The organism is Coleofasciculus sp. A1-SPW-01, from assembly GCF_040217205.1.
GTDB classification, from domain to species: Bacteria; Cyanobacteriota; Cyanobacteriia; order Cyanobacteriales; family Coleofasciculaceae; genus Coleofasciculus; species Coleofasciculus chthonoplastes_A.
The window spans coordinates 1-57671 of record NZ_JAVJNP010000201.1 but is presented as its reverse complement, the minus strand read 5'-3'; the positions used below and the strand labels follow the sequence as shown (position 1 = coordinate 57671).

The following is a 57671-nucleotide window of genomic DNA, read 5'->3' as shown; positions in this document are numbered from 1 at the left end:
GATTTTTTAACTACTGTGCCGCAGTTAGAGCATTGCTCAGAGGTGTAGGCAGGATTAACCGCAATGGTTGTTTTGCCAAATTTAACTCCAAAATACTCTAACCATTTTCTGAACTGATACCAACCTGCATCATTAATCGATTTGGCTAAACAATGATTTCTGACTAGGTTTTTGATCCTCAAATCTTCATAAGCGACCAAATCGTTAGATTGGATGACGCAACGTGCCACTCTCTTGGCATGTTCTTCACGCTGCCTACTTATTTTGAGGTGTTTTCGCCCTAATCGGTTAATCGCTTTCTTTCGGTTGACCGAGCCTTTTTCTTTGCGTGAAATTCGCCTTTGAAGAAATCTTAGACGTTTTTCGCCCTCCTGATAAAACCGGGGATTAGGTTCTTGGTATCCATTGCTATCGGTATAGAATTCTTTGAGTCCCACATCCAAACCGATGGTGTTTCCTGTCGGCTGGCTTTCTATTTTGTTTTCAGCGTTAACCCTTCGACTTCGCTCAGGATTAACCAAAAATTGTACGTAGTAGCCATCAGCGCGACGAACCAACCGCACCCGTTTTATCCGATCAAGTTGATAGAAGTTTAAATCCCACGTCCCTTTGAGCTTGAGTTGACCAATTCCCTTTTTGTCTGTGAAGGTTATTTGCTTCCGAGTTTCGGAAAGTTTCCATCCGCTAGTCTTATATTCAACCGAACGACAGTTTTTCTTGAATTTTGGATAACCTTTCTTTCCCGGAATAGCTTTTTTGCAATTACTGTAGAATCGAGCGATTGACGAATAGGCTCGTTCTACAGCCGTTTGGCAAGCATGGGAATTTATGTCTTTGACAAAAGGAAACTCAGCTCTTAGCGATGTGTTGTAACGATACAAGTCTTTTTGCCCAACATTTTTGTTGTCCATCCAGTAACGGATGCACTTATTGCGAACAAACTGAGCTGTTCTTATCGCTTCATCGATCGCTGAATATTGAGTTGTTTTTCCTTTAGCCTTGAACTCAAAAACCAGCATTTGACGTGGAAAAACCCTAAATCAATATTGTCGCACATAAAAGTCGCCCTGGAAGGTGTTCCTGAGCGTGTCGAAGGACGAGGAGCTTGAGACCCATTGTTTTCGGTCATTTGTTGATTGTTCATGGTTCATAGTTCATGGTTCATTGGTAATCCTCTTCCTCTGCTCCCCCTTTTTCCAGACTAGGCATGCCTAGTCTCTACATTGATTGCTCCCCCTGCTGGAACCAACTCACCTCAATAAACCTGCCCATGGAAACCCCGGAAAAGACAAGAATTAGTGATCAGAAAAATAGATGGCTTTCTGGCTGGATGTTGATTTCCATTGGTACGGCTTGGGGATCAGCTCTCAGGGCAAACAGAATGGCATTCGCTGCTGTTTGCGGAGTCAGCATCTTTTTGCGATCCACTTTTAAGCTGACATTATCCCAGAAGGGCGAATCTACACCGCCAAAGTAAAAGAGTGTAAACTTAATCCCAAAGCGCTTTAATTCATCTGCCATACATTTGCTAAATCCGACAACGCCGAACTTCGAGGCGCAGTACGCTGACGCCATCGCCATGGAATGTTTGCCTAAAATGCCGATGATGTTACAAATGTGACCGGATTTTTGAGCCTTCATCACTTCAGCGGCGGCTTGACAGGTATAGAAGCTACCTTTGAGATTTAAGTCCAGCATCGCCTCTAAGTCAGCCGATGTAATTTTGTTGTACTGTTTAAGAATTCCCGCCCCTGCCGCATTGATGAGTACGTCAATTTGACCAAACTTGTCAACCGCCTTCTGCATCAGCGTTTCCACTTGGGCTGGATCGGTGATATCCGTGGGTACATTTAAGATTTTCTCTAGGTTAGCCATGGGGAGTTGGGAGGTCAAAGTGGCTAGGCGATCGCTCTGTCTGGCGGCGAGGACTAAATTGGCTCCCTCTTTTGCCAATTGGTGGGTTATAGCCGATCCAATACCCCCTGTGGCACCGACGACCACTATAACTTTATCTGGCATATAATTTTACATTTCTTTACATCTTTACCTATGATAGAGCGATTTATCCGTTGTCATTGGTCTTATGTCGAATGGCACTGACTTTAGAGTTTGTAGTAAGCGCTTTAGCGCTTCTGGCACGCTTCGTGCCTACTACGAACCCAGCTTAAGTCAGTGACATTGGTCTTATGTCCGTTGTCCTTGGTCAAAGGTTACCATCAATAGCAACAAGAACGTTCCCTTAGCCGTTCAACCGGGGCGGGTTTAGTTACATGAGGTCTCAAACAAAGGATAATAGTCAAACCCGCCCCTACATTCAGACAGACGCGCCATGGCGCGTCTCTACTCAAAACTAACTATGCATATTGTGGTCATTGGTAGCGGATTTGGGGGACTCTCGGCAGCGATTCGGTTACAGGCTGGGGGTCATCGGGTAACGATTGTGGAAAAGCGCGATCGCGCCGGGGGGCGTGCGTATGTTTATCAACAGCAGGGGTTTACCTTTGATGGGGGTCCCACGATTATTACGGTGCCACATCTGATTGATGAGTTATTTGCCTTAGCTGGGAAAAAGACTGCCGATTATGTCAAACTTGTCCCCCTTGAACCCTTTTATAACGTCCGCTTTCCCGATGGGTCAGTCTTTCACTACAATAATTCTACCGACTATTTAATTGAACAAATTCGGGCGTTTAATCCAGCCGATGTCGCCGGATATCAACGCTTTGCTAAAGCCGCAAACGCTATTTTCGAGAAAGGATTGCCGTTAATGGAGCAATCGTTTAGTCGCTTCACGGATATGCTAAACGTGGCTCCGGATTTGATTCGCTTACAGACTTATAAATCCGTGGCGGGGTTGGTGAATCAGTACATTCAAGATGAACGATTGCGGCAAGTTTTTAGCTTTCATCCTTTATTAATTGGAGGGAATCCATTTCAGAGTACGGCTATCTACGCCATGATTCACAAGTTAGAACAGGCGTTTGGGATTTGGTTTCCGATGGGAGGAACGGGCGCATTAGTTCAGGCGTTGGTGCAATTGTTTCAGGAACTTGGGGGACAACTATTACTGAATCAATCGGTAACGGGAATTGTCATAGATGAACGGACGAAACAAGCCACAGGCGTGAGGGTAGAGGATGGAGAAGTCCTGAAGGCAGATGCGGTGGTGAGTAATGCGGATGTGGCGTTTACGTACTTGAATTTAATTCCGCCAAAATTTCGCCGCAAATATAATGACCGTCGCGTTAAACGGATGCGTTATTCTATGTCCTTATTTGTGCTGTATTTTGGTACAAATCGTCAGTATCCAGAGATGGCACATCATGAAATATTGATGGGGACTCGGTATCGGGAATTAATGCGGGATATTTTTGGGCGCCAGCAGCTTGCGGAGGATTTTGCGTTGTACTTACATCATCCGACGGCGACTGATTCATCATTAGCCCCACCTGGATGTGATAGTTGGTATGTGTTATCGCCAGTTCCGAATTTGGGGAGTCAAACCGATTGGCGGGTGATGGCGAAACCGTATCGGGATCGGATTATTGAGTATTTAGAACAGCATTATTTACCGGAGTTGTCTAAGCATATAGTCACCGAACATTATATTGATCCGTTGCATTTTCGTGATACGTTAAATAGTTATTTAGGCAGTGCGTTTTCCGTGGAACCGATTCTCACGCAGTCGGCTTGGTTTCGTCCTCATAATCGGAGTGAGGATATTCCGAATCTCTATTTTGTGGGAGCGGGAACGCATCCGGGGGCGGGATTACCAGGGGTGATGAGTTCGGGAAAAATTGCGGCGCGGTTGATTGAAGAAAGTCAAAGGGCGCGGGTTTAAATTGGGGTTGCTGAATAAGTCTGGTGGTGGGGGTAGAGAGCAGGGGAAGTGGGGGTAGAGAGCAGGGGAAGCAGGGGGAGCAGGGAGAGTAGGAGGAACCATAGTACATTTTCCCTGATAGCGGTGCAAGGGTATAAAAGGGTTTAACCCTTTTTCCTTGAACAAGAGCAAATATCAATGCCACTCAAATGCGGGTGCGATCGCGCTAACCACGAATTGCAGTACTGTGAGCATCACCAGTGAGGATGCGATCAGGTTTTCCGGTTCGGGTTTAATGCAAACCCATGGCGGAAACATTATTCTCAGAGGAAGGAAGATTAAGGGGGGTGGGGTTACCCTGAATAGTGGTAACCCCATGGGTGAGGGGGGAGGTATTCATACTAACGCGAATTCGGGTGACTTGGCAATGGTAATCTGAATATTGACATCATCACCGCCCTATAAGTGCAGTGATTCCTCACCACGCCACCTTTTTAAGGGTGATCGCTGAATAGGGGTCAAACGGGCGGGTGCGAGTCATATCAGGGCGGACAAGAGAGGATAATAAAACAAGTGCTAAAGCACTGACTACAAACAACAATTAACCAAATGCACCATCAACCAACCCCCTGGTTCCGTCGCCGAGATATTGTTATCGCCTATACATTGCTGCGAATCGTTTTAGGCATAAACTTTTTTAACCACGGCTTTACACGCCTCGGTAATATTCCCGGCTTTGCCCAGTCGATGGTTGATTTATTTCAAGATACCTTTATTCCCGAACCCTTAGTCAGGGCACCCGCTTTACTGGTGCCAATTGTGGAATTTATTGTCGGATTTCTGGTGACACTGGGATTAGCGACTCAAGCGGCGTTAGTCACCGGATTTGGCTTAATGATCGTGCTGATGTATGGGGTGACATTACTGCAAAACTGGGATACGGCAACAAGTCAATTGATTTATTGTCTGGTGTTTTTTATCTTAATTGCTGGCAATAGTTTTAATGATATCTCCATTGACGCATGGTGGCAACGCCGGAAGACGCAATCGCAGCGTCTTGATTCCTCGGAAACTCATTAACACGTCCCAATTGCCAACTTCCGGTAGACTATTGACAATACGCCTAAAGTATCAACTCAATTCCACACAACATCAGCTTAGAGAAAGGATGACTATCAATTATGACCAACTCACCGAAAATTCTGGCATTCGCGGGTAGCGCCCGCACAGCATCCTGGAACAAAAAATTAGTAAAAATTGCGGTTGAGGGTGCAAAAGAAGCCGATGCGGAGGTTACCTATATAGATTTTCGCGATTTACCTATGCCCCTGTATGACCAAGATTTGGAAGAAAACGCAGGTATTCCGGAAACTGTCCGCCAATTCAAGCAACTGATGAAAGCCCATCAAGGCTTACTCATCGCCTCACCGGAATACAACAGTTCAATCTCACCTTTACTCAAAAATGCCATTGACTGGGCATCTCGTCCAGAACCGGGCGAACCCCCCCTTGCCCTCACCTGTTTTCGGGATAAAGTGGCTGTCTTGATGAGTACCTCACCCGGAGGAATGGGCGGGTTACGGGGTTTAATTCATGTTCGTGCCATTCTCGGTAATATTGGCGTGTTAGTTTTACCGGATCAGAAAGCGATTTCCAATGCGTATCAGGCATTTGATCAAAATGGGAACTTGATTGATGAGACACAACAAGCAGCGGTGAAACAATTGGGTAGTAAATTAGCCACAGTCCTGGCAAAATTAGCTTAATCAGGAAAATCATTCAGATTTGGTCTTTGGTATAGATACCAAAGGAAAAAAAGGGGCGGGTTTAGTCAAGTTATCAGTTTGTGCCACAACGTTATCAGTAAAACCCGCCCCTACACCTCGACTTTCCACCAATGCAAGCCTTGCACCCCTATAGACGTCCTCATCTGTGTTTGTTCCCGATTAAGCAGAACAGGTATCAGATGTTTGACATAAGACGAAAGACATAAGACATAAGACCAATCTGCTGTAAACTATCCCTAGCCCAACTGTAATTGCCCAAGTTAGCGTGTTCAGCCCATCTAGTTCTGACCAATCCCCTTCCCATAAATCTTTGCCCAATCAACGATGGCAAATTTCCTCCGCTAACCCAGAAAAAGCCAACCAACTCGCCCAAGGGACAGGATTGTCACCCCTGCTGGGTCAAGTGTTACTTAACCGAGGATTCGACACCGTAGACCAAGCTATGGTCTATTTATATCCAGAATCCCAGGCTATGCCCAGCCCGATGGATGAATTTCCCGACTTGGCGATTAGTGTGGAGATGCTTAAAGAAGCGATCGCAGAAAATGAGAAAATAGCGATCTGTGGAGACTATGATGCTGATGGGATGACGAGTACCGCCTTGTTACTCCGGGCATTACGGTGGTTAGGGGCGGATGTGGAGTATGGGATTCCTAGCCGGATGAAAGAGGGGTATGGGATTAATACTCGGATTGTGGAAGAATTCGCTAATGAAGGCGTGGGGATAATTCTGACTGTAGATAATGGGATTGCTGCACATGACGCGATCGCCCGGGCGGTAGAATTGGGTCTCATGGTTATTATTACCGATCATCACGACCTTCCCCCTGAACTCCCCAACGCCGATGCGATTCTTAACCCTAAACAGTTACCTGAATCTTCCCCCTATCGCAGTTTAGCTGGTGTCGGTGTAGCTTATATATTAGCGGTTACCCTCGCCCAAGATTTAGGTCAACTCCAGGGACTCACTAGCCAACTCCTAGAACTCTTCACCCTAGGTACAATTGCCGATCTCGCCCCCTTAACGGATATTAACCGCCGTTGGTTAAAACGAGGCTTGCAACGCTTACCTAAATCTCAACTGGCGGGAATTCAGGCTTTAATTCAAATGTCAGGCGTCAGTGAAGACCAAATCGCCCTGAAACCGGAAGATATCGGCTTTAAACTTGGACCCAGGATTAACGCCGTGGGGCGTTTAGCTGATCCGCAAATCGTGATTGAACTCCTCACCACCAGCGATGCGGGAATCGCCTTAGAACGGGCGATGCAATGCGAACAAATTAACCAAAAACGTCAACAGCTTTGTGCAGAAATCGAGGAAGAGGCGATCGCACTAATTGAAACAGAGGCGTTAAACTGGCAACAGCAGCGCGTTCTCGTCTTAGTGCAACCGGATTGGCATCATGGGGTGATTGGCATTGTAGCGTCGCGCCTGGTGGAACGGTATGGTGTCCCGGTATTTATTGGTACTTATGAAGATGAAAATCAGGAACACATTCGCGGTTCCGCACGAGGAATTCCCGAATTCCATGTCTTTGAAGCCCTACAATCTTGCCATGATTTATTAGGGAAATTTGGCGGACACCAAGCAGCGGGAGGCTTTACATTACCCAGTGAAAATTTAACCGCGTTTCAAACTCAACTGAGTCACTTTGCCCATCAATGTTTAGAACCTGAACATTTGAAGCCTTTAGTCGCTATAGACACCGAGGCGAATTTTAATCAAATTACTTATAATCTTTACCAACAAATAGACCGATTGCATCCCTGTGGGATTGGTAATCCTGACCCGATATTCTGGACGCCGAATGTGCGCGTAGTGGAACAAAGGCTCGTGGGGAAAGGGCATCTAAAGCTTACCCTGTCTGGATTTGATGGAACCAAGCAACTGAATGCGATCGCGTGGCGTTGGGGTGAATACTTCCCTCTACCTTCTACTGTAGATATTGCCTATAAACTCAAAGATAATGCCTGGAATGGAACTGTAACGATTGAATTAGAATTAGTCGGCATTCGGGTGAGTAAATCCGCCCCATCAGCGATTAAAAAAGCTGAATTTTATCACAATGAACGTCGCTATACCTGTAGCTTATGGGAATCATTAAACGAGTTGCGAATTAGAAATTCTGAAGGCAAAGTTCTGGTGATTCAAAAAGGACAGCGTACCGGACTTTTAGGCTTCAAGCGGGATGATGCGAAACAAGTAGATGTTACCCAACCTCATTATTATCATTTAATTAAAGCCGCAACTCGTGCTTTAAACTTGTGATTCGTCATTGGTCATTGGTCATTCGTCATTCGTCATTTAGTCGGGGCGGGTTTAGTTAGATTTGGGTGCAACAGAAACGATAGTTGTCAAACCCGCCCCTACAACTGTCATCATATTGCTTCCCTATCTCCCTCATCTCCCAGACGTGCCATGGCACGTCTCTACACAGCTTCCCCGGCTTCAATGCATCAGGGAGCAAGATGCTCCCACAAACAGACGGCTACAGGTCTCCCCTAAACGCAGCCAGCAGAAAAATAACCACAGGACCAGCAATCACAATCGCAGCCAGCACGGTAAGCTGGGCGATTAGTTCCCAGTTAATATTCCCGATAAAACTTAAATCCATCTATCCTCCCGATTAACCTAATTTAGATGATGTCGTTAAAAATTGCCGATTAGATTTTACTGGGAAATGGGTCAGTTTTTTTAATCAAATTAACAAAACTATACAAAACGTAACAGAAATGTCATTTGTCCTGTGTCATCTGTCCTTGTCTATCCGACAGAGGAAAACCCGTTATCCTAGAGAAGCTTGGAATCAATCGCTCGATGGTGAAATGCAATGGCAACTTGGCGTTGTGTAAAGCAATGTGGTGCGTGCTGTCATCTAGACCCAACGGAACGCCCTGGATTAGAAACCTATCTGACACCAGAGGAGTTAGACCAGTATTTGAGTATGGTGGGAGAAGACGGCTGGTGTGTCAATTTTGATCATGCGACTCGTGAATGTCGCATTTATGCCCATCGCCCTCGCTTCTGTCGGGTGGAGGCGGATACCTTTCACCAGATGTATGGGATTGAACCGGAGGAGTTAAACGATTTTGCGATCGACTGTTGTCGAGATCATATCGCGGATCTCTACGGCGATCGCAGTTTGGAGATGTTACGCTTTGACCGGGAAGTTGGGATATAAAAGATTTAATCCGATGTAGTGGCGTGTAGGGGTGAGTCGCTTGGTTTGTGTGAATGGAACAAAGGATTACCTAGAATTGACTCCTGTAAAACTTGCGCTGGTTTTAATAGGGTTCACCTCGGATAGCGATGTTTCTTGCTTGAGTTTGAATCACACCAATAAAAGTAAGAATAACCCAGAACCGATAAACAGAAGCAAACTCAACCACCCCCAAATATAACTCGATCTGAGTTCAGACTCAAGACTATCGGTCTCTTGCCCAAATTTCTTCGTATCAAGAGACAGATTTTTTAAGGCATACAAAGCTATACGTGTTGTTTTAAATCGCTTTTCTGCAGCGGGTTGGATCAGCTTCTCAATCCAGTTGGCAAAGCTAGGATGAATTCTTGTTGCTTGATGCTTAAACTGAATCTGCATTCCTTTCTGGGGCAATTCAGTCGGCGGAATGTTGGTTACCAAATGAGTCAGAGTGGTACCCAAGGCGTAAAGATCCGATGCGGGAACGGCTTTTCCCCATAACTGTTCTGGTGGTACATAGCCACTGGTTCCCACAACGGTGAACGTCACTCCCTCGGCTTTGGCTTTGTCTTGAACAGCACCAAAATCCACCAGATAGATGTGGTGATCTTCTCCCAGAAGTAGGTTACTGGGTTTGATGTCACGATGAATAATTGGCGGACTTAGTTCGTGCAAATAAATCAAAATTTCTAGAATTTCCTCAGTAATATAGTAAATTTCTTTTCGGTGAAAGTATCGTTTTTTATCTAAAATTTTCTGAAGAGAGTTGCCTTTAATATAGTTTTGTACTAGCCCCAGCCATAACAATCCTTCTCCCTCAGTTGCATCGACGGTGAAATAATCAATATATTGGGGAATTCTCGGATGATTGATAGTTTGCATAATTTTGGCTTCTCGTTCAAACAGCTTGAGTTCATCCCATTGCATCTGAGGATTAAAGGCTAACAGCTTAATCATGACTGTTTTAGGGGATGAGGCTTTTACGTCAGTGGCTATCCAAGTTTGGCGACCCGCCTTTTCTTTTAAGTTTATTATTAATTTATACCGTTTTTTTAATAGTTGGTATTTCTGCATGATTAGGTTAAAAAATACAGTATTTTGTTTAATTATTGGTAATGATAGAGCCAGGTTTGGATCTCTTTTAGCATCCATTGGCATTCAGATTGAGATAAACCCTTTATCGTATATGTCTCCGTTAGACTTTTTAGATGGATTTGATGACAATCGAAATTGACTGTAAGTTCTTGAAGGCGTGAATTATAAGGATTAGTATCTTCTAGTTTTGTTTTTCGAGTGTTTATTTTTGTTGGTTGATCATATATCTTAAATAAAATGCAATCCTTGCAGCATTCAAATATCAACCCTTCTCTATCAAGTTGAATGCGGTAGCTATTTAAAGAAACAAAAGTTGTATTTTTAATATTATTAATAATTGATTCGCATATATTGTTTTTTAAGTGACGACATAGTTTCTGGAAATGAAAAACATATCTGTCACCAAATAAAAATATTATTAAAAATACTGTCAGCGGCAAAAGGCAACCAAAAATAGCTAAAATACTGTCAATAAGCATAAGGGATGATGTCAATAATATTGTCAATAATATAGTTGCCCAAAAAACCCCAAAAGGAATGATTAAACTGAAGATTATCACTATGAATATAATTATGATATATGTTCCTATAAGTGGTGCTATTTTCATGACGAAATCAAATAAGTCTCGCGGTAATAGCATTGGCTTGGCTGGAATAGTAATCCTGAGTTTATCTACCGATTTATCAAGTTTAATTCTACTAGAAGCAGGGGAGGTAATCCTTGGGTTATTATCCTTAAGGAAATAACCTTGTTTGAGTTTTTTTAGGGCTTGAGAAGCGGTCTTAAACCTCAGTCCTAAATCCGGTTCACTCAGGGCTTCAATCCAGTTGAGGAACTGAGAATTAATACTCACCTTGTCGCGAAATTGAATCCGTAACTCACGCTGGGGTAAGTCAGCCGGAGAGATCCCCGTTAATAAATGAATCAAACTCGCCCCTAGCGCATACAAATCAGACGCTGCAACCGCTTGTCCCCAAAACTGTTCTAAGGGTGCATAGCCAGAGGTTCCCACTACGGTAAACGTCACTCCTTCCACGGCTGCACTATTCTGCACCGCACCGAAATCGACTAAATAAACCCGCTTGTCTCGTCCTAAAATCAGATTATTGGGCTTAATATCTCGGTGCAAAACAGGTGGCTTTAATCCATGCAAATACTGGAGAATCTTCAGCACCTGAATGGCAATAGAACGCACCTGAGTTTCACTAAAGTGATACCCTTGGTCTAATAACTGCTGCAAAGACTTCCCCGGAATATACTCCTGTACCAAACCAAACCAGTACAATCCCGCACCCGTTTCCTTATCCAGGGAAAAATAGTCCCGATAGTTGGGAATTTGGGGATGATTCAGTTGTTTAAGAACCGCTGCTTCCCGTTCAAATAACTTAAACTCATCCCATTGCATCTGAGGACTAAACGCCAGTAGCTTGACGATGACGGGTTCTGGGGGCGATGAGTTCAAGTCTTGGGCTAACCAAGTTTGACGACCGGCGTTATTGGCTAACTGCTGTCGTAGTTGGTAACGTCCCTGTAATATTTGTGTTGGTTTTAACATGGTTCGCTTCGGGTAGCGATGTTTCTTGTTTAAGTTTGAATCACACCAATAAAAGTAAGAATAACTCAGAACCGATAAACAGAAGCAAGCTCACCCCCCCCCAAACATAACTCGATCTGAGTTCAGACTCAAGAGCTCTTCTCTATTGCTTTTGAATCAAGGAAAGGATTTGGATGCTTTCATCGCAGCAATTCAGGCAGGGAAAGTTCTACAAAAACATAAAGCACATGATCCCGAGGTGATGGGTTCCTTAATCACTAATATTTACGACAGCAGGGAACGCAATCGCTTGGAAAATCATGATGATTCGGTCTATAGCGTAAGTTTCAGCCCCGATGGTAAGATTTTAGCTTCTGGTAGCAGTGACAACACTATAAAACTATGGGATGTAGACCTTGACTTTTTAATGGAGCGCAGTTGCAACAGAATACGCAATTATTTGCTGTATAATCCCAATGTGGAAGATAGGGACTTGTGCGATGGCATTGGTACGGAATAATAGAGCGTTTTTTTACACCTTTTTCTATTGAGGGAGTTGAGTCACCCTCATCCCCTAGCCCCTTCTCCCATCGAGGGAGAAGGGGAACCGGACAATTGCAGTAACTGTAGGTAGTGAAGAACAGCAACATCTATCCAAACAGTAAATGGTTTATTTCCACGAACAGTTTTTACTCCGAATACTTCTTGAGCTATACAATTCTTCTCTTCCTTGTCTACTTTCCTTCCTTGTCTCCCTTGTCTTATCTCCACCCTAAATTAAAAAACCTACACCTGTCAGCTGGGGGTGAGGGGTTGAGCTTAAGTTTCTTGAACTCAGTCAGGGCGGGTTTTGTACAAACGTTACCACTAATAGCCAAACGAAAATTCCTAAACCCGCCCCTACAAACCTGATTCTATTAGCAAGCGCGTTGGGTGAATACTTCCCCAATCACTAATCAACAAATGATAACTACCGAGACATTGACTCGATTTCGATTATCTGTCCATCGTCTACCATGACTTGAGTACCGGGGACAATTTGTCCTTGTTGGGATCTAGATAAACCAATACTGACGGTATCACCATTTTCTAATTCCACACTGGCGATGTTACCCGTGATACTGGCAACTCGACCTTCCATGGGTATAGCATAATCGGCGTCGGCTACGATATCACCTTTGAGGCGTTTATCTTGAGAATCAATGGCGACAATTCGACCATAAGCTACCCACACGTCAGTTCCGGGTTCTAATCGACCCAGTTTCCAACGGGCGACGGGTATTGTTTGGCGTTCACCATTGTCCATTTCAATCGTGGCAAAGTTAGAGGCGCGGCTGACAACTTCCCCGTGTTTGGGTTGCACGGGTTCAGCTTCTGTTGTATTAGGAGTATTGGGATTGAGTGAACCTTCGCCAAGGGGACGTGCGATCGCGGAAGTCCCAGCAACAGCACAGAGTACGGCACTTAAGATTGTACCTGTTAGGAGTTTGGGTGTGGAAATTCGCATATAAATCTTTGTTAATTCAGCCACGGATTAATTTTTTTCTGGAATTAAACCTACTTTTAGCTTAGTGCTTTTAGCTTAGAAGTTCAACTGTGATGGAATCATGACTCGAATGATAGACTTTTGCTCTGATGCGTAAGTGGTAGAGAAAAGAGACGGATATCTATCTTTTGGAGGTTGACTCTATCAAATATGGTTTTGAAGCAACGGATCTGCTTCAGCATTCCCATCGACTGGATGTAATAATTAGCTGCGTTCATACCTGATAATATTGAATCGTTCTGTATCTTTTGGAGCCTGAAAGTATTTTGTTATCGCCTCAAATTCAGCCTCACTGGTAAATGCGGTTCCGTCTGGTTTATCCCGGCTGCGTTTCTTGAGCTGTTGTTTACACAGATTGTTGGTTGCATCGATAAAATGAAGCTCATGAGCAGCATTAGTTTTCTCGATAAGCTGACGGAACCACTGACGTTGATTTTGGGTATTGGCGGGAAAATCTAGAACAACTGAGATACCGTTTAAGAGAAGATTGCAGATGGGATCGGAAATGGCATTTTTAAGACGCCAAGAGTATTTAATGTAACTGGGAATATCAATAATTTCTTCGGGATAGAGTTGGGAGAGTAGGTCATCTTCAACTAGCAGAATGGCATTATGGTCATTGGCTAGCTGTTTGGCTAAGGTTGATTTCCCGGCTGCCATTTTCCCACAAAAGAAATAGAGGGTGGCTAGGTTGTTCATTTAGACGTGTCTCTCTGTTCAGGTAATTATTGGTTGACGTAAAGATTAACAATTTTAGCCCAGTTTAGGTATCCTTTGCCGTTTAAATGTACGCCGTCAATGGTATATAGTGGGTCGAGTTGTTTCTGGTCGTTGGTAAAGTGTTGATGTAAATCAATGTAGGTATAGGAAAATTCGTTGGCTAGGTCTTGAAGGTGGCGATTGACAGAAATAATATCGGAGTTGTTGACTTTAATGGGATATTGGATGGTGTTCATGGGTAAGAGGCTTTGAATAAAGACTTGGGTTTCTGGGGTTTGGCGTTGAATTTGTTCTAGGATGAGGCGATAGTTTGCGGCGATTTCGCTGGCGGGTTTCTTTTCATTCCATAGGTCATTTGCGCCAATCATTAGGAAGAGTTTTTGGGGTTGGGATGCGGTGATTTCATTGAGGCGATTGAGAACGCCGTCGGTGGTGTCTCCAGAGATGCCACGATTGCGGATGTTGGCGTTTCCGAGGAGTTCTGCCCATTCACCTTGATCGGTGAGACTATCGCCGATGAAGATAATTTCGGTTTCGGAGTTGGGCATTTGCTCAAACATTTGTTTTCGCATTTGGTGATAGGTTGATTGATAGGTGTTGCGACGACGGGCTATTTTTACGGTTTGTTCGACTTGTTGATGGAAGGGGAGTTTACTGATTAGGTAGGGGATGCCGCCTCTGCGAATGATTAAGATGCTGAAGAGGAGGATAAAGAGTAAGTTTAGACTGAGGGATGTCCAAAGGATTAGGGAATTTTTGGTAGTCATGGGGAATTGGGAATTGGGGAGCAGGGGAAGCAATGTAGAGACGTGCCATGGCACGTCTGGGAGCAGGAGAAGCCTAATGTAGGGGCGGGGTTTAGATAATGTAGGGGCAGGTTTAGATAATGTAGGGGCGGGTTTAGATAATGTAGGGGCGGGTTTAGGGACTAAATTTAGCTAGTTAGAACTAACTGAACAACGAAACCCGCCCTGCCTCACCGATAATGGAACAAGGAAATATGCCGTATTTAATAAATGAACAACGAAACCCGCCCTGCTTCATTGATAACTGAACAAGGATATATGCCTGAACAACGAAACCCGCCCTGCCTCACCGATAACTGAACAAGGAAATATACCATATTTTACCAATAAATGAACAACGAAACCCGCCCTTTTTCTGTAGGCATGGGTTTTACTGATCAGGTGGTGTTGATGTTCTGATCATTGGATAGGCTAAAGCCCTTACTACAAACTACCAACTACGGACGAGGATATAATATTTTAGGTGCTTGGAGGGGAAAAGTTGATGAGTGTGATTCCATCAGAACCGTGCTATTGGCTGAAAAATGCCTGTGTGCCACTCTCAATGTTACAGGTTCAGGATCAATCGATTGGGCAGAGTCGAACGCCTGAGGGGTTGTGTTTAGTAGATATTCAGGTGGCTGAGGGGAAGGTGGCGCAAGTTGTACGGGCGAATTCTCAGTCGATGGGTGATACGGCGGTGGTGGATGTGCAGGGGGGACAGGTTTGGGCGGGGTTTGTGGATGTGCATACTCATCTGGATAAAGGGCATATTTGGGAACGCACGCCGAATCCGGAGGGGACGTTTGATCTGGCGTTGGAGAGGGTGAAACAGGATAGTTTACAGTATTGGCAAGCGGAGGATGTGTATCGCCGGATGGAGTTTGGGTTGAGGTGTAGTTACGCCCATGGTACTCAGGCGATTCGCACTCATATTGATTCCTTTGGGGAACAGGCGAGGATTAGTTTTGGCGTGTTTAAACAGTTGCAGCAGGAGTGGGCGAATCGATTGGTGTTGCAGGCGGTTTCTTTGGTATCCCTGGATTATTATTTGACGCCGGAAGGGGTAAAGTTGGCGGATTTGGTGGCGGAAGTGGGGGGAGTTTTGGGGGGGGTGGCGTATATGAATCCGGATATAGAGGCGCAGTTGAATCAGGTGTTTCGGCTGGCGCAGGAACGGGATTTGGCGCTGGATTTTCATACGGATGAGACGGATAATCCGGAGTCGATTTGTTTGCGGAAGGTGGCGGAGGCGGCGCTGCGGTTTCAGTTTGGGCGACAGGTGGTTTGTGGACATTGTTGCAGTTTGGCGGTACAGTCGCCAGAGGTGGTGGCGGAGACGTTGAGGCTGGTGAAGCAGGCGGGGATTGGGGTGGTGAGTTTACCGTTGTCGAATTTGTATTTACAGGATCGGAAGTTGGGGAGAACACCGCGTTGGCGTGGGGTGACGCTGATTCAGGAGTTACTGGAGTCTGGGATTGGGGTGACGTTGGCGAGTGATAATTGTCGTGATCCGTTTTTTGGGTTTGGGGATCATGATCTGTTGGAGGTGTTTAATCAAGGGGTGAGAGTTGCCCATTTGGATGGGGTGTATGAGGAGTCTCCGGCGATGGTGACGAAAACGGCGGCGGATTTGATGGGATTGGCGGATGTGGGGCGAATTGGTGTGGGGTTGGCGGCGAATTTGGTTTGGTTTAAGGGACGCAGTTATAGTGAATTGTTATCACGTCCGCAGTGCGATCGCGTGGTGATTCGTGATGGAGTGGCGATTGATACGAGGTTACCGGATTACCGGGAGTTGGATGGGTTGGGTTCGTAGCGATTACGGCGATTACGGCGATTAAAATCGCGGCTACACAAACAAAGTCCGCCTGCGCGGACTAGATTATAAAGGGGATAGTGCGATCGCGTGGTGATTCGTGATGGAGTGGCGATTGATACGAGGTTACCGGATTACCGGGAGTTGGATAGGTTGGGTTCGTAGGCGGCGCTAAAGCGCCGACTACAAGCAAGCATTATTCATTCCCGATATCGCCCCACTTTTTTGGCGGCTTGGGGTAAACATTGGGGATAAAAACTGCATCCTTTACAGCGTTTGGTGTAAATTGGTTTGGGCATTTTTCCGGTTCCCCCCTTTTGAAGGGGGGTTAGGGGGGATCTATAAAATTAGGTGGATGGAGAATCTAGTTCATTTATCGGTAGGGAGGGCGGGTTTTGTTGTTCATTTATCGGTGAATCGTTGAATTTAGTCCCTAAACCCGCCCCTACACAATAACCAATTTATAGAGATGTTCCGGTGCAACGTCTTTACGATTTCATTCGCCTTACCATTCCCATTCCCATGGTGGTTTTCCGCCCGACGCCAGAATAGAGGGCAAAATCGGCTAAAGCATTAATTTGCTGAATCGCTTCTGCCTCAAGTTGTCCCATAATCCGAAAATTGAGGGCGCCAACACAGCCAATAAACTTACTGCGAGAATCGGCAACTAATTCAGTGTGAATATCAAAGAAACTGGGAAACATAAGCTCGACTAATGTTTTCGGGAATTCTATGCCACTGTATTGATTCCAGCGCTTAATTAAACTATTGAAGACTAATTCCCTTGTGGGTAAGGCACAATCATATTTACTCTGACGAAATGCGGTGGGGGTAGAAAAGGCAAAATTCAGAGTGCGATCGCCTGTGGCGGCTTGGTCATATAATTGTTGATAACTGAGAGCATTTGCCCAACATCCGGGTATTCCTGGTTGGGGTGTTCCCAGAATACTGGTAATCTGTAAGTTGGCTGGACCTAAATGCCAGGGTTGTTCGGGATTCAGGTTTAACCACAGGTGGGTTAATTGGCTGAATAAGGTATCATCAAGTAGGGAAATTCGCCACCAACAGGGAGTTCCTGGGGGAATCGGTTGATGATGTTGCCAGTACAGATTAGCGGATGCTGAATCACTGCGATGCTGAATTTGTAGGGGACTCAGGGTAAAGGCTTTATCGGATTTGGCTTCATGGAGATAATCGCTTAGGTTTCTATCGACAGAACTGACTAGGTTAAGAAATAGGGCGTGTAAATGGCGTCCACTGAGAAACTGTGGCGGAATTGGCGATTGGGGAAGCAGGTTGAGAATTAGGCTATGGGGCATAGTTTCAATCCCTGATAGGGATTATAGAGGATTTCGACACCTTTGACTCTCCCGATTGGAACCGATCAACCAGTTTCAATCCCTGATAGGGATTATAGAGGATTTCGACCGCGCAGGATGCCCGGTGGGGTAAGCCTCACTGTGTTTCAATCCCTGATAGGGATTATAGAGGATTTCGACCTTGGGAACAGACAACCGAATACATATACGGGGGAGAATACGTTTCAATCCCTGATAGGGATTATAGAGGATTTCGACTTTTTGGCGGCGCGTCGAACCTTGGCACGCTCTTTGTTTCAATCCCTGATAGGGATTATAGAGGATTTCGACGGTACATCAATCGGTTCCGAATGGATGGGTTGATTCGTTTCAATCCCTGATAGGGATTATAGAGGATTTCGACTTGCGACTCCCGATACTAGGGTGGGTGGGGTTGAGTTTCAATCCCTGATAGGGATTATAGAGGATTTCGACGTCAGCCACCTAGCAATGAAATCTTCTGCAATAGTTTCAATCCCTGATAGGGATTATAGAGGATTTCGACTAAAAAGGGATAAAGGCAAGGCATTCGATGATGAGTTTCAATCCCTGATAGGGATTATAGAGGATTTCGACCCAGGTGGTGCAAGCTGGTGTGTGGATCTAGGGCGTTTCAATCCCTGATAGGGATTATAGAGGATTTCGACTGCCGACCTCTGAAACGCTTGCTGTATTTAGTTTTCAAGGTTCGATTGCGACAACCTCCTCTAACTATAGCATTTCAGCCCTCGGTTTTGACAACCCCCGCCAACAAAAAAGTCTCAAATCCTTTCTGAATAAGCCTTTCAGCCTTTGCGACAACCTCCTCAGCCGTGAAAAAGGCTGTATCCCTTACCCAATAAGGATTACAGCCTCAAATTTTGACTCCTCAAAAAAAACACCTACTGGTTGTCGCATCAGACAAAGAAAATCGAATTATCCCTGATGGGTTCACCGCCGATGCGTTCAACCTTCCCTTGACAACAGCCACAGAGGAAATAGAAGCGAATACTATCCTGGTCTGGTTTAATCACCTTATTCAAACGCGATCGCAACTTGGCATACTGGGTATCCGTCAAACTGCACTCGAACACACTATACTGCATCCACTGCCCTTGACACTCCCCGCTCTTGCATAGACGGGGATTCTTCCTTCACAGGGATACCAGTGTATTTACCCTCAGAAAGCATCTTGACCGTGAGTCCCACGGCTGCAAGTCCTCTTATACAGACTACTTGAGCGGCGGCTACATCTCTGTCGGTTGTATAGCCGCAGTGATGGCATGAATGGACGCGATTAGATATAGCAATCCTAAATAGGATGCAACAAGCGAAAAGCTCGAAAGCCAAGTATAGCAAGGGTTTCAGTTTTGAAAATTGCCACAACCTAAATAGGATTGCTATAGTAACTTTTTACCCGTTTCTGTTAAACATTTAGGGCATATCTGGCTAGTTTTCTTAGCGTCTACCTTTAGGAAGAATGCACCACGTTTAAAACAGCACTGCTCTAGTATTTGGAAAAATTGACCCCATCCAGCGTCTAAACAATGCTTACCTAACATCCCCTTGGCTAACCTTTTTAGGTTTAGGTCTTCAGCAAATATCATACCCGCCCAATCACAAAGATTATGGGCTAGCTCCCAGTGGTAGTTTTTCCTAACGTTCGCTATCCGTTCATGCAATCGATTTACTTTGGCTTGTGCCTTTTTCAAATTGTTACTCCCTAATCGCTTTCTAGATACCCTCTTTTGCAGCAATCTCAGCTTGCTTTCGAGTTCCCTAAAAGGCTTAGGATTAGGAAATAATTTACCATTGGATACGGCGACAAAATGACTGATTCCTACATCTATTCCGATGGCTTCCCCATGGGGCATTGGCTGAGGTACGTCAATATCCCACTGTAAGGTGAGCATGACATACCAACCTGATACCCGTTTGACTACACGCGCTTGCTTAATGGTTGCCCCGTCCGGGATTGGTCTAGACTGCCTAAACTTGACTAACCCAATCATAGGAAGCTTAACCGCGTCTCCCTGTATGGGGTCTTTCCCTAACTGAGGAAACACGAATGACCGCATTCTGCCAGCTTTTTTAAACCGTGGGAAACCGTGACCTTGCTCCCACATACTGACAAAAGCTTTCTCCAGTTTCTTAAGTGTTTGTTGGAGTACCTGAGAATGAACCCGTTTAAGGTTTTCACTCGTTTTTCGGTATGCGGTTAAGGCTACAGCTTGCTTATTGTAAGTTGGTCTAGGGACATTAGCTGGAATGATATATTCACCAGCGAGTGAGCAAGCGTTAACCTGACAACTACGCGATTTAAACCAATCTTTTCTCTCTGCTAGTGCATAGTTGTACACACGGCGGTTTTGTTCTAGCCAATCTTCAAAAATGACTACCTGATTTTTGGTTGGCTTTAGTTTATAGGCGTAAGTCAGATTAAACACTTTGCATCACCTCCTTACCTTTATTCTAATACCTATTTAGCTATCGTAAAAACATTAGCTAAGACTCGTAGCTAAAGCTACCATCCTAGACGCTTTGCGCCCCCGCTTATATTCCACGGGATAGAGTTCACCCGATTCTGATTCAATTAAATCCGATTTCCCGATTAGGTGATACTGTTGAGACTTCAGCCAAATCGCCCGCACCTGCCCAACTTCCTCACGTTGAGACTCCCCGACAGTGTGGACGCGATCGTGTAAACTGGTGCCATCAATGGTATAGTAATTCTCGCTAAATTCTCCCGCACAAAACATCCGCCAACAACGGTGGGGACAGTAAGAATATTGGTTAAGAGAGGCGATGGGAATGTAATCGGTATTATTCATTAGTTTTACCTGTAAATGAATGGTTAGGGTTTCACGTTGAGATCCCCCTAAATCCCGCTTAAAATCCGGTTCCCCCCTTTTGAAGGGGGGCTAGGGGGGATCTATAAAATTAGGTTCGTGGAAAATCTAGTGGGGAGGGCGGGTTTTGTTGAGAAGTTATCGGTAAATAGTTGAATTGAGTCCCTAAACCTGCCCCTACACAATAACCAATTTATCAAGATGTTCCGGTGCCACATCTTTGTCGGGACACGGCACTGCCTTACCCTTACCTAGGTTAACCTACCTTATCACCATGAAACTGATTAACTCCCCTGAAATTGATACTGCATTTGTGCCGGAATCAAGAAAGGTTTCCTGTCACTCACCTGATAATATTGCCCCTGAATTCGCACATTCCGAATTAAACTAACTGGTGACATATTCACCACATCATAACTGATGACGCGATGGGTAAACATCACATCTAGGGGATTCAGGGGATAAGGATAGGTGAATTCTCCCTCCATCAGTTGAGGAGTAGCCAGTTGTTCTATTTTTACCTCGGCTTTACTCATCCACTTCCCTAGACGAATCCATTTGGGTAATGTGAATGGCTTGTGAGAGATAACGAAAAACTCAAATTGACTTTCCGGGGCAATCTCTTTGGTTCTGCCAAAACTGGGGATATTTTTCTGGGTTTTCTCCATCTCAACATGATAGTTATTGTTGGCATATTTCCAGGTGTTGAGAACCGCGCTATGGTGAATGACTCGCCCCGGTGTAATGTAAATTCCCTGGGCATTGAGAGGGGTTAAATGTTCTTGATACTTGGGAACTTGTTCGCCACAAAAGTAACCATAGGACTTGTCTGGGGCAACAGTTGTCCCATAAACAGAACTATCCACTAATCCCAAGGCGTAACAGAGGGCGTAATTATGGATAATCGGTTCAGTTTCATAGAGTCGCCCAATTTCACGAGTGGCATAATAGAGGCTATCATGCAACTCTAGCTGACAGCGGTAAATTAGAGCCATAATTACTTGGATTTTGCTGGGGATTTTTTGGTCTTGCTACTGGCTTTAGCAATGTATTTTTCTGAGTATGCTGATGATTCAGCATTGGCTTGGGTCAACATGGCGATAAGTTGTGTCTCATTGCTAGTGATTGATTTAACTTCCGCTAAAATGGGTAACAATGACTCACCAATAAAATCAGTGTGGGGGATATATTCTTGTGCCATTAACTCGCTCATTCCTTGGCTGGCGGCTGCGTTAACCTCATCTTCATTGAGCGGATCAGGGGGTTGAATTTGATCTGCCTGTTTCATCAGATCATATATCTTTTGTGTCCAGCGTAAATTACTAACAATTTCTCCATCGGCAAAGATGACACCAATGAGTTCATTCCTAACTCGACCCGTGCGCGTGGTTTGCGCCCCATAGTGACGGGTTCTGAGGATATTATTGAACACATACAGGAATCCGGATTCGGTGGGATCTTTTAAGGTAATAATACTGGGAAAAAAGACTTGGGGTAAGATATGGTCTTGGCTATTAATCCGACTGGTGACTTCTCCATTCCGACTCATTGTGCCGTTTTCAAAGGGGGCATTCAGGGTAAAATTAAAGTGAGACTCATCAAAGGGTGTAATTGAAAACGCCGTATCAACCACAACCTTAGATTTCTCTGAACCTGCATCCCCAATGGCAAAACCATAGAGAATACAATCCGGTGTTGTCTTACTAAAATTAACGTTATAATCGCAGGTTTCCCAGTCGCCAATTTTGTAGTTCCGCAATAATTCGCGTCCGGTTAAACGTTCTGGGGTAGACTGTTTGCGCTTGAACATTGCCAGACGGCTAATGGTTTCCTTTTGCACAATTCCCGCCCGCACTCGTGCCTTATTTAACTCGCCATCGGTTTGAAACAGGGGATAGGATTCGGTAATGCGAAGGGTGATAAAATGAGCATATTTGCCCATGGGTTTGGCGGGGATTTCTGGGTGAAAGAATTGGGAATCGATAGTTTTGAGAAAGGGCATGATTTTTACTCCAGATGATTGAGTGAACAAAAATTGATTAGGGAACAGATTCTGTATCTAACTCCGGAACCTCTTCCGGTTCATCTTGCTTGCGTTCCTGGCGTTCTTGGTCATCAGCGAGGCGGTAAAGGTACTCACAGGTATCCCGAATTAAGTTTAACTGAGTTCCGGCTAGACGGGCGCGATCGCATTTAAATTTCCTGGCAAAAATCACCTCGACAAAATATTCAGAAAACTCCCGTACAGCTTGACGTTCGGCTTCTGAATTCAGCGCAGGTTTCCATTTACCATCCACGAAAGCTAGGGTAGGTTTTCCTTCAGCGGCACGTCGGCGGACATTATTCATTAACTTGGATAAACGTGATGCCACAACATCAATTAATACCTCCTGATTAAGTTGGGAGTCGCTATTGATAATTAGTGCTTTATCAATCTTTAAAATCACATCCGCCGCCTCATCAATGGGTTTAAGAATGGCATTGGCTTTAGCCGAAGGACGCTTGGCACGATAAAATACACGGTAGAGTCGAGTCAGTTCTCTGAGTTCGTTCACGGCTTCTCCTTCTGGGTCAAAGTAATGGTAAAAATCGAGATAGAGTTTGATTTTGCTAACGGGAACACTGTCCAGTTTCTCCTGTTTGCGGAACCATTTACTCAGATAGTGAAAGACATAAAGCGGATCAGTGTCCAAATCTCGCGCTAATGCTGCTAATTTCCCCCAATCGGGATTGCCATCTTTCTTGCGATTCGCTTCTAAGTGAATACAATAGGCGGCACTTAAGGCATTCAAAGGAGAAAATAAACGCGGTGTTACTTGACGGGGTAAAATACCATCTAAGCGGTATTCACTGTCTCTGACTAAAGACCGAATCCCTTGATGTTCGCCATCTAAGATAGCCGTCTTTTCAAAATCAGCCCCACTAATAAATGGGGGAACCGGAGATTCAGAGGCTACGGCTTTCACATCTAGAATTAAGGGTAAGGCAAAGGTTAACCACGCTGGCATAATCCAGGATTCAATATCTGTAGCATCCCTTCCCGGTGGTAACGCTAGGAAAAAGAAGGTTAGCGGCTGATCTTCTGGATAATTCAGTTTAAACGTGCGGTCATCTTCTGGTTGTAAGTCGGGTTGAATTAATAAGGAATCCACCTGTTGATAATTCTCCAGTGTAAACCGCGCCTCCTGCTTATCCCGAATCAAATGGTTGCGAATATCGGCATCAAAGCGAGTTCTAGCAATCCAGGTGTAAGCCTTGTGTAAGAATTTATTCGTTTCTGGGGTAAAAAAGTAAGCGGGATAGAGATAGAGATAGCGATACTTCCGTCCCTCAAAATCTGCCCCCGTCGCATTGGTTTGATTCATCAAAATTTGCCGCAACATCAGTTCAATTGACCAAATTGAACAAATTTGTCGCTTCGCCGCCTGAGTATTAAATAAAATCTGGCGATTACTATAGACTTGCGGCGCAAATAACGTGGCTGACTCCATTTGTTCCGTTACTGTATAAGCCGAACTGGACATAGCACAGACATTTTCTCGCCCTCTTCCAGTTACTTTGGCGGCGCGGTAACGGTTAAGTTCAACTAAGAACGGATTTACCTCTGGTGGTGTCACCGCACCCGTTGGTAACGTCACCACTCGACTAATATAGGTTCGCAAATCCTGCCAACCATCGGGAATAGTTACGGCTTCAATCATAGGTTGAATTAAACTCGTCGCCTGACTTACCATATCTACCATTGTCTGGCGCAACTGGTTCTCATCTAACCCTTTGGTTTGCTGAATATACTGTGCCGCGATATAATACCAATCTAGGGGAACGCCTCCAGTTTTTTTTAGGGATTGAATCGCTTTTATATTAGGAATTATTGCCGCTAATCCTAAGGATTCAGCTAAGTGTTGAGTTAAATCTAAATCCGGCAAACTTTGGCGCTGTGCCTTCGGTTTTAACCTTTGGACGTGGTGGACGCGATCGCACCATTTCTGCCAAATTCCTCGACACAGGATATCCCCAAATTCAGCTAACCGATCAATCCGATAATCGGCGTCAAATTCCACCGGGATAGTCTCCGGTAAATCCCCCTGATTCTTGAACTTAACTAAACTCTCACTCCGCTTTTTCGCTGAGGAAGTTTTGGTACTAGGAATAAGTCGGCACGCGGCATCAATACTCACCTGCATTAACCCGGGTGCATCAAAGAATAACCAATAATAATCCGCAAACTTAAATCCCTTCCCATCTCGACTAAACCCCGTGGATTTATGCTGTAGCCTCTCGGCACAAAACTGGCGAATCTTGGCAATCACCTGTGCTGAAATTTGACTGGTATCAATCGCGGGTGCATCTGCTTTGGCTAAATACACCACCCCATCGGGTAAATACAGTAAGGGTGTATAATAGTCACTCGGATGAACATCCATTAAAGCATTGTTAATAATATTAGTGAGAACGCCTCGATTATCGGCAAGGGCATGATAGCGAAACTGAAGCTGTCCATTACTCAGACTCTGGAGTTCCGTAAATAATCCATTATTGTCAATATCTCTAGGATGCTTAATCACAGAGGCGAATAAATCCGAGAGTCTAACTAAACTTGCCAGCGTTCCTCGAATTCGTCCATCTAATTTCGGCGTTAACCCGCGACATTCTAGACCTAAATCCGCATCCCATTTTACCCCAGCATTATGACTCAACCAAACAATATCATCAACTTGAGACTCCCACTCTTCACCCAGGAATACCGTTAAGCCAAACTCCCGCATCTTTTGCGCCACATATCCCCGCCCAAAATCTGGCGCGTCTGATTTGTGGGCGGGATTTTCTCGCCAGTTGCGGTGTTGGAATCTACGATCTGATTGTTCTAGCCAGTCAGGATAATCAGGAAACTTATCAAAGTCATGTAAGAGATAGGCTGCGATAAATAGGCGAATTTCGGCTTCGGTGCAATTCCGTTTCACTGGATTAGTTTGTTTACTCTCAGTCTTCAGTATCCTGAGAATTCGATAGGTGGGAAACAAGCCATTCAGCAGGTGTGAGGTAAAGGATTGATCCTCTTTACTCCGGTCAACATTCTTCCCTTCTGCCCGTCTATCTTCAGTAAATTGACCCCCCTTAGCGGTTACCCCCACTAACTGCTGAATCAGACGGGGCAAGACATCGGCGGCAAAGGATGCTAAGATGCGATCGCCTTGATTTCCTGATGCTTCTTGAATGGCATTTTTGAATAAGCGAATGGTTAATAATTCAGCATCAGCTAGAGTATCATCATCCTCCTCTTCTGTCGTCTCTAAATCTAAGGGTTCTAGAGGAAGTTCATCGCCGTTATTCTCAAATAAGGATAATTGTTTTCCCGTCATTTATCTGTCTCCTCTGACTCAATCGGTTGGTATTCCTGAATCACTCCTCGTTGGATAATCCACAGCTTTCCTACAATATCTGCTTGTTCTAATCCCGCCATGAATATCTCAATCGCCTCGCGCAAATCTCCTGGATTGGGTTGCTTGGGTAAACGAATCACTGCAATTCCAGAATAATTCGATGGCTTAAACCGCAGACGATTACCAAAACCCCGATCTAATGTCACCAAGCATCGACCTTCACGGCGACAAATTTCAATTAATTGCGTGTCTGGTGTTGAAGATAAGTCTTGTCCCGGTACTGTAGCCACATCATGTCCTGCTGAACGTAATAGTGTTGCCATGCGTCTACCCAGATTCTCATCTAACTTCAGCTTCATCGATTCATCTCCAGAGGAATCTCGGCGTATGAATCCCTTGCCATTTCTGCACCGTAGGCAATACAAGCAAGAATGTCATTCCTCTCTATACCCGGATAATCTTCGAGAATCTCGTCAATTGTCATACCACTCGCTAAAAAATCAAGGATGAGAGACACCCAAATACGATGTCCGCGAATGCAAGGTTTGCCAAAGCAAATATTTGGGTCAATCGAAATTCGGGATAACAGATTTTCGTTAGTCATTGATTTGTCTCCAAATTTGACGTAATTCATCCAAGCCAACCCACTGGTCATTCTTCTTGACCTCGACGTACTCCCAGCCGTTCGCTGCACTACCATTAACCTTTGCTGCTAGGGGACTGGGTTTATCAAATTCTTGTCCGTTGAAAACGATTGTTCCTGTGGGAGATATTTCAAGTCCTTCTCTGTACTGGCATCCAAAGCGCTTTGCTAAGTTCCGCTTTAGCTTGACTCGAACTGCCATCCCTAGTTGAGTGATACCCGCCTCAAATAGCTGGGTGAGCCTGACATGAGTGTGTTCTGTGTCTTGCTGAAGATTTTGAGGTTCAAGAGGAAGATCGAGCTGAATCGAAGGTACTTCAAGTGTTTCCGACTGTTGAGGAACTGCGAATAGATGAGACTTTGACCTCTTGATTTTCAGGTATTCGGGAAGCCAGTTGAGAAACCAGGTACGACCCGGTTCTGGCATTTGAGCGATATCAGCATCACTGAGATGAATGTCCATAATCGTGCTGTTAATGGTGGTTTCTACCATCATCCTCACCTCTATTGAAAATGTCAAGTAGTCACTGTAGCCTAATTGATTAGCAAATATGAGAGCGCCTAAGTAAGGGCGGTGACAAAATCGTGTATCCAGTAAACAGGGAGAACAATTTCTGCATCGGACTTAGCCGGACTAACCGACAGTGACAAAATCGTGTATTCTATAAACTAAGGAGAAAGGATTGCAGTTCAGTGCTGCACTTTCACTAATGCCTATCAGGTATTGAAACACTGTCGCCTTCTGATTTCGGGCAAACCCCTTTCTCCGCAAGCTTTTCAACAAACCCATCCATCATCCTGCTGGGGTTGCCAATACCAAGTCAGCGTCTCCAGCAATAGCGCCGATTGACCAAATGCAATACTGTACCCTGGATTCGTATCATTTAGCTGATTACTCAACCCATAAACTTGAAAATGAATTGGCAATCCCAACCTCGCCCGAACCGTGGCGCGATCGCGATCGCAAATAAAACAGACGAATCCTCGACGACTCACCCTCTGACTGATTTGATTAATGTCCCTCCCATGAGGTTGCCAAATTTCCAACCCTTTGAGAACTTGCACCTTACCTGACTTCACCATCTCACCCAGTTCTCCTCCATAATAAAAATGCCAGTTTTCCCGCACATCCCGATATCCAGTTAACTTAAAATAAGCCAAGGCTTGCTCAAATCGCTGGCTAGGGACATCCGCTTTTCTTGCACATCTGATAAACCGTTCCTTGTCCCACCACTCAAACGTAAAATTACTCAATAAACTAGGCAGATTATAAGTTTTAAACCGTTCCGATTCCGGTTCATCCGGATTTGTGGCATCATATATGGCACAATTAAGCTGACTACTGCCGCGAAAACTCCGCGCCTCATCAATAACCTTTTGTTTCCCTTCCCGCTGACAGTGCTTGATTTGTCCAAATTTTTTCCTCACACTAACTCCCAACGCCTTTTGGATATCATTGCCAAATCCTGATGCCGCTTCTGGGTACCGCTGAATCAGCCTGAGTAATTCCGAATAAACACAAGCCGACTGTATCCCACCCCAACGTGATGGATAATGCTTAAACTCATTCACAAAGGCAAAATTAGCGCGAACTGTATTAAAAAACGTCAGCCGATCATAAGTTTCCCCATCCTGTAAAGGCGGCGATTCCACTTCAAACAGACGTTCGACAATAAACTTAGGTAACAACGCATAAGCCTGATACGTCTCAAACCCTTTATGCCGCCCCAACCGTCCCAAACGCTGAATAAAGTTCCCCGCATCCGCCGCTTCAAAGACTAGGAAATTAATCCGAAAGTCTACCCCAACATCAATTGTAGACGTACCAATCAGTAAATCTGCCTCAACAACTGATTTTGATTTCTCTGTCTCTCCCGTCAATCCAGTATTTTCTCGTACCTGAAACCCCAAGGGTTCAAATAGCTGCTTCAGTCTCGGCAGTAAAGTTTTAACGGCGGCAATGGAGTTGAGGATAATCGCACCCTTACTACCTGGATAATCCTGAAAAAACCTTAAAATTATTGATTCAGCATTCTCGACAATCCAATCATAACTTGACCGGAAATTCGGTTCCAGGTTTTTGGGAAATCGTAACTCAATCGGTTGACTAATCGGTCGCCAGTTTTTATCATTGTCCTCAACTGAGAATCGATAAGCCCCCTGTGCAACTGGATTAATCACCCGATACTTCAATCCCGCCTTTAATAAATAGTCCTGTAAGAATTCATTAGGCGTCGCCGATAAAAACAAAAATTGCTTTCCCGGTACAGTATGCTTAATCAGCAGGATAGCATTGAGGATATTGGTAATCTGAGGCGACGAGAAAATATGAAACTCATCGAAAACAAATAGGTTATAATTCTTATCAATATTGGCAAATAGTCGATTTGGGTTATCTCCCTTCCCTTCTTTGTTGCGCCGCAGATAGCGGAAGTCATGGATATAGTGAAAAATATCAGGATTCGTCAGCAGAATTTCTGAATTATTGGAACGATTCAGCAATCCAGCTTGCTTAGAAGGTAGCTTGTTGGTTTCAATAAACTCCGCCAAAATCGCCGCATTCAAGCGATAGATTTGCGGATCATACTCCGGCTGAAACTTACGTTTATAGCCTCGTACCTGTTTTTCCTGATCCCGTGCCAATTCATTTGTCGGGTAGGCGGCTAAAGTGTACGTGCGACTGGTCATCGCGGGGAGATAAGCGGCTAAACTTTTACCATCCCCCGTCACGGCGGTATTGAAAACCACATCAATGCTAGACTCTCTCAAGGCTGCAACCGTTTCTCCTTGATGCCAGGATAGTGAGGACCAATCTGGAGGTAAGATAATTCCTTCAGGCGGTTGTTCACACAAACGCGAGTATAGAGGCTGAAGCGCGATCGCATAGTTAGTCATGGCTGCATTGCCGACAAATCAAAATATACTTAGATTAATCCCACTATGCCATGGTTTTCCTAAAAGTGCAAGTACAAAATTAAAATGCCCAGAAAGAAAGAAACACTGACCCTATCGATTCCCCCTGGCACGAAAGCCCAGCTAGAAGAGATTGCCCGTCGCCTGAACATCTTCTGGGGCAAGAATCCCAGCCCATCGGGACTGATCAGTGCGATCGCGCAACAACAACTAGAAGTCGGAAAACCCTTCACCCTCAACCCTGAACAGGTCAACGCCTTACAACAAGCCACCGCCGCCTTAATCGATGCAGGTCACGTCGAAGCCGCTAAAAATATACTTACACTTTTGCTCGACCGAGGCAATCTAGAACCTCCCCTGCGCCAATCCCTGCTGCAACAGATTGGCAAACCCACTGAACCCTGGCGTATTGAGGTGGAAAACTATATTAATCAAGAACAACCCTTTCGGTTACTCTATCGCAACTCCCAAGCACAAGACTTGGACTATACTGTCCGCTATGCAGAGATTTGCTTCTACGAAAAACGCTTTTACCTGCAAGTCTGGTGTGAAGAAACCGCAGATGTCGAGGAGGAGATGGCTGATTTACCGGAACTCTGGCACAATCGCTGCTTCCGATTAGACCGAATTCAGGCAATCCTACCCACCAGTGGCGGCTGGCGCGGTGAGTTCGATGCCATTAAAGTGTACTTACATTTTTATGGTTGGCTAGTGAAAGCTTATCAACCTAAACCTGAGGATATAGACGATAAAGTGATAGGAGAGGTGCGTCAGGTGGTGCGGCGAGTGGTGAATCCCTTCTGGTTTCTGCGGGAAATATCGCGATATTGGGAGGATTGTGTAATTATTTCACCGGAGAGTATGCGTCACCGGATGCAGAAAAAAGTGCAGCGTCTTTGCCATCGATATGATTTGTAGGGGTTTGGTTTCCAAACCCCTGCTTCGCGATTAATCTGACTAGCTAAAATGATCGCATAGATTTTACGATTAAACCGGGCGCACATTGCTGCGGTAAAAGGGCGCACGTCGGTGTTGGCAAGGAAGGGCGCACGTCGGTACGCCCCTACATAATCCTTTATAACCGTCGAGGAATCCGGGCGCGTTTGTAGGGGCGGGTTTTACGATTATCTTTTCGGTTGCACCCAAATCTGACTAAACCCGCCCCGACTTTCGTCGGCTGTTCTTCCTCGGTCTATGCATATTTTTTAAAATTAGTCAAGACAATCCTGATAGGAATTTTGCACCAGAGAGGGTGGCATAGTAGCCGTTGTCCACGGTGTAATAGTTACCAAAGGAGAACGTGAAAACTGATACCCTCTTTTATAGCCTGTTTAAACAATTTCCCAGTATCTTCTTTGAACTGATTAACCAGTCAACAGAACAAGCAACAACTTATCAATTCACCTCCCGTGAAATCAAACAACTGGCATTTCGACTCGATGGTTTATTTTTTCCCAAGACGGAAAACTCCCAAAACCCCTTCTATGTCGTCGAAGTTCAGTTTCAACCCGATGAGGATTTATACTATCGTATATTTGCTGAACTCTTTCTGTACTTGAGACAAGATAAACCCGCTTGTCCTTGGCGGGTTGTCGTCATTTATCCGACTCGCCGGATTGAACGAGAACAACCGTTACAATTTCGGGAACTGTTTACCCGAGTGCAACGGATTTACTTGGATGAGTTAGGAGACGATGCATCGGATTCCCTGGGGGTTAATATTGTTAAGCTAGTAATTGAGAATCAACAGACAGCCCCTGAACGAGCAAGGACTCTAATCGAACAAGCCCAAGCCCAGATAACGGATCAGACGATACAACGAAATCTAATTGATTTAATTGAGACAATCATTGTTTACAAATTACCGCAAAAAAGCCGGGAGGAGATAGAAGCCATGTTAGGATTAAGTGAACTCAAACAAACCAAAGTTTATCAGGAAGCCAAACAAGAAGGGTTAGCAGAAGGTGAACAAAAAGGTCAACTCAAAGCCAAGTTAGAAGCCATCCCTCGGATGATGCAGTTGGGTTTAAACGTGGAGATGATTGCTGAAGGGTTAGATTTGCCTGTCGAAGTTGTCAAAGCCGCAGCACAGTCATTCTCTCAACAGAATGTTGCGGCTTTTATTGAACTCTTAACTCATCAACGAGAACTTTTCTCGCCTCAAGACTTAGCTAACTTGGCTGACTTAATCAAACCGTTACCCGATAAAATAGAAAATCTATCTGATGCGATCGCACAATGGTGCAAGCAAGACGGACATTCAGCACAGCTTCAGGCTTGGCGTCATGTTCTCTCTAATTTATGGGCGGCTACAGTCGAGCAATGGTTAGCCAGGAATCTCGAATCCCTTGACACTCCATCCCCTGCACTCAACAAAGCTATGTTACAACAGGCGATTGAATCAGGAGAGTCTTCTAACTAAGCGATCGCGCTAAGCTGTTCGGCATTTAAATAAGCTGTTCGGCATTTAAACCTTAATATCAATAACGGCGAAAGCCTTGTAGTGCGTTAAGCGAAGCCATGCCGCAGGCTTTGCATCTTGCTCGCTACTAAGCTGTTCGGCATTTAAACCTTAATATCAATAATGGCGCAATCCTTGTAGTGCGTTAAGCGAAGCCATGCCGCAGGCTTTGCATCTTGCTCGCTACTAATACCCAATTTAAATGCATGACAGCTTAGAGGATTTCGACGCAAAAAGCCCACCAAGATAAAGGCATAGAGAAAAGTTTCAATCCCTGATAGGGATTATAGAGGATTTCGACGTTCCTAGAAATGGGTCAAGCGATGTCTGAAGCCACGTTTCAATCCCTGATAGGGATTATAGAGGATTTCGACCTCCCACTGGAACTTATTTTTGAGAATGCGCCAGATGGGTTTCAATCCCTGATAGGGATTATAGAGGATTTCGACGGTACTTGAAACTAGGATCTTCTTCTTCTAGCTCGTTTCAATCCCTGATAGGGATTATAGAGGATTTCGACTTGCTTGAGCTTGATAAATCTATGCTTACTAATAGTTTCAATCCCTGATAGGGATTATAGAGGATTTCGACATCTGTCGGAAAACAGTTTGCCCACTGGAATTATTGTTTCAATCCCTGATAGGGATTATAGAGGATTTCGACTACATCTCGTTGGACTGGGCTGAAAATGAGATCAGTTTCAATCCCTGATAGGGATTATAGAGGATTTCGACCCCTAACGGGGAAACGCCGGGAGATGAGTTAGGGGTTTCAATCCCTGATAGGGATTATAGAGGATTTCGACCGCCGACCTCTGAAACGCTTGCTGTATTTAGTTTTCAAGGTTCGATTGCGACAACCTCCTCTAACTATAGCATTTCAGCCCTCACTTTTGACAATTCCCGCCAACAAAAAAGTCTCAAACCCTTTCTGAATAAGCATTTCAGCCATTGCGACAACCTCCTCAGCCGCAAAAAAGCCTGTATCCCTCACCCAATAAGGATTACAGCCTCAAATTTTGACTCCCCGAAAAAAACACCTACTGGTTGTCGCATCAGACAATCAAAGACCTAAGGTAACTCCACCGATGTCGGTTTGGCAATATGAGGTAATCCCCAGCCCAACTTCTCACGCAACACCCGGAAAAACTCAGGCGGTTGCAAGCGAATAAATCGAGCCGAATAAGGCGATCGCGCCACATGAACCTGATCCTCAGGTAACACATAACAGCCCGCATTTCCATCCACCACCATCACCAACTGAGTCGGCATCGCCGGAAACACCTGCACTTTTTCCGTATCCGCAAACACTAACGCCCGCGACGCCAAAGAATGAGGACAAATCGGCATCAACTGCAACACCGGCACCCCAGGCGTTACCACCGTTCCCCCCGCACTCAGGGAATACGCCGTCGAACCCGTCGGTGTGGAGATAATCACCCCATCAGCCGCAATATCCACCGACGAATGCCGTCCAATTTTCACCTCAAAATGGCACATACAGGTCAACGGTTCCCGGTGCAAAACCATCTCATTCAAACACAAGGCTTCCCACCAGATACACTGATCCCGCACCACCTGCACCAACAGCATCGCGCGTTCTTCTATCTCATACTCCCCCGTCATCACCTGTTCTATCGCCTGGGGAAGTTGATTCAGATAGATTTCAGTCAGAAATCCCATGTGTCCGGTATTAATTGCCAGCAGAGGAATTCCGAAGGGCGCCACTTGGCGAAACGCCGCCATCACCGTACCATCTCCCCCCAGAACGATCGCAAACGCCATCTTTTCATCAAATCCCGGCGCTGCTAGCTTATCTATCGGTGTATGACAGACTGGAGACTCAGGGCGGGAATAGCCTAAAAGTCCGCCCACACCCGTTGCCATATACACTTCCCAACCCGCTGCCATGAGTTGCTCTTGTAACTCTTCAGCAACCCGACAAGCTACAGGTTTGTAGTCGTTATAAATAATCCCTGCTTTGCCCACACTTATCAGTCCGCGTCATACATTATTAATAGTTGTTCTACCCAATAACCCTGATTTGCTCAACTTCAACCTATCATTGATCCCCTTGACGAGAAAGCTTACACCAAAAAGCGACAATCTGTGTCACTCAAAGACTATGCCCTCTTACTCCCCTCTCCCTCCGAGGGAGAGGGGATTTTAGCTTAACACTTCAACCTATGTTCTAGGCTTAAGGTTTTTTCATCGGTGTCTTCCTCTTCTTCTTTTTCGCCTTGCTTTTCTCATAATCAATTTCCCTCAGCTTCTTGGTAATTCGGCTAAAATACTCTTGCAGATAAGCTTCCAAAGTAGTTGTATCGTTGGGATCAAGACCAAAAACCGGATAAACCTCATCCATAGAAGCCGTCATCGGTTTCCCCGTCGCTAACACCTCCGTGAATGCCAAGCGATCGGCGATATTCCAACCCCACTGAAAAAATCTGGTAATCTGGCGCATTGCCCGCAAGAAATTAATCGGGAGTCGAGCAATTCTAGCATCCTTACCGGAGAGTCGCTCACATAGACTAATAATCTCATCGGCTCTCCAGGCTCGTGTTCCCACAACCGGAAAGGTTTTATTTGTCGTTTCCGGAACCTCAAGCGCACGAACGGCAAATTTAGCAATATCCTGAGTATCCATATAAGCGGTGGGCGCAGCTTCCCCGGTAATCCAAACCGCTTGCCCTTCCAAGATTGGCACAGCATACTGCATAATCAGTCCTTGCATAAACCCAGCAGGTTGCAAGATGGTGTAATTTAATCCTGATTCTGCCAGAAACAGTTCAGTACACCGTTTAATCTCCATCAACGGCACCTTGGGGAATTTCTCACAATTGAGAATCGAGAAAAAGACAAAGCGCTCCACTCCCGCCGCCGCCGCCGCTTGAATCAGCGCCACCTTGCCATCCCAGTCTACCTGTTTAATCGTCAGGGAACCTGTTGGTCTAGAGGTTGCTGCATCAATAATAGCGGTTATGCCTTCCAAAGCAGGCGGTAATGTATCGGGTTCACACAAGTTCCCTTGTACCAGTTCGGCTCCCCATTCTTTCAAAAATGTGGCTTTCCTAGGGCTACGCACCAGACAGCGCACCTGATGACCTTCATCGAGCGCCCGACGAACCACCTGTCTTCCTAAAGTGCCTGTTGCACCAACGACCAACAAGTTCATTTATAAAAGTTCTGCCTGTAAACTTAACATTTCTATATAATTCTATCAGAATTTGTCTTATGTCATTGGTCTTATGTCATTGGTCATTTGCTCCCCCCTCACCCCCTCACCCCCTCACCCCCTCACACAAATCTACCCCTCACCCAATCACCCCCTCACACAAATCTACCCCTCGCCGCCTTGGATTTTGAGTAACAAAAATCCCAAACCCATACCCACGAGAATTAGGGTAAAGGATAGTACAGCAGCATTGAAAATTTCAGCGTTCATGTCTTATCTCCTCTTGCGATCGCTAAACAGGCTTTAAGTTATAAGATTATCGCGATTGGGTTGAAATCCAAAATGAAAACTGAGAAATATTTGTTTACACAACCGCACCATCCACCCCAAGGGCGTCCTCGCTTGGCTGTCACCTTGGGTGATCCGGCTGGAATTGGTCCGGAGGTGGTGCTGAAGGCGTTGGCAGATGAGCAGATAACTCAAGATGCTCAAATAACGGTTATTGGTAGTCGCTCGTTGTTACAGACGGCGTATAAGGAATTGCGGCACACCGTAGACAGTACCACACCTCTGGCTGAACCAGATAATCTATCCATACTAGATATCCCCTTAGACGCCTCAACCGCACATCAGATTACTCTGGGGCGGGGAAATGCGGCGAGTGGGGACGCCAGTTTTGCTTATTTAAAGAGTGCGATCGCGCAAACCTTGGCGGGTGAGTTTGAGGGAATTGTCACCGCGCCGATTGCCAAGTCATTCTGGAAAGCCGCCGGACATGACTATCCGGGTCAAACTGAAGTGCTAGCACAGGCGGCTGGTGTTGAGCGATTCGGGATGCTATTCGTCGCGCGATCGCCTCATACCGGGTGGCTATTGCGAACCCTGTTAGCCACAACCCATATTCCTTTGCATCAAGTCCCCCATACCTTAACCCCAGACTTGATGAAAACAAAACTGGATTTACTGGTGGAATACTTACGGCTGGAGTTTGGGGTAGAAACCCCTCGCATTGCCATTTCTGGGTTAAACCCCCACAGTGGTGAACAGGGACAATTAGGGCGTGAGGAAAAAGACTGGTTGATTCCCTGGCTAGAACAGGAACGAAAGCAACGTCCCCAGCTAAAATTGGATGGACCTGTACCACCCGATACCCTTTGGGTAAAAGCGGGTCAAGCCTGGTACGATAATCCAGCCATCCCCAATCTCCCCGATGCGTATTTGGCGCTTTACCATGACCAAGGTTTAATTCCAGTTAAACTGATGGCATTTGACCGAGCGATTAACACCACAATTGGTCTACCATTTGTGCGAACCTCTCCGGATCACGGTACGGCTTATGATATTGCTGGTCAGGGAATTGCTAATTCGACCAGTATGAAAGCGGCGATTCAATTAGCGGCACAATTGGTACGGCACAGGCAATTGTTGTAGGGGCGGGTTTTAAATCATTGGTGTCAACTTAAGCTCAACCCCTCTCCCCCAGCCCCTCTCCCACGCCGGGGAGAGGGGAGCAAGAGAATCCGATTCCCCTTCTCCCATGAAACAAAAAGCTCCCGCATCCTTTGGTCTCCCTCTTTTTAAGGGGGACGGAAGGGGGATCTAAAAAGGGGGACGGGAGGGGGATCTATAGGGAGCATCCCAATTTGGCGCGTTGTCGGGTGTCGGGTGTCGGGAATAGCAGCCAAGGAATAAAGGGGCTAAACCGCCCTGCTCAACCATCAAAACTCATCATATTCTATTTATTCTGTCAAGATGTAATTCCTAGAAACTAGATGTTAGCGTAGTGGAGCTAGTCTCTCTTTTTCCGAACAGTCACAGGATAGCAGTAGGATCAAGCCGAGTAAGTAATGATAGAACACGACCTCAATGGCGATCGCTCCTTAGTTTTAGAAACAGCATGGCAGCGATATGCCCAGCTTAAAACCCAAGCTGCAATCACTTACAGACAATATTTGAGTCTTCGGGGTGGATCAATTTTGCTCAGTGCGATCGCCACATTCCTCGCGGTGGTTATCGCCAGTACAGATAGGCAACTCATCGCCGCCCCACCGGGACGAATCTTAATCATTGGTTTAGTTTTAGTTCCGATTATCAATGTGATCGTTTTGGCGATTAGTCGCAACCTGCAACAAGGACAGTATTGGCAAATTCTCAATGCTGGTGCTGAGGAAATTCGCAAAACGATCTATCTGTATCGGACATTGCTACCCGGACAAGATAATCGTCATCAATGGTTGAATGAACGAGTTACAGCGATTCAACGCCAGGTCTTTGATAGTATTGGCAGTGATTTAGTGCTGCAACCCTATACCGGGAATCTTCCCCCAGATGAGAGGGGCGAATATCCAAGTCATGATCCGGGTTTTACGGATTTACTGCCCCCAGATTACTTGCACTATCGCCTAGAAGCGCAACGGCAACACTATACCCAAGAACTCGCCCAACTCAACACCACTCGCACTCGCTTACAAATTGCCATGTTTAGCGTGGCTGGATTGAGTGCATTATTACCCGTTTTAGGCGTGAGTGTCGGCGTCTGGGTGGCGTTTACCCTCTTCTTGGCAACCGTATTTAGCCTGTGGTTAGAATTAGGACGCATCGACGATCGCGTGAATGCGAATAACCAGCTCATTTTAGCCCTCAACATGATTCGCGATCGCTGGCAAAGTTTAACCGCCAAAGAGCGGACGGGTGAGGAATTTTTTCAGCTCGTGCTAGCGACAGAAAATACACTCTGGAATTACTATAGTCAACCGATTTCCGAACGGCGTCAAATTGCCACCCCCTTGCTGGAGCCGAGTGATGATTTACTCACAGAAGCGATCAAAGAACCCGTTGTCGAACACCAAGAAGAATCAAACAACGTTGAAACCCTAGCCGTTACCGCCCAAACCCCCAAAGAAGCGGTCACATTGGAGGTGGTTAAAAAAGTTGAAGAACCTGCTCAGGAACCGCCGAAAAAGGGATTACCTCATGCCTTTGTGGTCATGCCCTTTGGACGAAAAAAAGGACCGGATGGGCTTTGGATTGACTTTAACAGCATTTATCGGAACTTAATTAAGCCAGCCTTAGAAGAGGCAGGATTTGAGTCATTTCGTGCCGATGAAGAAATGGTTAGTGGCGATATTTTGACTGATATGTTTCAGGAGCTATTGCTCGCTGACCTGGTTCTGGCAGATTTAAGTATTGATAATGCTAACGTGTTTTACGAGTTAGGCATTCGCCACGCCCTGCGTAAGCGCGGCTTGATTCACATCCAATGTGGTCGATCTTACATGCCTTACGACATTTTCAATGTCCGGACTCTGCCTTATCACTGTGATGATAGCGGTTGTCCTGACCCAGAGTATTTACACAAAGACAAGCAGGCGATCGTGAAAATGGCGCGTGCCACCTGGGAGTCCGACAAAAACCGCATTCATAGCCCAATTTTCAGTATTTTAACCGGACTGGATGAACCCGATCGCAAGTCATTGCAAACACCCCTGGCAACCGGATACTGGCAGGAATACAAAGAATGGCAAGAGCGTGTGGTGCTTGCCCAGCGACAAAAGCGGATTGGGGATGTCTTGTTATTAACCGAAGAGGTAAGTAATCCCCTAATTAAAGAAGAAGCCCTGGCTGAAGCGGGGAAAGCCCTAAAAAATCTGGGAAATCATGCCCTAGCGCTCAAAGAATATCGCCAAGGCTTGAAAATCAATTCCAAAAATTCTGAGTTTCGCAAGGAAGAAGCCTTTCACCTCAGCCGCTTAAAGCAATTTGATGAAGGGATTGTCAAATTAGAGTCATTGCTCCAAGATGAACCCAAAAATATAGATGCGCTCTGTTACTTAGCTCGCATTTACAAAGAAATGTGGCGCAATGAATGGAAAGACATCACCGATGAGCCGGAGCGGTTAAGTGCTGCCTATGATGCCGCGCACTTACTCAAAAAAGCCGTTGATACCTATCTCAAAGCCTATCGGCTGGATCACAATCACTATTATGCTGGGATTAATGCCCTAACCTTATTAGTCCTTCTCGATCATTTAGTCCAGCATTGTGATCTCGATAGCGATGCCGAAGGAGAAGCCCTGCGGCAACAGTTACCCAATCTCAAAGGAGCGGTTCAATTCTGCCTGGAAAGTGCAGTGAAGACCAATGAAAATGATGCCTGGGCGTATGTTTCCTTAGGAGATTTAGCGGTATTGGCAGCCGACGTTCCTAAACAAGTCACGCGAGCGTATAAAAAGGCGTTAACGCTACTCTGGAACAATAAATTTGCCCTAGAAGCCACCCTGGATCAACTGGAACTTTTGGCGGCGCTTGCTTTCCGCCCGGAGTATGTACAAGCAGGACAAGTGGTGATCCAAGGGGAACTCGACCGACTGAACAATCAAACGGCAATAACGGCGGATGAGAGCGAACCAGAACCCACACAAGTGATCCTCTTTTCCGGTCACATGATTGATAGTCCGACACGGGAGCAACCGCGTTTTCCCGCTGCCATGGAAAATGAGGCGCGGCAAAAAATTGAGGAGACTCTGGATAAGTTAAATCCCAGTACCAATTGCTTGGCAATTGCTCCCGGTGCGGCTTGTGGCGGTGATATTTTGTTTATCGAAGCCTGCTTAAAGCGGAACATGAAGGTGGAGGTATTTCTGCCCTTTGCCCCAGCTCAGTTTATTCTCGAATCTGTTAGTTTTGCTGGGGATAACTGGGTATCCCGTTTCTATACAATTCAGAATCACCCTAATGTGTCATTTAGTCTGCAACCGGAACGATTGGGAGACGTGCCGATAGGGGATAATGCCTTCGAGCGCAATAATCGCTGGGCGTTGTATTCTACCCTCATGTATGGCATTGATCGCGTGCGACTGATTGTTCTGTGGAACGGTAAAGGCGGTGACGCGCCCGGAGGTACAGGTGACATGGTTCACCAGGTACGCCACTTGGGAGGCGTGGTTGAGCATATTGATACCACCAAATTTGACTACTGGAACACGAGGACGAAGGTATTAGCCAGTTAAAGGCAATGTAGAGACGTTGCATGCAACGTCTCTACAGGCTGGTTTACCAAACAACTGGGAATACTAAATAGAGGAAAAAGCCGTGAAGCTCAGGTTAAGCCGTGCACTGGAGTAACCTATCCTTGTTGCTCTTAAGGATTGACGTGGCTTAATCTTAAGATCATTGTCCTCGATGACATGGTTAAACTGATGGTTAAAATATTCTCTCTCTAGAGTCAATTCAATGAAAAACTCCTGTACTTTAACCTTTAACAATAACCTCTCCGCCCATGTTGTTCAAGTCCACAGTCCCACGGCGTTGGCGGCGGCGTTGCACCAGCTTGGTCTTGACCAACCCCGTCCTACCCTGGCGTTAGTGGGTGGAGCGAGTAAGATTAGTGAGTCTGACAAAAATGATTTGCGACGCATTTTTCTCGAAGTGATTGCGCCTCTGGCTGAACAACTGGGAGTGGTAGTTGTCGATGGGGGGACGGATGCGGGGATTATGCAATTTATTGGTCAAGCGCGGACAAGGATTCGTGGGACATTCCCATTACTTGGTGTCGCCGCGATTGGTACGGTTATACTTCCTGGTGTTAAAAGCATGAATGCTGATGCGGCGATGCTAGAGCCAAATCACACCCACTTTGTCTTAGTTCCAGGCTGCAATTGGGGAGATGAATCCCCCTGGTTATCTGAGATTGGTAGTCATTTAGCTAAGGGGTTACCTTCGGTTACGATTGTGGTGAATGGTGGTGAGATTACCTGGCAGGATGTGGCGCAAAGTGTGAAAGCCCAGCGACCTGCGATTGTCTTAGCCGGGAGTGGACGAACGGCTGATAAATTGGCAGCCGCGTTGCAGGGAGAGGTAACCGATGAACGAGCCACAGATTTAGTGGCATCGGGACTTTTGCACGCTATTGATGTGAGTAAAGATGCAGCAGCACTGGCTCATCTAATTGGGCAGATGCTTTCGTGACCTGCGGATGCGTTGCCCGGATAAATTGCCTCCAAATAAGGTGGGAAGAAGCGTTGACATTGATTCGGTGAAATCGGAGGTTTTAAAATAAGTGTAATTCGGAGATTGATGCTAATGTATTTTTTTTTATGACATAATAAAAATTAAGTTGATTGAGACGTATACCGCTGATCCGGTTTGAGTGTTGCATGAAGCGTTTGTTGCTCAAACTAAATTATTCATTGGGTCATTTCATAATGTCTTAAGCCCACCATTGTTATATAGACTCTTGCAGATCAAGGCATAGAACGTGGCAAAAAAGAACTCTTACAGTCAATATCTTAGGCAACACCTGAGTAACTTAATCGAGCAGACGGACTTGCCCCCCTTGAAAAAGGACTTTATGAAAGCCCGATGGTTGGATCAAGTGCTGTGGCTGGAAGGACGGGCAACCAAGGAACGCGATCGCCATAACTCTTTGAGGTTACTAACGATTATCGGCGGTGTTATTGTTCCCGCCATGGTGGGATTCAAAAGCCCGAATCCTAAGATCCAGGAAATTGTCGGATGGTCAGCGTTTGGGTTGAGTCAAGCGGTAGCCGTTTCCGCCGCCGTGGAAGAATTTTTCGCTCATGGGGAAAAATATAAGCAATTCCGCAATACAGCCGAAAATATGAAAATTGAGGGCTGGCAATTCCTGCAAATGGCGGGTCCCTACAGTCAGTTTGAATCCCACGAGGACGCTTATGCCACCTTTGCCTATCACGTTGAGCAGCTAATTCAGAAAGACGTGCAGGGTTTCGTCACTCAGTTTGAAGAAAAAGGACAGAGCCAAGAAAAGACAGCCGCAACCGTGGCTCAAAATGCCGAGTTAGCTCTGAGCAATATCAATGAGCAAATGGAGTATCAGGAGCAATTGCGGCGACTTGAAGCGGAGAAACGCCGCTTGCGAGAAGAGAAAGAGCGTTTGGAACATGAGCGTTTAGCGCCGCTGGAACCTGCGGAAAACAATGGGGAAGAGGTCCAGACTACCCCGGTTACTCTCGAAGACTTGCCCACCCTAGGTGCCGCTGCAATGCCTTGGTTTGAAGAAGACGAACCGGAAGAACCCAAAAAACAAGCATCGATGAATGGTCAAGGAAATAGTGAGCCAGCCAAACCCGCCGTACCCCAACTGATTACACCCGAACAAGCGGCAAAAATAATGGATTGTCCCCTAAGTGATAGCCAGAAATATTTACCGGGGGTACTGGAGGCGCTGCAAGACTATGACATTTTGGATAAGCAGGTGCTAATTGGTTTACTGGCAACGGTGCGAGTGGAAACCAACGGGTTTAAGCCCATTAATGAGTTTGGTGGACCAAAATATTTTACCAAACATTATGAAGGACGCCGTGATTTAGGGAATGTGAAGCCAGGGGATGGGGCGAAGTATCACGGTAGAGGCTACATTCAGATTACAGGGAGAGCCAATTATCGCACGTATGGGCAAAAATTGGGGGTGGATTTGGAGAATAATCCTGAATTAGCTCTAGACCCGGAAATTTCTGCTAAGATACTAGCTTGTTACTTCAAAGATAGAGGGGTCGCCACTGCCGCAAAAGTTGGAGATTGGCGTAAAGTCAGAAAATTGGTGAATGGCGGCTATAACGGTTGGGATGTTTTTTCTAAGTATGTTGAGAAAGGTAAGGCGGTAATTGGTTAAGGTATGGAACCCACAGAAGAAGTTTTTTTTCAAGTTCAGGAACTCAAGGAAGCGATTCAGGAACTGAAAGAGCAGATCAAAGAAATGCAATCGATAAATGAGGTACAGCAAGAGTCAATTACGTCTTTAATTGCTTTATCTCAGAAGCAAACCACGGTAATTGAGCAGCAAACCTCTGTGATTCAGCAATTGGTGAGTCGGTAAGAGAAAGATAAGTAGGTGGACATAATTAAAGTGAACGGTGGAGAACTCGCTTCGCGAGAAGCAAGCTACGTCATTCGTCATTTGTCATTTGTCAAAACCCTTGATAGTAGGGTGGGCATTGCCCACCCGCCTTAGCTTAATGCAATACTCTGACCAGCTCCTTAATTTTAGCCGCCTGCCGATCCTTGAATTGATCAGGGAAACTTAATTCTAGCGCAATTTTCTTCGGCGAAGAAGTACTGCTCTCCCCTGGAACCAGAATTTCTAATGAGAGAATTTGGGTTAAAAAGCGCTCCCGGGATTGGCTCATGGCGTCTTGACTTAACAGCAAGCCCACTAATGGTTTTTCTTGCTGCATTTTCTTTAAATTATCAGATTTAAGTAATTTAGCATTCGATGTAATAGAATCATCGAGTTCTAATCGCAAACTTGTCGCCCCAATTGCGGTCACTGTTGCCAAATAAAAGTCTCCTTCCCAAAACAATTGAGCTGAAGCTTGAACCCGTTTGCGGACTTTCCCTGACCCTTTATCTACCTTAAATTCCTGGAAGGCACGGAAAAGACCTGTAGCCAAAAATCCTAAGGACTGCAACGGTTTATCCACATATTCCCGTGTTTGTGAATACCATTCCTTCACGTCAGAATACGTCACCAAGGTTAAATTATCTCGCTGTGCTTGGGTGACATTAATAAACTTAACCGCCAATTCCATTTGATGCTCATTAACCGACTTTGCCACCACAATCTGAGCCTCCATAATTACCCTTGCGCCATAATCTCCCACTAATTCAACTTCAATTTCATCGGGTAAATTGGGTTGACCTTCAACTTCTAAGATCATTCGAGTTCCAGTTTCCGAAACATCTAGAGTCACGCCACTCCAACTTTTGTCATAGCTGTAAACAGTTGCCCCCAGCCGTCGCCGTAAGCGGTGGGCAGTGCGTTCTTGGGGTTGTTCAAAAGCAACCAGTAAGGCTGCCATTAATAGAACCATATTAAAGACACACCATAGGGCGTTAACCAAAACCGCTTCTGTATCCTCTGGACGCAGGATTAACCAAAAGGGAACTGACCCTAACGCCAGCAACACAAAAGCTGTTATACCTAAGAGACCCCGTACAGACTGCCAATCAAAGTTTGATAAACTAAATTCCCGTTTGACTAACGTCATGTCTTTGTCGGTGACGTTAAAGGAACCCAGATTGGGATTAATTAACGCCATCGTTGTCACATATCCCGCCTGGAATGCCATGACAAATTCAAAGATTTCATTCCAGAAGGAAAAGCGCACATGTTTATAGGTAATGTAGTTGGCATTAAGAGACAGGAGGATATGGGGAAGTGCATACGCCAAGGTTTCCAATCCCAAACCCTGAATCGGGTTGATTCTAAATAATAAGAATAGAGTCGGCGCGAGGGCATAGATGAGTCGGGGATAGCCGTAGAAGAAGTGAGACGTGGCACTGAAGTAACAAATCCGCTGCGGAATCGTCAAATTTAGCTTACGGTTGAACACCGGATTTTCAATCCGCAGAATCTGCGCCATACCTCGCGCCCACCGAACTTGCTGACCCACATACGAGGAAAAGTTCTCTGGGGCGAGACCCGCAATCATGATTTTGTCGTAATAAATTGACCTGTATCCCAGAGAATGGAGTCGGAATGCCGTGTGACAATCTTCAGTCACCGTTTCTGTGGCAATCCCGCCAACTTGTAGGGCATATTCTTTACGAATTACCGCTGCTGAACCACAGAAAAACGCCGCATTCCAAAAATCATTTCCTTTTTGCAGTACCTTATAAAATAACTCATTACCAACCGGGATTCTGCCATCTGTACGCAAATTTCGCTCAAAGGGATCGGGGTTAAAAAACCAGTGGGGTGTTTGCACAAATGCGACATTTTGATCAAAAAAGAAGCCGGCGGTATGTTTGAGAAAATCTCGCAGTGGAATATGGTCGCAGTCCAGAATCATTACCAAATCGCCCTTTGTGCGGCGAAACGCGGTATTAATATTCCCCGCCTTGGCATGTTCATTACTATCCCGCGTCATCATGATGCAGCCGACTTCCTCGCACATTTTCCGCAATCTTTCGCGACGGGCTTTGTATTTTTCGGCTCGACCATCATCTAAAACATACACCTTTTTTTTGTCTTCCGGATAGTCGATTGCCATGGCACCGATTGCCGTTTTGCGGACAATTTCCACGTCTTCGTTGTAGGTGGGAATATAGATGTCCACCTTGGGCCACTGGTCTTGCGGATATGCCGACAAATCGACAGGTTCACGGTCTTGAATATGCAGGGTTTGAACATACGCCAGAACGAGCGTCAGGATGGCATACAGTTCAGCGATCAACAACAGTACACAAAATAAGCCATTGATAAAGGTATCAAAATTGAGTGTATAGTTGAGGCGATAGTAGAGATAGCGGGCAGTGGTTACTAAACTCAACCAGACCAAAAATAAGTGGTAGTACTCACTAATTTGTTTGTCTGACACGCGGTTTTCCGCTCGTACAACCACTTGCCCGATCGCCAAAAGCAAAATGGCGACAACACCCTGCTGCCAAACCTTTAGTGGAGTAATCACCAAGGGAATCGAGATCACCAGCAGAAACAGAACCAGCCATTTCAAATGGCTTAAACCAATGGGTTCTAGTGAGCGATCAAAAAACCGAGGCAGAACATCAACTAGCCAGTCAGTGGCGAAGGGGCGTTGAGGACGAAATCGCTGGAATTTAGACGAAGACGAAGACATATTCAACGGTAGGGGTTAGTGAATAAGAAGGTAGAAGGCAGGGGGAGCTGGGGGAGCAGGGGGAGTTGGGGGAGCTGGGGAAGCTGGGGGAGAATGACTAATAACTAATGACTCTTTTGATCACTAAGCCGCTTGAGATAGAACTGAGAAATCCCGTACAGCAAAAGCGCGATCGCGAAAATGCCAGCCGGTAAAAAGAACCAGTTGTCTTGAATAAAGCGAGACACCTTACTCAACACTCCAGTATTTTCAATCCGACTGGTTGAGGGCGCACGTTCTAAGAATTCCAATGTGTAGGCATCCGGGTCATAGCTAGCCGTATCTTGCTGATTGCTGCTGATCAGTACCGTGTCGTCCTGGAGTTGGAAGAACCAGGGATCTTTGCTAATCACCTGCCGCACTCGTTCTAACCCATTCGCCGTCTGTGCGGTTAGCGCTAATAGCACCCGTTCCTTGTTATCTGGCGACATGATTTCCTTAATCATGCCTTCGTTATCCGGTAAGGCTTGAATGCTACCTTGATTCCACTGGCGAGAAAAAGCATCCTGCAAGCGGAAACCACTGCCATCAAACACCTCTGGGAAGGGAAATTGCTCTCTGGTACCAATTCCCACCAAATGGTGTCCCTCGCGGACTTCAGCAGGCAACGTTGTCGTTGTATAGGCATCCAGATTAACCGAATCTGCCTTACTCAGTCGTCCCAGACGTTCGCTAACCGTTAACAGCGTCAGCAAATCCGTATTACTTGGAGAATCCGGCACCACAATCGCGGTTCTGGACAAATCCTGGGGTGCAGCAAAGGGATAACCTTCCTGAAACAGTCCTAAATCGGGGAGTTGTACCGATTGTTGGCGGTTCAGGTTGAAGCTAGTGTCTGCATGGAGGGTTCCTGTCAATTGTTGGTCGGTGACTTTACCACATACACCCGGTTCTCTGGGATTGAGTCGGAATGCCACTTCCAGTTGGGAATCGGGCTTGATTAAATGGGGGGGCAAATCCACTTTTAATCGTTTTCGGGTAGCGCCGTCTTCTGAGGTCAATCGCGCCCCACCGATAAATGTGCCATCCAGTAGGACTTCTACCGCCGAGGTACGAGGATTGATTTGTGGACTATAGCTATAACGCAGGGTCATGGAACTCCCCCGCGTAAATTGGTCATCCGGCAAAGCGTGAAAATCAATTGGAATTGGGGGTGCCGCTGACCCACGTACCGTGATGTCTTCAAATGGATCACCGTTTTCTTTGGTTTTAATTTCGCTGAGGGTAAAGGAATTTTCTTCCGGTAAATAACCGGGCCAATTCCGGAGTGATGGTGTGTCTACCTCTTTGAGACTATCCACTAATACAGCTTGACCTGTACCAAATTTACGGCTGTCAGGCTGGACTAAAAACTGGGCAGCTTTGGCAACACCGTCAGCCCCATTGCCTGTCACCACTAAAACGGGAACCGCCCCATCTAAGGTGGTGGTCATCATTAAGATACCCACGTCACTGGGTAAAGCGACTTGGTTTCCATCTAAAATTTGGTTGCCACTGATGCTAAAGGGCAGATCCAAATCCGCTATGGCGGGTTGTTCGGCGGGTGTGCCAATAACGACCAACCGTTGACCCCACTCTATATCCTCTAAATCGTTAATGATTTCCGTATCAATGGGACGGAATTCTGCCATTCTGCCTAATGCAGCTTGAAAACGAGGGGCGGCGGTTAACCAAGTATCGTTAACCTTGGGCAGGAGATAAGCAATGCGATTGGTATCTAAACTGAGGTCGTCAAAGAAAGGATAGGGATAGCGGCTAAAGTTGAGCGGAATCGGTTGAGGCTGATATTCAAACTGTAATTCTGAATCCGGTAGTACTTCTGTCCAAAGCGTGGGGTCACCCGGATCGCTACATTCTTCGTCATTACTTTGTCGGGCGACAATTGTCAGTTCGTTATAGTCCTGAATCAGTCGAGATGGGACGTTGAAGAGGACGCTGCCAACTTCCGATTGTTGGCGGTTGAGGGGGACTGAACCCACACTCGTGCCATTCACTCGGACTGTGAGATTGGAGTCCTTGGCAATCAGGGCGGGTGAATGCTGGAAACGAATTAGGGCTTTAGCCCCTTGGATTTTCCAGCCTCGGGGACGGGTAAAGCCGAGTCGGGCTTCAGAATACACCCCTCGGAAGCGGAAGCGGTTGCCGACGATGGGAGAGCGATTGAATTGCAGGACGTACTCGCCTGTGGGTAGGGGTTCAGCCTCTGCCGTTTCTTCCTCGCGAGCAGGTGAGGAGGGTGCAGGAGAACGACGTGCGGGTGCAGGTTCTTCGGGTTCAGTTGATGTCGGCGCTGAACGAGTGGGCTGGCTCTGCGGCGGCGGTTGACTAGGTGCAGGCGTTGTTCGCTTGCGTGTTGGTGATGTGGATTTTTTCGGAGGAGCCGCCGGAGCGGGTTTGTAAACAGGTTCCTTTTGGGGCGTGGTGGGTAGGGTATATTCGCGAATTAACTGATCTTCCTGCTCTTGCAGGCTACTGTCGCTTTGAGCGACGGCAAAGTTGGTAGTGATCACTAGCCCGACGACTAAAACGCTACACAGAAGCAACAATCCGAGTCGCGTTCCTGTAGATACACGGGTGGAGCGCTGACGTCCGCGATGGGTGGAAGGATTTGGAGATTGGGAGTGACGAAACAGGCGTTTCATAGGAGAACTCTTACGGTTGATGGAAATGCCCAGTTAGTATTGCTTGGGAACTAAATTATGCGATTCCAACTATCTGGAATTTGGGGATGTTTACACAAGCCAATTTGTGCTGTTGGGTTTGGCTATCGCTCTACCCAACGGGCTTGTGCCAAACGGACAGGCTCCCCTAAACGATGGCAAGGGACATCATTTATCAACGGAACCCGCCCGAATTAGGACGGTTTGTAGATAGCATTCCCGCTTCAGTCCAACGAGTAACAGGTTGACTGAACCCGGTCATTTGTAGAAACGGTGGTGACATTTTTCTAGTCCTCTGAATCGGTATTCGACTCGATGCCACCCTGATATAAGATGCGATTATTCGTGCTTACGAATAAATTCTTAACGGTTTCAAGCCTTGACAGACGTTATCGACCTCTGTATCATTCCCTTATTGCGTTTCTGGAAAACTGCTGCTGGGATTGAAAAAATTGCGAATTCTTTACCAGGTCAGGTGATACTAGGGCGATCCAGGCTAGGTTTTGGGTATAGTAAGCAGATTCATCATCCCAAATTCCCTGATTGTATTGTGGTAGAAGTTTACGCTCCAATAGTTGTTCAGCTATAGCCGGATTGATTAAGCGCATAGCTGGGTAAAGCATGGCATATTGGGAGGTGGCATCGTATTTAACCAAAGATTCTCCATCGAGGTTAATTCGAGCAGGCAAGCGAGAGGACGATTGCCATTGATCTTCAAGGTATTGGGTTGCTGTTTCCAGATAATTTAACGCCTCCGTCGATTGAAACCATTCGGCATCCCAAGCGATTCGCCACCAGACGCGATACGCATCAAAGCTATAGACGCTTTTCAGTTTGCTTTGTGGGGGTATGGACTGAAATTGATTGGTCTGTAAATCCAAAGCAATCCAGTCACTCGGTAACCCAACCGCCGAAACTTCAGAGGAGTTTTCCAAGACGTAGTAGCTACTGTCGATCAAACTCAGCCAGTCTCGTTCGGGATCAACCTGAGCAAACAGGCGAAACGCATAAGGGGCGAGATAGGAGGGATTCAGATAAATAGTCGATGGCGACGGGACAAAGGCTTCCTTGGGTCCAGGAAGGAGATAACGTTTGCCATCGGGTCCAGCGATGGTGGAGTAGTCCCACAAATCGCGCAGCTTGATTCGCGCTAACTCTAAATATTCCGGGCGATCCCAGCGGCGGTATGCCCAAATTAATGCGGTAATCGCATCAATATCAGCATCGCTGGCAAAATTTCGATCAATGGCACCCCAATTACCCTCATCATCTTGACCCCACAGCCAAACCCAAAGATTGTCTTCAGGTTCGCCTGTTTCTGTGAGTCGATGCAGGTTATCTTCTGCCCACTCTAAGGTGAGGGCAAATGTGGTTGGGTCATTAATCAATACAGCCCTGAGCATAGCGTAGGCTTGTCCTTCTGAGGTGGAGCGATCGCTCGCTTCGTAGTCGATTACTCGTCCGTCCTCTTGAATGAATTGTTGTCTGTAGATGACCCAGCTTTGTTCGAGTATATCCTGGATAGGCGGCGATGGGGATAAAACGGGAAAATCAGCTACGGGGGAAGCCGTTACTGGAGAGGGAGAAGGGGAAACCGAGGCTTCCGGTGGTTCAGGTTCGGAGAATTTTATGGACACACAACTGGTGAGATTCAACAGCAGTAACATAGCGCTTATAGTCATGCTTGTAGTCAGCGCTTTAGCGCTTCTGGCACTAAAGTGCCTACTACGAACCCAGTGATTTGTCCTTTGTCCTTTGTCATTCGTCATTTGTCATTTGTCATTTGTCAGGGAATAGGGAATGGGGAATAGGGAATAAGGAATAGGTAAGGTAGAGTTTAGTTTTAACTTCCCCATCTCCCCCTACAGACACGCACACTAGAACCGTTCCCATGGGGGTTGAAATCCTCGTCGTTGTAAAAAGTCTTCCTGAATTTGTTGCATTTGATTTGATAATTCTGGATCTAACGTTCCTCCTTGTTGAAGTTGTTCGACTTGCATCGCTTCCAAATCCGCTAAAGCCTCAAGCTGATAGTCTTGAACTCGTTTCAGTCCAACCATCGCTTGACGAATTCCTTGATCATTCGGGTCAAGGGCTAAGGCTTGGGAATAAAGATTTCTGGCTTCATCCAATCGTCGTTGTTGAAATCGAACGCCAGCTAGGGCGGATAATGCCTCTTGATTAGCTGGTTGGGCGGATAAAATTAACTGATAGGCTTGTTCAGCGAGTTCTAAATCATCGATCGCTTGACCAATTTGTCCTTGTAAAAAGTAGTTGCGGATGTTGGTAGGATCGCGGGCGACTAATTGCGCGACTCTAACTCTGGCTTGTTCTGGACTGCGTTGGGCGATAAGCTGAATTGACCGGATTTGTACGGGCAAATTCGTGGGATCAAGCTGAAGCAGTCTGTTATAAAGTGCCTCCCGTTCCGGAGATGGCGGTAATGATCCCACCAACGTAAATAGTTCTGGCGGCGCATTGGTGGCGGGTTGAGTCTGGAGCCAGTAATTGAGAACCCCTTGGGCTTGGGATTCTGAAATTAGATCCGCTTGGTAGGCTAGGTTAGCACGGGCGAGTTGGAGTGTTGTGTCCTGGGGATTACGGGCGATTAACTGATCAAATACAGCCAGGGCTTCTGTGGGACGATTTTGTTGCAGCCGCACATTCGCCAGCCCTCGTATCGCCGCGTTGAGAATATCCCGTTCGGCTGGATTACTGGCAATTAAAGCCTGATAGCGCTGGGCGCTGGCTTCTAAGTTCCCTTCCCGACGCTCAATTTCTGCGGCTAACAACTGGGGGGCTAAGTCTTCCGCACCTGCGGGGGTAGCTGCATAAGCGGCTAACGCCTGTCTTGCTCCGGCGAGGTTATCGTTTTCCAATAAAATCTGGGCGATGCGGAAATTTAAGAAAGGAACGTTGACACCGGATTGGATGAGACTGGTGTAAATGGGTAATAATTCCGGTCCTGGGGGTTCAATCCCGGCTAAGGCTTGGGCGATGAGTTGGCGTTCATTGGGATCAGCCGGGAGCGGTTGCAGGGCGCTCAATAGACGGGCTTTGAGTTCGGCTTCGGAAATTAAACCGAGTTCCCGTTCTAAGGCGACTTGTTTGACTAAGAGAGTACGGTCATTAGGTTGTAAGCTTAAGAGTTGGCGATAGAGATTCAGAGCGGTTTGCTGTTGGTTGGGTAGCCCAGCAAATACATCAGCAATTTCCCGCAAGAGTTTGGGTTCGGGATTGGGGGTTTGATCCAGCGCCTGACGATACAAATTCGCGACTTGTTGGGTTAGGGCTTGGTTACCCGTTTGATTGCGAATCTCATTCAAGGCTCGTGCTAAGGGTAAAGTCGCATTGGGATTCCCTTGTAGGGGGGTTAAGACATTTAACGCTTCAGTTGGCTGTTGATTGGCGAGATAGGCTTGGGATAAAGCCGTTCGGGTGAAGATAGCTAATTGGGGATCAGAGAGGAGTTGGGGCGATCGCAGTTGTCCCTCCAGAATCTGGACAGCCGCCGCCGGATTCCCGGTTTCTTGTAAGGCGCGGGCGTAAGCCAGGGCAGGATACCCAGTAATTTGTCCTCCTGTGGCTAGGTAACGGTTAAACAGTTCCAATCCCCGTTCCGGGTTACCGCTATTGGTAAAGGTTTCCGCCGCCCCAAGCAGAATATTGGGCGAGGGATTTGCTTGGAGGACAATTTGATAATCCGCCAAAGCTTCAGCAAACCGTTGCTGAAAGCCATAGAGTTGGGCTCGCAAACCACGGGCTTCGATATCGTTGGGATTGAGATTCAGTAATGTAGTTAGTGCTTCAATCCCCTGAACCTGCCATTCGGAGCGATAAGTCCCAAATAGACCCACCGATTTTAAGGCTAATTCATTGGTGGGATCTTGTGCCAATACTTGTTGATAAGCATTCCAGGCTTGCTGAAGATTCCCCTGTCGTCGATGAGCGATCGCTAACCCTAACTTGGCATCCAAGGAATCCGGATAGCGCCGTACCGCTGCCTCAAATGCCGCGATCGCATCCTGAACTCGTCCTTGACTCAGCAGTGAAAAGGCTTGGCGAACGGCTGTGGGTACGGTTTGGGCATGAACAGCCGGGATGGTGTACACCATCGGTGTGCTAATGGCTAATCCAGCTAGTCCTAATCCAATGAGTTTAGTCATTTGTCATTCGTCATTTGTCATTTGTCATTTGCCTCATCTCCCCCGTCTTCCCCACCTCCCGATAACTGATAACTGATAACTGATAACTGATCACTGATCACTCCTCCTACTCTCTTCAATCTATAGGAATCACATCAAATTCGGTTTTCAAGCGCACACCGACATCGGTTTCGGAGAAGTTATTGCGTTGTTGGATGGTAAATCCTAGACGGAGATTGGGTAAAAATCGAAAATCATAGAATAGTTCTAAAACGTCGGGATCTTCTTCTCCTTGATTATTTGATAATTCCTGCCCATAGCCTAAACCTAGCCGATCATTTTGGGTAAATACATCCAAAAAGCTAACGCCAAAACTATAGGTCGTCGCGGCTTCGTCAATCTCTCGGTTGATATACCGACCATAGCGACCAAAGATGCCCATATTCCAATCGGGGATAAAGTATTCAGCATTGAGACCATACGCCTCTTCCCGATCATCTTCTTCCAATCCCACATTATTGTCCCCGCGTGCGATAGAGAAAATTTCGTTAAATCCTGTATCTGAACCCGCGTCGCGATCGGTGGCATAGGTGCCGCGAATAATGCCATTGCCATAGCGCAAACCCACTTCTCCAGCAAATCCATCTAAGGCAAAATCACCAATACTTCCCGACGATGAAAACGCCACCGCTTTCGCTTCAATATTGTCAGTTAATGTCCAATTGACTAAGAAGCCCGGACGGGAGGAAATTCCTGTGGCACTTAAGGCTGGATTGGTTTGAAAGACGGGATTAAAGAAATGGGTAACGCCATCTTTAGCAAAGCTATTGCGATCAAAGTAAGAGGTTAAGTCCAATTGACCGATAACAAAGCGTAAATTAGGCAAATCAGTAAACGGAGCGGTAGCAAAATAGAGTTCATTGATGTTTAATCCTTGGTTGGGAGAATCTGCCAAGCCACTATCTTCGCTAGTTAAATCTAATGTGGCAGCAAATAGCGCCTTGGGAGTTAGAGGATAGACGCCAGCCAACCGCGCCCTCGCCACAGAGGAGTCACCCTGCACCACATAAGTTCCTTGGAACTGTAAGGTGGGATCGCGCAATGCTGTACTGCGTAGCAGGGAAGATGGGGGTTGATTGGGCTGGGTTGGGTCAAACTCCTGAGCCGGAGTCGCCACTGGAGGGGGCAGGTTTGGGTTAGGAGTAACGGGTACAACGCCTGGATTGGGTGAGACAAAAGGAGACTGTGCGACTGAATTCGTCCCATTCAATGGATTGACATTGGGATTAACCTGTGGAGGTAATGCGGCTTGCGTTTGCGGCTGGGCGTAAACCTGTCCTACACCTGGGTTATAGCCGTTAAAACTTTGTGAATTTGGGTTAACGGGTGCGGGTAAAGGAGCTTGATTTTGCGGTAAATAGGAAACCTGTCCTATACCTGGGTTATAACCGTTGAAACCTTGTGAATTTGGGTTAACAGGTACAGGTAAAGGGGCTTGGTTTTGGGGTAAGGAATAAAATTGCCCTGCCCCTGGGTTATAACCGTTGAAACCTTGGGAATTGGGATTAACAGGTGCAGGTAAGATGGCTTGGTTTTGCGGTAGATAGGAAAACTGTCCTACACCTGGGTTATAGCCATTAAAATTTTGCGGATTTTGGTTAATTGGTACGGGTTGGACGGCTTGATTTTGGGGTAAGGAATAAAACTGTCCTGCACCGGGATTATAGGGATTAAACCCAACTGGAGTCTGAGTGGGTGGCATTGACCCAACTTGGGGCATTTGGGGAATGTAAGCAACCTGCCCCCCGCCAACGTTATAAGGATTTGCCCCCATCGGGACTCCCATGGGTTGTACTGGCACGAGGATAAAGGTTTGAGGCAGATAAGGAACTTGTCCCCCGGCTGGATTGTAGTTATTACCCCCTAGAGGCATTCCCATGGTTTGCACGGGAACCAAGATTACGGTTTGAGGCAGATAAGGAACTTGTCCCCCGGCGGGGTTGTAAGGATTGACTCCCCCAGGAAAGCCCTGAGTTGACACCGGAATAAAGTTAGGAGTTGGGGCAATATAAGAAGGTTGTCCTCCCGCTTGGTTGTAGGGATTGATACCTGCTGTCCCAGCACCGGGCATAGGGATAAGATTAGGCGTTTGGGTTCCATAAAGGGACTGTCCCCCAGGTTGGTTATAAGGATTGTTACCCATAGCCGCCCCAGTACCGGGCATAGGAATAACCGTAGGCGTTTGGGTTCCATAAAGGGACTGTCCCCAGGTTTGGGTATAGGAGTTGGGACTCATCGCCGCCCCAGTACCGGGCGTGGGGATGGTGTTGGGTGTTTGAGTAAAGGAAGAGGGCTGTCCCCAAGTTTGGCTGTAGGGATTCACGCCCTGGGGTTGCACATTCGGTGAAATGAGAGTGGGAAAGGCAGGAAGCTGTCCTGAGTTAGATCCCGTAGAACCCAGAGGAATAGAGTTTGTCGGTACAGGGAGGGGAGATGAATTTTGTAACAGAGTTGGAAGCTGCGCCACCTTTACGTCGAAGGTATCCCTAAACCGGACTGAGGTTTCAATGGCAAGGGGTTGGTTACAGGTGGTTGAATCGTGACAATTCTGATCAGAGGAAAATTCGGGAGTAAGAGAGTCTTCCTGAATCGTCAAGGGTTGGTGAGCAGAGTTTAAAGCTAGTTCTGATAAACCCGACTGAGTTGATAGACTGGCTTGAATTGGGGGATTGGGGATGGGGGAAGCAATACGGTTGGAATACGCTCTAGTTTCTACCGCTTCTGTTCTCCCTGTTCCCCGATCTTTTGCCCTATCGATGGGGGCGGGACTATTGTGGTTATTTTGTTGTTCCTCGTGTCTTGCTGGAACGGTTTGGTCAAGCGTTTCATAAGTTTTCGGCGCCATAGCATTGGGTTCAACGGCTACGACTGAAGGGTTAGAATTCAGGCTTGTCGATAGAGCCGTATCTCGTCTTGAGACATGCTCTACCCCTTGGGCAGAGACGGACGCTGGATTGGGATGTTGGTTTTGCTCAGAAGCCGATTTATGCAAGCGATCAGCTTGATTCAGAGATAATTGGAAATCACCGGACGGTTTTTCTTGTCCAATATCTTGCTGATTGGCGACTTCTGAGTCAGGTAGAGTCGCCTGAGCGGGTTTAATTTCAAGTAATCCTAGCGTCCAGAAAACGATAAGTGATCCAATACTAAGCAGATTAATCCATAGCAGCGGCTTAAGCAAGCCGAATCGTTGAGAATCAGGGACTATTAAGTTCATTACCGGAGTTCGTTTGACCGATTGATGTTTGCCCTGCACCCTGTCGCCACTTTAGCAAAGGAATTAGTCCTTGGCGATTCATATAACCTTGGTTGAATGAAGGTTGAATCTTGTCTTATAGATAATAGAGGATAGCCAGTGACGCTTTTTGGTTATAAACATCCACCTGCTTTAGCTAAAACCACTCGGTTACGTCTGAATTCCAGAAAATTGACAGGTCAATTTCCACCCTATTTTTTAGGATACTCTTGGCGCAACCGTTCACCTACGAACTAATCCTCACCTGGAAATTTTGCCGAGTCAATGATAGTTGACTAAACAATTCAAGGGAGTAAATTCGAGAAACGTTTAGCTGTAAATAGAACGGTTTGGGCAAAGCCTGAATCCGTCCCCTAGTAATTTCACTCAAAGGTACAAGGCATTGAGCGCCCGAAGCCTTGAGTGACTATTCCTGCGCTCGTTGCCGAAACAGCGATCGCGTTCTCATCAACCTCCTTTGATCAGATCAAAGGTTCAATCAGCTAACGGTGTTGGCGAGTGCAACACTATAACAGATGCAGATACTTTGACTTTACCGAATGGGTACTTATTTCGTAGACCGTATTTTCACGGATTTTTCGCTTGAAGAGCGAAAATTGCGCCCCTGACTCATTTATAGCTAATCTGGCGATAGACTCCCTCGGCTGTCGTTTTTCATTCAGCGCGGGATGAATCACCAGTCCCTATCTAGTTTAATGCGTCCGTTAAGAGAGCCTCCATAACCTTTGGGGAATTGGAGTGGCAAGTGAGCATTCCTCTACAACTACGCCTTAACTTCTCAGTTTTAACATATTGAAAGAATTTGCCAAGGGGAATCAGGGGATAAGGCTTTAGCCTGGGTGTAAGTATCTGAACTTACAATTCTGTTCACTTTACTAAGAAATGTCAACAAGCCTCAAACCCTTACTGTTGCCTGTTGCCTGTTGCCTGTTGCCTAATCTCCCATTGAATCGTTTTAGATTAGAGGTAATGATTCAAGAGGTCTGATTGTGGTCTTTGCTCAAACCAGTTCCCCAGATGTAGGAACAACTCGCCTCACGCTAGACGAGTATCGGGCGATGGAAGAAACCCACCCGGAACGTCATGAATACCGCAACGGAGAGATTATTACAATGTCGGGAGGTTCTGAAGCCCATAGTGCGATCGCTAGCAACTTATTAATTTACTTGGGGTTTTTGCTCAGAGATACCGATTTTCGTTTGTATAACAGCGACTTGCGAGTTTGGATTCCTGAATATCAGTGTGGGACTTATACTGATTTGATGGTGGTTAATGGCTTCCCAGAATTCAATGGTGAGCGCAATGATGAAATTCTCAATCCTTTCCTGATTGTCGAAGTTCTATCGCCTTCTACGGAAGCCTATGATCGAGGTGAAAAGTTCAGAAAATATCGTTCTCTTGCTAGTTTTTGTGAATATCTGCTGGTGAGCCAAGCTGAACCCTACATTGAGCAGTATCATAATCTTGAGCCTAGCAGTAATGATCGCTGGCTGTGGCAAGTGTACTCTAACCTTGAGCAGGTGATCGTCCTGCACAGTTTAAACATAGAAGTTCCCCTGTCTGAAATCTATCGTCGCATTAATTTTTAAGGGTTATTTCGGCGGACATGATATCAAACCCTTACACTTACAAAGGACGTAGCTTGCTTCTCGCTCTCGCGAGTTCTTCACCGTTCACGTTAATTAGGGCTTGCTGCACAAGACCGAAACCCTTGGCTACCAAAGCTTTGAGTAGCATGAACATTGGCTCATCTTCAAAGAAAAAGGATAAAACCCTTTCATACCTTTGCACCATTATCAGGGAAAATGTATCATTGCTTCCCCTGCTTCC

General features: G+C 46.1%; 42 protein-coding genes, 3 pseudogenes and 2 CRISPR repeat arrays (1 of these 47 running past the window's edge). Of the genes and pseudogenes, 17 read left to right on the top strand and 28 right to left on the bottom strand.

All coding sequences use genetic code 11. From position 1 onward, the window contains the following. Together RH949_RS28785 and RH949_RS28780 are read right to left on the bottom strand one after the other, a co-directional pair. On the bottom strand, positions 1-1019 hold the 5' portion of the coding sequence (locus RH949_RS28785; protein WP_006099215.1) for an RNA-guided endonuclease InsQ/TnpB family protein. Its footprint begins 265 nt before the window's first position; the window shows 1019 of its 1284 coding nt (coding positions 1-1019); its start codon is at positions 1017-1019; its stop codon lies beyond the left edge, outside the window. Between the two features lie 283 nt (positions 1020-1302). Further along, on the bottom strand, positions 1303-2019 hold the full coding sequence (locus tag RH949_RS28780) for an SDR family oxidoreductase (protein ID WP_446358007.1): 717 nt from the start codon (positions 2017-2019) through the stop codon (positions 1303-1305). 337 nt (positions 2020-2356) lie between these two features. On the opposite strand from RH949_RS28780, the gene RH949_RS28775 reads away from it, so the two are divergent. From RH949_RS28775 to recJ, 5 genes are all read left to right on the top strand, one after another. Then, positions 2357-3841 carry a phytoene desaturase gene (locus RH949_RS28775; protein ID WP_446358106.1) on the top strand — a complete coding sequence of 495 codons (1485 nt, stop codon included), beginning with the start codon at positions 2357-2359 and terminating at the stop codon, positions 3839-3841. A 157-nt stretch (positions 3842-3998) separates the two neighbouring features. Further along, on the top strand, positions 3999-4259 hold the full coding sequence (locus RH949_RS28770; RefSeq protein ID WP_446358005.1) for a hypothetical protein: 261 nt from the start codon (positions 3999-4001) through the stop codon (positions 4257-4259). Positions 4260-4429: 170 nt separating this feature from the next. Next, on the top strand, positions 4430-4900 hold the full coding sequence (locus RH949_RS28765; protein WP_446358003.1) for a DoxX family protein: 471 nt from the start codon (positions 4430-4432) through the stop codon (positions 4898-4900). Between the two features lie 101 nt (positions 4901-5001). Then, positions 5002-5586, top strand: coding sequence for an NADPH-dependent FMN reductase (locus tag RH949_RS28760; protein ID WP_006099189.1), 585 nt, complete (start codon positions 5002-5004; stop codon positions 5584-5586). 286 nt (positions 5587-5872) lie between these two features. Next, entirely contained in the window at positions 5873-7876 is a 2004-nt protein-coding gene (gene recJ, locus RH949_RS28755; protein ID WP_446358001.1) for a single-stranded-DNA-specific exonuclease RecJ, read from the top strand. A 220-nt stretch (positions 7877-8096) separates the two neighbouring features. Here recJ and psb30 read toward each other — a convergent pair whose 3' ends face one another. Next, positions 8097-8222 carry a photosystem II reaction center protein Ycf12/Psb30 gene (gene psb30 / locus RH949_RS28750; protein ID WP_006099423.1) on the bottom strand — a complete coding sequence of 42 codons (126 nt, stop codon included), beginning with the start codon at positions 8220-8222 and terminating at the stop codon, positions 8097-8099. A 216-nt stretch (positions 8223-8438) separates the two neighbouring features. On the opposite strand from psb30, the gene RH949_RS28745 reads away from it, so the two are divergent. Next, a complete protein-coding gene (locus tag RH949_RS28745) occupies positions 8439-8789 on the top strand; it encodes a YkgJ family cysteine cluster protein (RefSeq protein WP_446357999.1) in 351 nt (116 codons plus the stop codon). Positions 8790-8939: 150 nt separating this feature from the next. Here the strand turns inward: RH949_RS28745 and RH949_RS28740 are convergent, their stop codons facing one another. Further along, on the bottom strand, positions 8940-9881 hold the full coding sequence (locus tag RH949_RS28740; protein ID WP_446357997.1) for a serine/threonine protein kinase: 942 nt from the start codon (positions 9879-9881) through the stop codon (positions 8940-8942). A 32-nt stretch (positions 9882-9913) separates the two neighbouring features. Next, a complete protein-coding gene (locus RH949_RS28735) occupies positions 9914-11458 on the bottom strand; it encodes a serine/threonine protein kinase (protein WP_446357995.1) in 1545 nt (514 codons plus the stop codon). A gap of 169 nt (positions 11459-11627) precedes the next feature. Here RH949_RS28735 and RH949_RS28730 point away from each other — a divergent pair, with 169 nt between their 5' ends. Beyond that, positions 11628-11957 carry a WD40 repeat domain-containing protein gene (locus RH949_RS28730; RefSeq protein ID WP_446357993.1) on the top strand — a complete coding sequence of 110 codons (330 nt, stop codon included), beginning with the start codon at positions 11628-11630 and terminating at the stop codon, positions 11955-11957. 450 nt (positions 11958-12407) lie between these two features. On the opposite strand, the gene RH949_RS28725 is transcribed toward RH949_RS28730, so the two are convergent. The 3 genes from RH949_RS28725 to RH949_RS28715 all read right to left on the bottom strand — a co-directional run bounded on the left by RH949_RS28725 (position 12408) and on the right by RH949_RS28715 (position 14470). After that, complete coding sequence (locus tag RH949_RS28725) at positions 12408-12968, bottom strand: hypothetical protein (RefSeq protein ID WP_446357991.1); 561 nt, start codon at positions 12966-12968, stop codon at positions 12408-12410. A 219-nt stretch (positions 12969-13187) separates the two neighbouring features. Continuing rightward, positions 13188-13682, bottom strand: coding sequence for an AAA family ATPase (locus RH949_RS28720; RefSeq protein WP_446357989.1), 495 nt, complete (start codon positions 13680-13682; stop codon positions 13188-13190). A gap of 26 nt (positions 13683-13708) precedes the next feature. Next, positions 13709-14470: a GDSL-type esterase/lipase family protein gene (locus RH949_RS28715; protein ID WP_446357987.1), complete on the bottom strand. Its 762-nt coding sequence runs from the start codon at positions 14468-14470 to the stop codon at positions 13709-13711. A 523-nt stretch (positions 14471-14993) separates the two neighbouring features. Here RH949_RS28715 and RH949_RS28710 point away from each other — a divergent pair. After that, on the top strand, positions 14994-16307 hold the full coding sequence (locus RH949_RS28710; protein ID WP_446357985.1) for a cytosine deaminase: 1314 nt from the start codon (positions 14994-14996) through the stop codon (positions 16305-16307). Between the two features lie 488 nt (positions 16308-16795). Here the strand turns inward: RH949_RS28710 and cas6 are convergent, their stop codons facing one another. The 11 genes and pseudogenes from cas6 to cas3 form a co-directional block, all read right to left on the bottom strand. Then, positions 16796-17626 carry a CRISPR-associated endoribonuclease Cas6 gene (gene cas6 / locus RH949_RS28705; protein WP_446357983.1) on the bottom strand — a complete coding sequence of 277 codons (831 nt, stop codon included), beginning with the start codon at positions 17624-17626 and terminating at the stop codon, positions 16796-16798. A 1-nt stretch (position 17627) separates the two neighbouring features. Further along, a CRISPR array of direct repeats spans positions 17628-18312; the repeat unit is 37 nt; unit sequence GTTTCAATCCCTGATAGGGATTATAGAGGATTTCGAC. 249 nt (positions 18313-18561) lie between these two features. After that, a pseudogene (gene cas2 / locus RH949_RS28700) lies at positions 18562-18762 on the bottom strand (CRISPR-associated endonuclease Cas2); the annotation flags it as partial. Then, positions 18740-20091 (bottom strand): annotated as a pseudogene (locus tag RH949_RS28695) (RNA-guided endonuclease InsQ/TnpB family protein). The pseudogenes cas2 and RH949_RS28695, both read right to left, overlap by 23 nt. A gap of 93 nt (positions 20092-20184) precedes the next feature. Beyond that, positions 20185-20475: pseudogene (gene cas4 / locus RH949_RS28690) on the bottom strand (CRISPR-associated protein Cas4); the annotation flags it as partial. A 302-nt stretch (positions 20476-20777) separates the two neighbouring features. Then, positions 20778-21488, bottom strand: coding sequence for a type I-D CRISPR-associated protein Cas5/Csc1 (gene cas5d, locus RH949_RS28685; protein WP_446357981.1), 711 nt, complete (start codon positions 21486-21488; stop codon positions 20778-20780). A gap of 2 nt (positions 21489-21490) precedes the next feature. After that, positions 21491-22495, bottom strand: coding sequence for a type I-D CRISPR-associated protein Cas7/Csc2 (gene cas7d, locus RH949_RS28680; RefSeq protein ID WP_446357979.1), 1005 nt, complete (start codon positions 22493-22495; stop codon positions 21491-21493). Between the two features lie 37 nt (positions 22496-22532). Continuing rightward, positions 22533-25853, bottom strand: a complete 3321-nt coding sequence (gene cas10d, locus RH949_RS28675) for a type I-D CRISPR-associated protein Cas10d/Csc3 (RefSeq protein WP_446357977.1) — start codon at positions 25851-25853, stop codon at positions 22533-22535. Continuing rightward, positions 25850-26233 carry a DUF5615 family PIN-like protein gene (locus RH949_RS28670; protein ID WP_446357975.1) on the bottom strand — a complete coding sequence of 128 codons (384 nt, stop codon included), beginning with the start codon at positions 26231-26233 and terminating at the stop codon, positions 25850-25852. Before RH949_RS28670 ends, cas10d begins: the two co-directional genes overlap by 4 nt. Next, complete coding sequence (locus RH949_RS28665) at positions 26230-26478, bottom strand: DUF433 domain-containing protein (RefSeq protein ID WP_446357973.1); 249 nt, start codon at positions 26476-26478, stop codon at positions 26230-26232. The genes RH949_RS28670 and RH949_RS28665 overlap by 4 nt, the downstream gene beginning before the upstream one ends. Beyond that, positions 26471-27037 carry a restriction system modified-DNA reader domain-containing protein gene (locus tag RH949_RS28660; RefSeq protein WP_446357971.1) on the bottom strand — a complete coding sequence of 189 codons (567 nt, stop codon included), beginning with the start codon at positions 27035-27037 and terminating at the stop codon, positions 26471-26473. Before RH949_RS28660 ends, RH949_RS28665 begins: the two co-directional genes overlap by 8 nt. Before the next feature lie 257 nt (positions 27038-27294). Next, a complete protein-coding gene (gene cas3 / locus RH949_RS28655) occupies positions 27295-29412 on the bottom strand; it encodes a type I-D CRISPR-associated helicase Cas3' (RefSeq protein WP_446357969.1) in 2118 nt (705 codons plus the stop codon). A gap of 84 nt (positions 29413-29496) precedes the next feature. Between cas3 and RH949_RS28650 the strand changes: the two genes are divergently transcribed. Together RH949_RS28650 and RH949_RS28645 are read left to right on the top strand one after the other, a co-directional pair. Further along, complete coding sequence (locus RH949_RS28650; RefSeq protein WP_446357967.1) at positions 29497-30348, top strand: helix-turn-helix transcriptional regulator; 852 nt, start codon at positions 29497-29499, stop codon at positions 30346-30348. A gap of 382 nt (positions 30349-30730) precedes the next feature. Continuing rightward, a complete protein-coding gene (locus RH949_RS28645; protein ID WP_446357965.1) occupies positions 30731-31852 on the top strand; it encodes an Rpn family recombination-promoting nuclease/putative transposase in 1122 nt (373 codons plus the stop codon). A 303-nt stretch (positions 31853-32155) separates the two neighbouring features. After that, positions 32156-32696: a CRISPR direct-repeat array (repeat unit 37 nt; unit sequence GTTTCAATCCCTGATAGGGATTATAGAGGATTTCGAC). 265 nt (positions 32697-32961) lie between these two features. Here the strand turns inward: RH949_RS28645 and RH949_RS28640 are convergent. The 3 genes from RH949_RS28640 to petM all read right to left on the bottom strand — a co-directional run bounded on the left by RH949_RS28640 (position 32962) and on the right by petM (position 35335). Next, complete coding sequence (locus tag RH949_RS28640) at positions 32962-33879, bottom strand: NAD(+) kinase (protein WP_446357963.1); 918 nt, start codon at positions 33877-33879, stop codon at positions 32962-32964. Between the two features lie 208 nt (positions 33880-34087). Further along, positions 34088-35065, bottom strand: coding sequence for an SDR family oxidoreductase (locus RH949_RS28635; protein WP_006104749.1), 978 nt, complete (start codon positions 35063-35065; stop codon positions 34088-34090). Between the two features lie 165 nt (positions 35066-35230). Next, the gene (gene petM, locus RH949_RS28630) at positions 35231-35335 is read right to left on the bottom strand and encodes a cytochrome b6-f complex subunit PetM (protein ID WP_044210140.1); all 105 of its coding nucleotides are present in this window, start codon (positions 35333-35335) and stop codon (positions 35231-35233) included. Positions 35336-35407: 72 nt separating this feature from the next. Here petM and pdxA point away from each other — a divergent pair, with 72 nt between their 5' ends. The 5 genes from pdxA to RH949_RS28605 all read left to right on the top strand — a co-directional run bounded on the left by pdxA (position 35408) and on the right by RH949_RS28605 (position 42920). Beyond that, complete coding sequence (gene pdxA / locus RH949_RS28625) at positions 35408-36496, top strand: 4-hydroxythreonine-4-phosphate dehydrogenase PdxA (RefSeq protein WP_446357958.1); 1089 nt, start codon at positions 35408-35410, stop codon at positions 36494-36496. Positions 36497-36912: 416 nt separating this feature from the next. Then, complete coding sequence (locus RH949_RS28620; RefSeq protein ID WP_446357956.1) at positions 36913-40074, top strand: TRAFs-binding domain-containing protein; 3162 nt, start codon at positions 36913-36915, stop codon at positions 40072-40074. Positions 40075-40297: 223 nt separating this feature from the next. Beyond that, positions 40298-41032, top strand: a complete 735-nt coding sequence (locus RH949_RS28615; RefSeq protein ID WP_006104787.1) for a hypothetical protein — start codon at positions 40298-40300, stop codon at positions 41030-41032. Positions 41033-41321: 289 nt separating this feature from the next. Further along, a complete protein-coding gene (locus RH949_RS28610) occupies positions 41322-42716 on the top strand; it encodes a DUF4231 domain-containing protein (RefSeq protein ID WP_446357954.1) in 1395 nt (464 codons plus the stop codon). A gap of 3 nt (positions 42717-42719) precedes the next feature. After that, entirely contained in the window at positions 42720-42920 is a 201-nt protein-coding gene (locus RH949_RS28605) for a hypothetical protein (protein WP_006104757.1), read from the top strand. A 136-nt stretch (positions 42921-43056) separates the two neighbouring features. Here the strand turns inward: RH949_RS28605 and RH949_RS28600 are convergent, their stop codons facing one another. Together RH949_RS28600 and RH949_RS28595 are read right to left on the bottom strand one after the other, a co-directional pair. After that, positions 43057-45681 (bottom strand): glycosyltransferase family 2 protein, encoded by a 2625-nt coding sequence (locus tag RH949_RS28600; RefSeq protein WP_446357952.1) that lies wholly within the window; start codon positions 45679-45681, stop codon positions 43057-43059. A 104-nt stretch (positions 45682-45785) separates the two neighbouring features. Continuing rightward, the gene (locus RH949_RS28595; RefSeq protein WP_006104714.1) at positions 45786-48362 is read right to left on the bottom strand and encodes a cellulose biosynthesis cyclic di-GMP-binding regulatory protein BcsB; all 2577 of its coding nucleotides are present in this window, start codon (positions 48360-48362) and stop codon (positions 45786-45788) included. Between the two features lie 57 nt (positions 48363-48419). On the opposite strand from RH949_RS28595, the gene RH949_RS28590 reads away from it, so the two are divergent. Further along, positions 48420-48578: a hypothetical protein gene (locus tag RH949_RS28590; RefSeq protein WP_006104679.1), complete on the top strand. Its 159-nt coding sequence runs from the start codon at positions 48420-48422 to the stop codon at positions 48576-48578. A 206-nt stretch (positions 48579-48784) separates the two neighbouring features. On the opposite strand, the gene RH949_RS28585 is transcribed toward RH949_RS28590, so the two are convergent. The 3 genes from RH949_RS28585 to RH949_RS28575 all read right to left on the bottom strand — a co-directional run bounded on the left by RH949_RS28585 (position 48785) and on the right by RH949_RS28575 (position 55802). Then, positions 48785-50149, bottom strand: a complete 1365-nt coding sequence (locus tag RH949_RS28585; protein WP_446357949.1) for a glycosyl hydrolase family 8 — start codon at positions 50147-50149, stop codon at positions 48785-48787. A gap of 108 nt (positions 50150-50257) precedes the next feature. Continuing rightward, positions 50258-52546 carry a tetratricopeptide repeat protein gene (locus tag RH949_RS28580; RefSeq protein ID WP_006104746.1) on the bottom strand — a complete coding sequence of 763 codons (2289 nt, stop codon included), beginning with the start codon at positions 52544-52546 and terminating at the stop codon, positions 50258-50260. Positions 52547-52661: 115 nt separating this feature from the next. After that, a complete protein-coding gene (locus tag RH949_RS28575) occupies positions 52662-55802 on the bottom strand; it encodes a hypothetical protein (protein WP_446357947.1) in 3141 nt (1046 codons plus the stop codon). Between the two features lie 1028 nt (positions 55803-56830). Here RH949_RS28575 and RH949_RS28570 point away from each other — a divergent pair. Continuing rightward, a complete protein-coding gene (locus RH949_RS28570; RefSeq protein ID WP_006104778.1) occupies positions 56831-57430 on the top strand; it encodes a Uma2 family endonuclease in 600 nt (199 codons plus the stop codon). 37 nt (positions 57431-57467) lie between these two features. Here the strand turns inward: RH949_RS28570 and RH949_RS28565 are convergent. Further along, on the bottom strand, positions 57468-57671 hold a 204-nt coding region (locus tag RH949_RS28565), incomplete at its 5' end, for a hypothetical protein (RefSeq protein WP_446357945.1).

What these genes read in the sequence shown, in the direction of transcription:
- RH949_RS28665 (WP_446357973.1), bottom strand. Translation starts at nt 26,478, where the DNA reads ATGACTAACGAAAATCTGTTATCCCGAATTTCGATTGACCCAAATATT.
- RH949_RS28715 (WP_446357987.1), bottom strand. Translation starts at nt 14,470, where the DNA reads ATGACTACCAAAAATTCCCTAATCCTTTGGACATCCCTCAGTCTAAAC.
- cas5d (WP_446357981.1), bottom strand. Translation starts at nt 21,488, where the DNA reads ATGGCTCTAATTTACCGCTGTCAGCTAGAGTTGCATGATAGCCTCTAT.
- RH949_RS28650 (WP_446357967.1), top strand. Translation starts at nt 29,497, where the DNA reads ATGCCCAGAAAGAAAGAAACACTGACCCTATCGATTCCCCCTGGCACG.
- RH949_RS28735 (WP_446357995.1), bottom strand. Translation starts at nt 11,458, where the DNA reads ATGTTAAAACCAACACAAATATTACAGGGACGTTACCAACTACGACAG.
- RH949_RS28720 (WP_446357989.1), bottom strand. Translation starts at nt 13,682, where the DNA reads ATGAACAACCTAGCCACCCTCTATTTCTTTTGTGGGAAAATGGCAGCC.
- RH949_RS28585 (WP_446357949.1), bottom strand. Translation starts at nt 50,149, where the DNA reads ATGACGAATGACAAAGGACAAAGGACAAATCACTGGGTTCGTAGTAGG.
- RH949_RS28780 (WP_446358007.1), bottom strand. Translation starts at nt 2,019, where the DNA reads ATGCCAGATAAAGTTATAGTGGTCGTCGGTGCCACAGGGGGTATTGGA.
- pdxA (WP_446357958.1), top strand. Translation starts at nt 35,408, where the DNA reads ATGAAAACTGAGAAATATTTGTTTACACAACCGCACCATCCACCCCAA.
- cas3 (WP_446357969.1), bottom strand. Translation starts at nt 29,412, where the DNA reads ATGACTAACTATGCGATCGCGCTTCAGCCTCTATACTCGCGTTTGTGT.
- RH949_RS28600 (WP_446357952.1), bottom strand. Translation starts at nt 45,681, where the DNA reads ATGTCTTCGTCTTCGTCTAAATTCCAGCGATTTCGTCCTCAACGCCCC.
- cas10d (WP_446357977.1), bottom strand. Translation starts at nt 25,853, where the DNA reads ATGACGGGAAAACAATTATCCTTATTTGAGAATAACGGCGATGAACTT.
- RH949_RS28775 (WP_446358106.1), top strand. Translation starts at nt 2,357, where the DNA reads ATGCATATTGTGGTCATTGGTAGCGGATTTGGGGGACTCTCGGCAGCG.
- RH949_RS28765 (WP_446358003.1), top strand. Translation starts at nt 4,430, where the DNA reads ATGCACCATCAACCAACCCCCTGGTTCCGTCGCCGAGATATTGTTATC.
- RH949_RS28740 (WP_446357997.1), bottom strand. Translation starts at nt 9,881, where the DNA reads ATGCAGAAATACCAACTATTAAAAAAACGGTATAAATTAATAATAAAC.
- cas7d (WP_446357979.1), bottom strand. Translation starts at nt 22,495, where the DNA reads ATGCCCTTTCTCAAAACTATCGATTCCCAATTCTTTCACCCAGAAATC.
- RH949_RS28580 (WP_006104746.1), bottom strand. Translation starts at nt 52,546, where the DNA reads ATGACTAAACTCATTGGATTAGGACTAGCTGGATTAGCCATTAGCACA.
- cas6 (WP_446357983.1), bottom strand. Translation starts at nt 17,626, where the DNA reads ATGCCCCATAGCCTAATTCTCAACCTGCTTCCCCAATCGCCAATTCCG.
- RH949_RS28605 (WP_006104757.1), top strand. Translation starts at nt 42,720, where the DNA reads ATGGAACCCACAGAAGAAGTTTTTTTTCAAGTTCAGGAACTCAAGGAA.
- psb30 (WP_006099423.1), bottom strand. Translation starts at nt 8,222, where the DNA reads ATGGATTTAAGTTTTATCGGGAATATTAACTGGGAACTAATCGCCCAG.
- RH949_RS28670 (WP_446357975.1), bottom strand. Translation starts at nt 26,233, where the DNA reads ATGAAGCTGAAGTTAGATGAGAATCTGGGTAGACGCATGGCAACACTA.
- RH949_RS28620 (WP_446357956.1), top strand. Translation starts at nt 36,913, where the DNA reads ATGATAGAACACGACCTCAATGGCGATCGCTCCTTAGTTTTAGAAACA.
- RH949_RS28595 (WP_006104714.1), bottom strand. Translation starts at nt 48,362, where the DNA reads ATGAAACGCCTGTTTCGTCACTCCCAATCTCCAAATCCTTCCACCCAT.
- RH949_RS28710 (WP_446357985.1), top strand. Translation starts at nt 14,994, where the DNA reads ATGAGTGTGATTCCATCAGAACCGTGCTATTGGCTGAAAAATGCCTGT.
- RH949_RS28590 (WP_006104679.1), top strand. Translation starts at nt 48,420, where the DNA reads ATGCGATTCCAACTATCTGGAATTTGGGGATGTTTACACAAGCCAATT.
- petM (WP_044210140.1), bottom strand. Translation starts at nt 35,335, where the DNA reads ATGAACGCTGAAATTTTCAATGCTGCTGTACTATCCTTTACCCTAATT.
- RH949_RS28745 (WP_446357999.1), top strand. Translation starts at nt 8,439, where the DNA reads ATGGCAACTTGGCGTTGTGTAAAGCAATGTGGTGCGTGCTGTCATCTA.
- RH949_RS28615 (WP_006104787.1), top strand. Translation starts at nt 40,298, where the DNA reads ATGAAAAACTCCTGTACTTTAACCTTTAACAATAACCTCTCCGCCCAT.
- RH949_RS28760 (WP_006099189.1), top strand. Translation starts at nt 5,002, where the DNA reads ATGACCAACTCACCGAAAATTCTGGCATTCGCGGGTAGCGCCCGCACA.
- RH949_RS28575 (WP_446357947.1), bottom strand. Translation starts at nt 55,802, where the DNA reads ATGAACTTAATAGTCCCTGATTCTCAACGATTCGGCTTGCTTAAGCCG.
- RH949_RS28635 (WP_006104749.1), bottom strand. Translation starts at nt 35,065, where the DNA reads ATGAACTTGTTGGTCGTTGGTGCAACAGGCACTTTAGGAAGACAGGTG.